Source organism: Exiguobacterium sp. s191 (genome assembly GCF_018618955.1).
GTDB classification, from domain to species: Bacteria; Bacillota; Bacilli; order Exiguobacteriales; family Exiguobacteriaceae; genus Exiguobacterium_A; species Exiguobacterium_A abrahamii.
On the sequence record NZ_JACSNC010000001.1, the window covers coordinates 1,307,991 to 1,365,661 of the forward strand.

The 57,671-nt window shown below is 49.0% G+C and carries 58 protein-coding genes and 1 riboswitch (2 of these 59 cut by a window edge); of the genes, 6 read left to right on the forward strand and 52 right to left on the reverse strand.

What is annotated here, in order from left to right; translation table 11 throughout:
• The 19 genes from KNQ09_RS07100 to smc form a co-directional block, all read right to left on the reverse strand.
• Positions 1–839, reverse strand: partial view of a tyrosine recombinase XerC gene (locus tag KNQ09_RS07100; protein WP_023468728.1) — the 5' portion only. 40 nt of this gene lie to the left of the window's left edge; only the first 839 of its 879 coding nucleotides appear in the window; the start codon lies at positions 837–839; its stop codon lies off the left edge, out of view.
• Between the two features lie 172 nt (positions 840–1,011).
• Entirely contained in the window at positions 1,012–2,316 is a 1,305-nt protein-coding gene (gene trmFO, locus KNQ09_RS07105) for an FADH(2)-oxidizing methylenetetrahydrofolate--tRNA-(uracil(54)-C(5))-methyltransferase TrmFO (protein WP_214858024.1), read from the reverse strand.
• A 3-nt stretch (positions 2,317–2,319) separates the two neighbouring features.
• On the reverse strand, positions 2,320–4,416 hold the full coding sequence (topA, locus tag KNQ09_RS07110; RefSeq protein WP_064299647.1) for a type I DNA topoisomerase: 2,097 nt from the start codon (positions 4,414–4,416) through the stop codon (positions 2,320–2,322).
• A 47-nt stretch (positions 4,417–4,463) separates the two neighbouring features.
• Positions 4,464–5,291: a DNA-processing protein DprA gene (gene dprA, locus KNQ09_RS07115; RefSeq protein ID WP_064299646.1), complete on the reverse strand. Its 828-nt coding sequence runs from the start codon at positions 5,289–5,291 to the stop codon at positions 4,464–4,466.
• Between the two features lie 83 nt (positions 5,292–5,374).
• A complete protein-coding gene (gene sucD / locus KNQ09_RS07120) occupies positions 5,375–6,292 on the reverse strand; it encodes a succinate--CoA ligase subunit alpha (protein WP_023468731.1) in 918 nt (305 codons plus the stop codon).
• A 13-nt stretch (positions 6,293–6,305) separates the two neighbouring features.
• On the reverse strand, positions 6,306–7,466 hold the full coding sequence (sucC, locus tag KNQ09_RS07125) for an ADP-forming succinate--CoA ligase subunit beta (RefSeq protein WP_023468732.1): 1,161 nt from the start codon (positions 7,464–7,466) through the stop codon (positions 6,306–6,308).
• Between the two features lie 87 nt (positions 7,467–7,553).
• Positions 7,554–7,814 carry an EscU/YscU/HrcU family type III secretion system export apparatus switch protein gene (locus KNQ09_RS07130; protein WP_214858025.1) on the reverse strand — a complete coding sequence of 87 codons (261 nt, stop codon included), beginning with the start codon at positions 7,812–7,814 and terminating at the stop codon, positions 7,554–7,556.
• Entirely contained in the window at positions 7,811–8,677 is an 867-nt protein-coding gene (locus KNQ09_RS07135) for a flagellar hook-length control protein FliK (protein WP_214858026.1), read from the reverse strand. Before KNQ09_RS07135 ends, KNQ09_RS07130 begins: the two co-directional genes overlap by 4 nt.
• Positions 8,678–8,689: 12 nt before the next feature.
• The gene (locus KNQ09_RS07140) at positions 8,690–9,442 is read right to left on the reverse strand and encodes a ribonuclease HII (protein WP_214858027.1); all 753 of its coding nucleotides are present in this window, start codon (positions 9,440–9,442) and stop codon (positions 8,690–8,692) included.
• 51 nt (positions 9,443–9,493) lie between these two features.
• Positions 9,494–10,357: a ribosome biogenesis GTPase YlqF gene (gene ylqF, locus KNQ09_RS07145; RefSeq protein WP_050677486.1), complete on the reverse strand. Its 864-nt coding sequence runs from the start codon at positions 10,355–10,357 to the stop codon at positions 9,494–9,496.
• 146 nt (positions 10,358–10,503) lie between these two features.
• Positions 10,504–11,043 (reverse strand): signal peptidase I, encoded by a 540-nt coding sequence (gene lepB, locus KNQ09_RS07150; protein WP_050677487.1) that lies wholly within the window; start codon positions 11,041–11,043, stop codon positions 10,504–10,506.
• Positions 11,044–11,147: 104 nt separating this feature from the next.
• A complete protein-coding gene (rplS, locus tag KNQ09_RS07155; protein ID WP_023468738.1) occupies positions 11,148–11,501 on the reverse strand; it encodes a 50S ribosomal protein L19 in 354 nt (117 codons plus the stop codon).
• A gap of 112 nt (positions 11,502–11,613) precedes the next feature.
• On the reverse strand, positions 11,614–12,342 hold the full coding sequence (trmD, locus tag KNQ09_RS07160; RefSeq protein WP_075642542.1) for a tRNA (guanosine(37)-N1)-methyltransferase TrmD: 729 nt from the start codon (positions 12,340–12,342) through the stop codon (positions 11,614–11,616).
• Entirely contained in the window at positions 12,339–12,848 is a 510-nt protein-coding gene (gene rimM / locus KNQ09_RS07165) for a ribosome maturation factor RimM (protein WP_023468740.1), read from the reverse strand. The genes trmD and rimM overlap by 4 nt, the downstream gene beginning before the upstream one ends.
• A 62-nt stretch (positions 12,849–12,910) precedes the next feature.
• Positions 12,911–13,186: a 30S ribosomal protein S16 gene (gene rpsP / locus KNQ09_RS07170; protein ID WP_023468741.1), complete on the reverse strand. Its 276-nt coding sequence runs from the start codon at positions 13,184–13,186 to the stop codon at positions 12,911–12,913.
• Between the two features lie 93 nt (positions 13,187–13,279).
• On the reverse strand, positions 13,280–14,629 hold the full coding sequence (ffh, locus tag KNQ09_RS07175) for a signal recognition particle protein (RefSeq protein WP_023468742.1): 1,350 nt from the start codon (positions 14,627–14,629) through the stop codon (positions 13,280–13,282).
• Positions 14,630–14,641: 12 nt separating this feature from the next.
• Positions 14,642–14,962: a putative DNA-binding protein gene (locus tag KNQ09_RS07180; protein WP_023468743.1), complete on the reverse strand. Its 321-nt coding sequence runs from the start codon at positions 14,960–14,962 to the stop codon at positions 14,642–14,644.
• A 99-nt stretch (positions 14,963–15,061) separates the two neighbouring features.
• Complete coding sequence (ftsY, locus tag KNQ09_RS07185) at positions 15,062–16,066, reverse strand: signal recognition particle-docking protein FtsY (protein WP_023468744.1); 1,005 nt, start codon at positions 16,064–16,066, stop codon at positions 15,062–15,064.
• Entirely contained in the window at positions 16,063–19,626 is a 3,564-nt protein-coding gene (smc, locus tag KNQ09_RS07190) for a chromosome segregation protein SMC (protein WP_214858028.1), read from the reverse strand. The genes ftsY and smc overlap by 4 nt, the downstream gene beginning before the upstream one ends.
• A 126-nt stretch (positions 19,627–19,752) precedes the next feature.
• Here smc and KNQ09_RS07195 point away from each other — a divergent pair, with 126 nt between their 5' ends.
• On the forward strand, positions 19,753–19,953 hold the full coding sequence (locus KNQ09_RS07195) for a DUF1128 family protein (protein ID WP_023468746.1): 201 nt from the start codon (positions 19,753–19,755) through the stop codon (positions 19,951–19,953).
• Positions 19,954–20,023: 70 nt separating this feature from the next.
• Here the strand turns inward: KNQ09_RS07195 and rnc are convergent, their stop codons facing one another.
• The 11 genes from rnc to KNQ09_RS07250 all read right to left on the reverse strand — a co-directional run bounded on the left by rnc (position 20,024) and on the right by KNQ09_RS07250 (position 30,212).
• A complete protein-coding gene (gene rnc / locus KNQ09_RS07200; RefSeq protein ID WP_023468747.1) occupies positions 20,024–20,794 on the reverse strand; it encodes a ribonuclease III in 771 nt (256 codons plus the stop codon).
• A gap of 56 nt (positions 20,795–20,850) precedes the next feature.
• The gene (gene acpP / locus KNQ09_RS07205) at positions 20,851–21,090 is read right to left on the reverse strand and encodes an acyl carrier protein (RefSeq protein ID WP_029342095.1); all 240 of its coding nucleotides are present in this window, start codon (positions 21,088–21,090) and stop codon (positions 20,851–20,853) included.
• Positions 21,091–21,160: 70 nt separating this feature from the next.
• On the reverse strand, positions 21,161–21,892 hold the full coding sequence (gene fabG / locus KNQ09_RS07210) for a 3-oxoacyl-[acyl-carrier-protein] reductase (RefSeq protein ID WP_035396763.1): 732 nt from the start codon (positions 21,890–21,892) through the stop codon (positions 21,161–21,163).
• The gene (gene fabD / locus KNQ09_RS07215; protein ID WP_035396761.1) at positions 21,889–22,809 is read right to left on the reverse strand and encodes an ACP S-malonyltransferase; all 921 of its coding nucleotides are present in this window, start codon (positions 22,807–22,809) and stop codon (positions 21,889–21,891) included. The genes fabG and fabD overlap by 4 nt, the downstream gene beginning before the upstream one ends.
• Positions 22,810–22,825: 16 nt before the next feature.
• A complete protein-coding gene (gene plsX / locus KNQ09_RS07220; RefSeq protein ID WP_050677493.1) occupies positions 22,826–23,821 on the reverse strand; it encodes a phosphate acyltransferase PlsX in 996 nt (331 codons plus the stop codon).
• The gene (gene fapR, locus KNQ09_RS07225; RefSeq protein ID WP_023468752.1) at positions 23,818–24,387 is read right to left on the reverse strand and encodes a transcription factor FapR; all 570 of its coding nucleotides are present in this window, start codon (positions 24,385–24,387) and stop codon (positions 23,818–23,820) included. Before fapR ends, plsX begins: the two co-directional genes overlap by 4 nt.
• Before the next feature lie 85 nt (positions 24,388–24,472).
• The gene (gene recG, locus KNQ09_RS07230) at positions 24,473–26,503 is read right to left on the reverse strand and encodes an ATP-dependent DNA helicase RecG (protein WP_214858029.1); all 2,031 of its coding nucleotides are present in this window, start codon (positions 26,501–26,503) and stop codon (positions 24,473–24,475) included.
• Complete coding sequence (gene sdaAA / locus KNQ09_RS07235; protein WP_023468754.1) at positions 26,487–27,383, reverse strand: L-serine ammonia-lyase, iron-sulfur-dependent, subunit alpha; 897 nt, start codon at positions 27,381–27,383, stop codon at positions 26,487–26,489. The genes recG and sdaAA overlap by 17 nt, the downstream gene beginning before the upstream one ends.
• A gap of 4 nt (positions 27,384–27,387) precedes the next feature.
• Positions 27,388–28,050 (reverse strand): L-serine ammonia-lyase, iron-sulfur-dependent subunit beta, encoded by a 663-nt coding sequence (gene sdaAB, locus KNQ09_RS07240; RefSeq protein ID WP_023468755.1) that lies wholly within the window; start codon positions 28,048–28,050, stop codon positions 27,388–27,390.
• A 100-nt stretch (positions 28,051–28,150) separates the two neighbouring features.
• Positions 28,151–29,824 (reverse strand): DAK2 domain-containing protein, encoded by a 1,674-nt coding sequence (locus tag KNQ09_RS07245; protein WP_369792079.1) that lies wholly within the window; start codon positions 29,822–29,824, stop codon positions 28,151–28,153.
• 25 nt (positions 29,825–29,849) lie between these two features.
• Positions 29,850–30,212, reverse strand: coding sequence for an Asp23/Gls24 family envelope stress response protein (locus KNQ09_RS07250; RefSeq protein WP_023468757.1), 363 nt, complete (start codon positions 30,210–30,212; stop codon positions 29,850–29,852).
• 283 nt (positions 30,213–30,495) lie between these two features.
• Here KNQ09_RS07250 and rpmB point away from each other — a divergent pair, with 283 nt between their 5' ends.
• Together rpmB and KNQ09_RS07260 are read left to right on the forward strand one after the other, a co-directional pair.
• Positions 30,496–30,684, forward strand: coding sequence for a 50S ribosomal protein L28 (gene rpmB, locus KNQ09_RS07255; RefSeq protein ID WP_023468758.1), 189 nt, complete (start codon positions 30,496–30,498; stop codon positions 30,682–30,684).
• Positions 30,685–30,824: 140 nt separating this feature from the next.
• Positions 30,825–32,228 carry an amino acid permease gene (locus KNQ09_RS07260; protein WP_064299638.1) on the forward strand — a complete coding sequence of 468 codons (1,404 nt, stop codon included), beginning with the start codon at positions 30,825–30,827 and terminating at the stop codon, positions 32,226–32,228.
• A 54-nt stretch (positions 32,229–32,282) separates the two neighbouring features.
• On the opposite strand, the gene KNQ09_RS07265 is transcribed toward KNQ09_RS07260, so the two are convergent.
• From KNQ09_RS07265 to gmk, 12 genes are all read right to left on the reverse strand, one after another.
• The gene (locus KNQ09_RS07265; protein ID WP_029342104.1) at positions 32,283–32,885 is read right to left on the reverse strand and encodes a thiamine diphosphokinase; all 603 of its coding nucleotides are present in this window, start codon (positions 32,883–32,885) and stop codon (positions 32,283–32,285) included.
• Between the two features lies 1 nt (position 32,886).
• Positions 32,887–33,447 (reverse strand): energy-coupled thiamine transporter ThiT, encoded by a 561-nt coding sequence (gene thiT / locus KNQ09_RS07270; RefSeq protein WP_023468761.1) that lies wholly within the window; start codon positions 33,445–33,447, stop codon positions 32,887–32,889.
• A gap of 60 nt (positions 33,448–33,507) precedes the next feature.
• A riboswitch (TPP riboswitch) is annotated at positions 33,508–33,617 on the reverse strand.
• Between the two features lie 22 nt (positions 33,618–33,639).
• The gene (gene rpe / locus KNQ09_RS07275; RefSeq protein WP_064299636.1) at positions 33,640–34,296 is read right to left on the reverse strand and encodes a ribulose-phosphate 3-epimerase; all 657 of its coding nucleotides are present in this window, start codon (positions 34,294–34,296) and stop codon (positions 33,640–33,642) included.
• A gap of 2 nt (positions 34,297–34,298) precedes the next feature.
• A complete protein-coding gene (gene rsgA, locus KNQ09_RS07280) occupies positions 34,299–35,204 on the reverse strand; it encodes a ribosome small subunit-dependent GTPase A (RefSeq protein WP_050677499.1) in 906 nt (301 codons plus the stop codon).
• 25 nt (positions 35,205–35,229) lie between these two features.
• Complete coding sequence (gene pknB, locus KNQ09_RS07285; RefSeq protein WP_214858030.1) at positions 35,230–37,164, reverse strand: Stk1 family PASTA domain-containing Ser/Thr kinase; 1,935 nt, start codon at positions 37,162–37,164, stop codon at positions 35,230–35,232.
• A gap of 2 nt (positions 37,165–37,166) precedes the next feature.
• Positions 37,167–37,901 (reverse strand): Stp1/IreP family PP2C-type Ser/Thr phosphatase, encoded by a 735-nt coding sequence (locus tag KNQ09_RS07290; protein WP_214858031.1) that lies wholly within the window; start codon positions 37,899–37,901, stop codon positions 37,167–37,169.
• Between the two features lie 18 nt (positions 37,902–37,919).
• Positions 37,920–39,251 carry a 16S rRNA (cytosine(967)-C(5))-methyltransferase RsmB gene (rsmB, locus tag KNQ09_RS07295; protein WP_214858033.1) on the reverse strand — a complete coding sequence of 444 codons (1,332 nt, stop codon included), beginning with the start codon at positions 39,249–39,251 and terminating at the stop codon, positions 37,920–37,922.
• Complete coding sequence (gene fmt / locus KNQ09_RS07300) at positions 39,248–40,630, reverse strand: methionyl-tRNA formyltransferase (protein ID WP_214858035.1); 1,383 nt, start codon at positions 40,628–40,630, stop codon at positions 39,248–39,250. The genes rsmB and fmt overlap by 4 nt, the downstream gene beginning before the upstream one ends.
• 9 nt (positions 40,631–40,639) lie before the next feature.
• Positions 40,640–42,964 (reverse strand): primosomal protein N', encoded by a 2,325-nt coding sequence (priA, locus tag KNQ09_RS07305; RefSeq protein WP_064299632.1) that lies wholly within the window; start codon positions 42,962–42,964, stop codon positions 40,640–40,642.
• A complete protein-coding gene (coaBC, locus tag KNQ09_RS07310) occupies positions 42,961–44,151 on the reverse strand; it encodes a bifunctional phosphopantothenoylcysteine decarboxylase/phosphopantothenate--cysteine ligase CoaBC (RefSeq protein WP_214858037.1) in 1,191 nt (396 codons plus the stop codon). The genes priA and coaBC overlap by 4 nt, the downstream gene beginning before the upstream one ends.
• Before the next feature lie 56 nt (positions 44,152–44,207).
• Positions 44,208–44,411, reverse strand: a complete 204-nt coding sequence (rpoZ, locus tag KNQ09_RS07315) for a DNA-directed RNA polymerase subunit omega (RefSeq protein WP_023468770.1) — start codon at positions 44,409–44,411, stop codon at positions 44,208–44,210.
• A gap of 1 nt (position 44,412) precedes the next feature.
• Entirely contained in the window at positions 44,413–45,030 is a 618-nt protein-coding gene (gmk, locus tag KNQ09_RS07320) for a guanylate kinase (RefSeq protein ID WP_197484513.1), read from the reverse strand.
• Positions 45,031–45,198: 168 nt separating this feature from the next.
• Here gmk and KNQ09_RS07325 point away from each other — a divergent pair, with 168 nt between their 5' ends.
• Entirely contained in the window at positions 45,199–46,890 is a 1,692-nt protein-coding gene (locus KNQ09_RS07325) for an Rqc2 family fibronectin-binding protein (RefSeq protein ID WP_064299630.1), read from the forward strand.
• A 63-nt stretch (positions 46,891–46,953) separates the two neighbouring features.
• Here KNQ09_RS07325 and KNQ09_RS07330 read toward each other — a convergent pair whose 3' ends face one another.
• The 4 genes from KNQ09_RS07330 to KNQ09_RS07345 form a co-directional block, all read right to left on the reverse strand.
• On the reverse strand, positions 46,954–47,865 hold the full coding sequence (locus KNQ09_RS07330) for an FUSC family protein (RefSeq protein WP_058704466.1): 912 nt from the start codon (positions 47,863–47,865) through the stop codon (positions 46,954–46,956).
• Positions 47,862–48,764 carry a DUF4097 family beta strand repeat-containing protein gene (locus KNQ09_RS07335; RefSeq protein WP_064299629.1) on the reverse strand — a complete coding sequence of 301 codons (903 nt, stop codon included), beginning with the start codon at positions 48,762–48,764 and terminating at the stop codon, positions 47,862–47,864. The genes KNQ09_RS07330 and KNQ09_RS07335 overlap by 4 nt, the downstream gene beginning before the upstream one ends.
• Before the next feature lie 205 nt (positions 48,765–48,969).
• Positions 48,970–49,659: a metal-dependent hydrolase gene (locus KNQ09_RS07340; RefSeq protein ID WP_023468776.1), complete on the reverse strand. Its 690-nt coding sequence runs from the start codon at positions 49,657–49,659 to the stop codon at positions 48,970–48,972.
• Between the two features lie 19 nt (positions 49,660–49,678).
• A complete protein-coding gene (locus tag KNQ09_RS07345; RefSeq protein WP_023468777.1) occupies positions 49,679–49,993 on the reverse strand; it encodes a winged helix-turn-helix transcriptional regulator in 315 nt (104 codons plus the stop codon).
• Positions 49,994–50,097: 104 nt separating this feature from the next.
• Between KNQ09_RS07345 and KNQ09_RS07350 the strand changes: the two genes are divergently transcribed.
• Both KNQ09_RS07350 and KNQ09_RS07355 read left to right on the forward strand, forming a co-directional pair.
• Positions 50,098–50,589, forward strand: a complete 492-nt coding sequence (locus tag KNQ09_RS07350; protein WP_023468778.1) for a lactoylglutathione lyase family protein — start codon at positions 50,098–50,100, stop codon at positions 50,587–50,589.
• A 2-nt stretch (positions 50,590–50,591) separates the two neighbouring features.
• Entirely contained in the window at positions 50,592–51,563 is a 972-nt protein-coding gene (locus tag KNQ09_RS07355) for a zinc-binding dehydrogenase (RefSeq protein ID WP_214858039.1), read from the forward strand.
• 103 nt (positions 51,564–51,666) lie between these two features.
• On the opposite strand, the gene KNQ09_RS07360 is transcribed toward KNQ09_RS07355, so the two are convergent.
• The 6 genes from KNQ09_RS07360 to carB all read right to left on the reverse strand — a co-directional run.
• A complete protein-coding gene (locus tag KNQ09_RS07360) occupies positions 51,667–52,476 on the reverse strand; it encodes a GNAT family N-acetyltransferase (protein ID WP_214858041.1) in 810 nt (269 codons plus the stop codon).
• Positions 52,477–52,556: 80 nt separating this feature from the next.
• Entirely contained in the window at positions 52,557–53,192 is a 636-nt protein-coding gene (pyrE, locus tag KNQ09_RS07365; protein ID WP_214858042.1) for an orotate phosphoribosyltransferase, read from the reverse strand.
• Complete coding sequence (pyrF, locus tag KNQ09_RS07370) at positions 53,186–53,887, reverse strand: orotidine-5'-phosphate decarboxylase (RefSeq protein ID WP_064299625.1); 702 nt, start codon at positions 53,885–53,887, stop codon at positions 53,186–53,188. The genes pyrE and pyrF overlap by 7 nt, the downstream gene beginning before the upstream one ends.
• On the reverse strand, positions 53,862–54,794 hold the full coding sequence (locus tag KNQ09_RS07375) for a dihydroorotate dehydrogenase (protein WP_214858044.1): 933 nt from the start codon (positions 54,792–54,794) through the stop codon (positions 53,862–53,864). Before KNQ09_RS07375 ends, pyrF begins: the two co-directional genes overlap by 26 nt.
• The gene (locus KNQ09_RS07380) at positions 54,791–55,522 is read right to left on the reverse strand and encodes an iron-sulfur cluster-binding protein (RefSeq protein ID WP_214858045.1); all 732 of its coding nucleotides are present in this window, start codon (positions 55,520–55,522) and stop codon (positions 54,791–54,793) included. Before KNQ09_RS07380 ends, KNQ09_RS07375 begins: the two co-directional genes overlap by 4 nt.
• A protein-coding gene (gene carB, locus KNQ09_RS07385) for a carbamoyl-phosphate synthase large subunit (RefSeq protein WP_064299622.1) crosses the window boundary here: on the reverse strand, positions 55,519–57,671 show its 3' portion. 1,057 nt of this gene lie beyond the right edge of the window; the window shows 2,153 of its 3,210 coding nt (coding positions 1,058–3,210); its start codon lies off the right edge, out of view — the gene reads right to left on this strand; it ends in the stop codon at positions 55,519–55,521. Before carB ends, KNQ09_RS07380 begins: the two co-directional genes overlap by 4 nt.

A 57,671-nucleotide genomic window follows, 5' to 3' on the forward strand; every position in this document is an offset into this window, starting at 1 on the left:
CGTTCCGTCGTTACGTGTGTGTACTGACCGGTCGTCGACAGCGATGCGTGTCCAAGTAACTCTTGGACTGCTCGCAAATCGGCGCCTCTTTCCAGTAAATCTGTCGCGAAACTATGACGAAGCGCATGTGGAGTCACATGTTTCCCAACAAGTTGTTCCCCTTTTTTCATGATTTTCCGAATCGCATCCGTCGTCAATCGACGCCCAGAATGAGACAAGAATAACGCTTGCTCATGACCTGCGACTGGATCTCGTGATGGTAAGTACAGTTCTAATGCATCTTTAGCAAAGGTTCCTATTGGTGCGATGCGTTCCTTCCCACCTTTTCCATACACATGGACGTAGGAGTGATCAGTCGCGAGATCACGAAGATCCAGTTGAACGACCTCGCTGACCCGCATACCCGTCGCATATAAAAGTTCTACTAACGCCACATTCCGGTTGCCAAGCGTATCACTCGATCGAAAGGCATCGAGGAAACGTTCATATTCCGTTGGGACGAGGAATGTCGGAAGTCCTTGTTGTCGTTTTGGTGCTTTTAATCCATCGAATGGATTAGGCTCATCGGTGTCACGTGTCAAAAAACGACCAAATTGTTTGAGGCAGGAAACTTTTTGTGCAATCGTCGCCCGCGCCAGCTCCTGATCGTAAAGAGCATACAAATAACGCCGTGCACTTGCCAATTCAATCGATCGTAACTGATGATCGCGGCAAAAAGCGGCGTATTGTCGAAGTGTTTGATCATAAGAGCGACCAGTATTCGGAGATAATTGACGTTCAATATGAACATACCGCATGAAATCTTCTAGCAGTCGCTCAAAAGCAGTGTCTATCCCCATGAATGCGCCCCCTTCTGACCATTTCATTCTCGAATCGACCTTAGCATAGCACAGACCAAGTAGTCTGACAATAGACCAAAAACCGAAAAATTAACGAAATTATCGCGCTTTTATGACAAATTAAGAAATGGGGAGAAAGAGCGCTGAATCACGCCTTTCTCCCCATCAAAAATCACATATCCGTGAAATCTTTGATTGCTTCAAGTGCTCGCTCTGCGTAGAGCGCATACTTCTCAGGTTTTTTCATCCGAACCGGATGACCAACGAGTGCTGGTACCAATCCGAAGTTGGCATTCATTGGCTGGAAGTTCTTCCCTTCCGTCGTCGTGATATAGTGCGACATCGCACCCATCATCGTTTCCTGCGGGAACGTAACCGGTTCCGCCTCATTGACGAGACGTGCCGCGTTGATTCCTGCCGTTAAGCCGGACGCTGCTGACTCGACGTACCCTTCGACACCTGTCATTTGACCAGCAAAGAACAAGTCGTCACGTGTACGTGTCTGATACGTTGGCTTTAACAAATTCGGTGAGTTGACGAACGTGTTACGGTGCATGACACCATAACGGACGATTTCTGCATTCTCAAGACCAGGAATCAAGCGAATGATCCGCTTTTGTTCGCCCCATTTCAAATGTGTCTGGAAGCCGACAAGGTTGAACAATGTTCCAGCTGAGTTATCTTGACGCAATTGAACGACAGCATATGGTCGTTTGCCTGTCTTCGGATCTTCAAGTCCGACTGGCTTCATTGGCCCGAACAAGAGTGTTTTCGGTCCGCGAGAAGCGAGAACTTCAAATGGCATACAGCCCTCGAAGTAAATCTCTTTTTCAAATTCCTTCAGTGGAACAACTTCCGCATTGATCAGCTCATCATAAAAGAGCTGGAATTCTTCTTCCGTCATTGGACAATTCAAGTAGGCAGCTTCGCCTTTATCATATCGTGATTTCAGATAAACCTTCTCACGATCGATTGTGTCTCCATCGATAATCGGTGCCGCTGCATCGAAGAAGTATAGATAATCTTCACCTGTGAATTGTTTAAGTGATTCCGATAATGCCGCACTCGTCAACGGACCCGTCGCGACGATCGTCGGACCATCTGGAATCGCTTCGATTTCTTCATGATGGACTGTAACGTTCGGATGGTTTTTCAACGTTTCCGTCACATATCCTGCGAAGTCGTGCCGATCGACAGCAAGTGCTCCACCTGCTGGAACGCTCGCTAAGTCTGCTGCTTTCATGATCAAGGAATCGAGCTGACGCATCTCTTCCTTTAAAACACCGACTGCGTTCGTTAACTGGTTCGCTCGAAGTGAGTTCGAACAGACGAGTTCAGCGAATTGGTCTGTATGGTGCGCGGGTGTCTGCTTGACAGGCCGCATTTCATATAAGTCTACTTGTACGCCGCGTTTTGCAAGTTGCCATGCTGCTTCAGAACCTGCAAGTCCCGCGCCGATTACCGTTACACGTTTCAACGGTCATTCCTCCTCTTGCTCCTGATCGATGCGTGTTTCATGATGTCCACAAGATGTACATTCTACTTTCACACCGTTCTTGATTTTCTTTTGTACCATCATACTGCTACATACCGGACATGGTTCTTCGACCGGTTTATCCCATGAGACGAACTCACATTCCGGATAGTTCGAACAACCGTAGAACAAACGTCCTTTTTTACTACGACGTTCGACGATGTCGCCCGTTCCACATGTCGGACACTTCACACCGATCTCGACTTGGATCGGTTTTGTGTTACGACACTCTGGGAAGTTCGAGCACGCCATGAACTTGCCATAACGTCCCATCTTGATGACCATCGGATGACCACAGACTTCACAATCTTCTCCAGCCGGTTCATCTTTGATTTCAATCTTCTCGATTTCTGCTTCTGCTCGTGTCAGACGCTTTGCAAAGGACTTATAGATTGGATCGACGACTTCCGTCCACTGCATGTCACCTTTTTCGATCGCATCAAGTAAAGCTTCCATGTCTGCCGTGAACTGGACAGTGATGAACTCTTGGAAATAGTCGCTGATCATATCGATGACGAGTTCACCAAGTTCCGTTGGTAAGAATTTCTTCTCTTCAAGCGTCACGTAACCTCGTTTTTGAATCGTATCGAGTGTCGGCGCATACGTCGACGGACGACCGATACCGAGCTCTTCCATCGCCCGGACAAGACGTGCTTCCGTATAACGTGGCGGTGGTTGTGTGAAGTGTTGTTTCGGTTCGATTGCTGATTGTTTTAACTCTTCCCCTTCAGCGAGTGGAGGAAGTAATCCTTCCTTGACGTCTGAAACCGCCTCATCGTCCGTATCTTCGATGTAGACCTTCATGAAGCCCGGGAATTTAACGGTCGATCCGTTCGCACGGAACGTGACGTCGTTCGAGACGAGATCGATTTTGACAGTATCGAGAATCGCTGGCGCCATCTGGCTTGCGACGAACCGTTCCCAAATTAGTTTATATAAGCGGAACTGATCACGCGATAAATACGATTTGACGAGTTGTGGCTCGCGCATCGTCGAAGTCGGACGAACCGCTTCGTGTGCATCTTGTGAGTTCGCTGATTTCTTTTCTTTACGTTTCTCGCTTGCGATGTATTCTTTACCGTACGCCTGTTCAATGAACCCGTGTGCTTCGAGGTTCGCCGAATCTGACGTCCGTGTCGAATCGGTACGCATATACGTGATCAAACCGACTGTACCTTCTTTTCCAATCTCGATTCCTTCGTATAGCTGTTGTGCGATCATCATCGTCTTCTTCGCTCGGAAGTTCAGCTTACGTGCTGCTTCCTGTTGCAGAGAACTGGTCGTAAACGGTAACGCCGGATTCCGTTTCCGCTCTTTTTTCGTGACAGAATCAACTGTGAAGTCTTCCGAGAGTTGATTCAAGATTTGATCGACTTCTTCTTGCGAATGAAGTTCACGCTTCTTGCCATCGACTCCATAGAAGTTCGCTTCGAGCTTTTCACCGTTTGCATCGAGTTCGAGTTTGATCGTCCAGTATTCTTCAGGCATGAACGCGTTGATTTCTTGTTCCCGATCAATGATCATCTTGACGGCAACGGATTGAACGCGTCCCGCAGATAACCCTTTTTTAATCTTCTTCCATAATAACGGACTCATGCTGTAACCAACAAGGCGGTCCAAGATACGACGGGCTTGCTGTGCATCGACAAGATCATAGTTGAGCTTGCGTGGTCGCTTGAACGAATCCTTGATGGCATCTTTCGTGATTTCATTGAAGACGACGCGGCACTCCGTTGATTCATCAACGCCTAATGCTTTAGCTAAATGCCATGCGATCGCTTCCCCTTCACGGTCGGGGTCGGCTGCGAGATAGATTTTTTGTGCTTTTTTCGCAGCTGTCTTGAGTTCTTTTAAGACCGGACCTTTACCACGGATCGTGATATATTTCGGTTCATAGTCATGTTCGACGTCGACTCCCATTTGGCTTTTCGGCAAGTCAATGACGTGCCCCATCGACGCTTTCACGGTATAGTTGGATCCGAGATAACGTTTAATGGTTTTTGCCTTAGCGGGTGACTCGACGATTACTAGATATTTTGCCATTGCAATCGCTCCCTATTAGAGGCGTACTCGTATTTTAATCTCACTTATCATAGTAGTCTCGATTCCCATTTGTCAACGTTCAGCCGAATACTTTTTGAAACTTCTTCCGGATCAAGGAGTGGAATCGCTCCTTCTGCGATCAATTGATTCGTTCCGGAAAAGAACGATTCCGTGGGACAACCCGGCAAACAATAGACATCTTTTCCTTGGTCAAGCGCATGACTGGCAGTATTCATCGTACCGCTTCGTTTCGCCGCTTCGACGATGATCAATGATGAAGACAATCCAGCAATGATTCGATTCCGTTCTAGAAATTGAAATTTTTGAATAGGAGTTCCGGGTGGATATTCGGAGAGAAGAAGACCGTGTGAGAAGATACGTTCAAAAAGAGTAGCATGGGAAGTAGGATATAGGCGATCAAGTCCGCCAGCAAGAACCGCGATCGTTGTCTGCTGATGTTTTAAGGATAGACGATGGACGAGGGCATCAATACCATAGGCACCTCCGGAAACGGTGGCGAGATCTGGATGAAAGAAAGGTTGCAGGAAACGCATGCGGGAAAGGTGTTGCGGTGAGGGGGTTCGACTACCGATGATACTGACGCGTGGAAGTGTTAGGCGGGACGGATCACCGCGGTAAAAGAGGGCATAGACCGGTTGAGGGATCGTCAGTAACACAGTCGGAAACAGTGGATCTCCTTTGACTAGAATCGACTCTTCGATCCAATCAAGCTGTAATGCTTGTTCATACCGTTTTCGAAGACGCGTCGAAACGGGTAATTCATGACTTGGAACGATTCCGAATTGCTCAATCAATCGGACGATCGTGTACGGTACCTGACACATGGCGAAGCGGACATACAGTTCACGTTTCATGAGATCAGCGCTCCTTATTTAAGCTTCTTATTTATATAGAAGAAAGCCGTCCTGATTTGATCAGGACAGCTTCTTTTTTTGATTTATTTGACTGTGCTGTTCGTCACGCACTCGTCATAGATCCCTGCTTCTTTGATGACACGGATTAACGTCTCACCAATGACAGCTGGTGTTTCTGCCACTTCGATTCCGTTTGCACGGAGTGTCTTGATTTTTTCAGCAGCTGTTCCTTTACCGCCAGAGATGATCGCACCTGCGTGACCCATCCGTTTGCCGGCAGGAGCTGTTTGACCACCAATGAAACCAATGACCGGTTTCGTCATGTTTGCTTTGACCCACTCAGCCGCTTCTTCTTCAGCTGTTCCACCGATTTCCCCTAACATGATAACGGCTTTTGTTTCTGGATCTTCATTGAATGCTTTGAGCGTATCGATGAAGTCCGTTCCATTGACCGGGTCGCCCCCGATACCAACAGCTGTCGATTGACCGATGCCAGCCGTCGTTAATTGATGGACAGCTTCATACGTCAAAGTCCCAGAACGTGAGACGATACCGACATGACCTGGTGTATGGATGTATCCTGGCATGATACCAAGTTTCGCGACACCTGGAGTGATGACGCCCGGGCAGTTCGGTCCGATGAGACGAACTGGTTTGCCTTCAAGGTAACGTTTTACTTTGACCATATCAAGAACTGGAATACCTTCCGTGATACAGATGATCAACGCGATGTTCGCATCTGCTGCTTCCATGATTGCATCCGCTGCGAATGCTGGTGGTACGTAGATGATCGATGCGTTCGCACCCGTTTTTTCGACCGCTTGTGCGACCGTATCAAAGACAGGAACACCACCGAGTACTTCCGTACCGCCTTTTCCTGGTGTGACACCGCCTACGAGGTTTGTGCCGTAGTCAATCATCTGTTCACCGTGGAACATCCCTTGGTTACCAGTAATCCCTTGAATAATGACTTTCGTCGATTCGTTCACCCAAATACTCATCTTTAGCTCCCCCTTACTTCACGAGCGCAGCGATTTTTTCTGCGCCGTCTGCCATTGATGTAGCTGCTGTAATCGCTAGACCTGAATCTTTGAGAATTTGTTTCCCTGCATCAACGTTCGTCCCTTCAAGACGAACGACGAGTGGCAATTCGAGACCGACTTCTTTTGTCGCCGCAACGATACCTTCTGCGATGACGTCACATTTCATGATTCCACCGAAGATGTTGACGAAAATCCCTTTGACGTTCTCATCCGATAAGATCAGTTTGAAGGCTTCTGTTACTTTTTCCTTCGTCGCACCACCACCGACATCGAGGAAGTTCGCAGGATCACCACTGAAGTGTTTGATGATATCCATCGTTGCCATGGCAAGACCAGCACCATTGACGAGGCAACCGATGTTTCCATCGAGCGCGATGTAGTTCAAATCACTCTTTGATGCTTCGACTTCGCGTGGATCTTCTTCTGTTTCATCACGTAACGCCACGATGTCCGCATGACGATACAATGCATTTGAGTCGAAGTTCAACTTCGCATCCAGTGCGAGGACTTCGCCATCTTTCGTCGTAACGAGTGGGTTGATTTCTGCGATCGAACAATCCTTGTCGACGAAGAAGTTGTAGAGTTTCGTGACCATACCGACGAACTTGTTGACGAGCTTCACAGGAACACCCATTGCGAACGCAAGTTTACGCGCTTGGAATCCTTGAAGACCAACTGCAGGATCGACGACTTCCTTGATGATTTTTTCTGGTGTCGCTTCCGCCACCTCTTCGATGTCCATACCACCTTCGCTTGATCCCATGATGACGACACGGCCTGTCACACGATCAAGTACGATTCCAAGATAGTATTCTTTGTCAATCGCACACCCTTCTTCGACGAGAAGACGTTGAACGACTTTTCCTTCTGGACCTGTTTGGTGCGTGACGAGCGTTTTGCCGAGTAACTCCGTCGCATATTCCTTCACTTCTTCTTGCGATTTCGCAAGCTTGACGCCACCTGCTTTACCGCGTCCCCCCGCGTGAATTTGAGCTTTGACGACTTTAATCGGGCCTGACAATTGTTCTGATGCATCGACCGCCTCTTCGACGGTGAAGGCTGCGATTCCGTTTGGTACGGGCACACCGTACGAACGAAGTAATTCTTTTGCCTGATACTCATGTACATTCATGAAAAAATCCCCCTTAACCCCTTTAGTTTCGGCTCTTTCATTGTAGTTAAAATTGGAAGCGCTGTCTATCGTTATCGACCGAAAGCTTTATTTTTTCAGAATTTCATCTTGATCGAGACGATATAAAAAGGCGAATAACTCAGCGATGACACCGTATAATTCTTCTGGAATCTGTTCTGATACTTGAACAGCATCTAGTAGCGTCATCAACGTTTCGTCCTGCCGGATCGGAATATCATGTTTTAATGCCTCTTCTAAAATCCGTTCTGCGATGTGTTCCGATCCCTTAGCAACGACCTTTGGGGCATACATCTGTTCTTCGTATGATAGAGCTATTGCTTTTTTCATATATGAAGATCCACCCTTCCGTTGCGCGTCGAGATGTCATGCGATACACGCTCTTTCACCTGTTCGACCCAATCGAATCGTGTCAACGCATAGCCCTGTTCCTCGAGTCGTGCTTGAATCTGAGGCGTATAGGCTTGCATGAACGTATCGACGTGCGCATTTGGATGAAATACAGAAATCGAGACGTTTCGGTCTGCGATCAAGACGTCAACAGCGACCTCACCGAGCGTCGGTAATTGAAGATACAAGACGACGCGAGCATGATTCGGATCAAACTTCCGTTCGAACGGCGCTTCCATCATGAGATCAACATCTTCGAACGGTCCAAACTGGGGTAATTGAAATAAATAAACTCCTTTACCGGCTTCGTTCGTTGCTTGAACGAGTTGTTGTGCTAAAATTTGATCGCTTGTCTTTCGATCAAGCGTTCGACCTGTCTCGTCACCCTTTGCCAATTGAACGAGTTCCGTAAGAGCGTGCTTTAACTGCTTCGCTTCTCCTTCCGTCACTGGTTGACCGATTTGCCTCAGTAGTTCTCGTGTTTCTGCAGTCGGTACAGTCTGACGTTGTAAAAAGGAGTCAAGTAGCTGCGGTAAAGCCGACTTTTGCGGAACCGTCTCGGTCGAGATGATTTTTAAGACCGGTTGCCCCTCTGCTGAAACGACTTGAAAGCGATACATGTTGCCTTCTTTTAGTTCAGCCGTCGTTCCTGCCGTCAAGACGCGTTGACCGACCTGGAGTTCCATCAATCCATCCGGCAACAGCTTCAATACTTTACCGACGATGTTCGCGCCTTCCCGTAACGGTAGGTTTGCATGATCGATGATTTTAAATGGTAGTAAGGCACGATGTTCGATTTGCATGATCGTTTCCTCCTAGAGGCGTTCTTTGACAGGGCGGAATGTTTTCCGGTGAATCGATGTGACGCCCAGTGTATCGAGCGCTTTTAAATGTATCGGTGTTCCATAGCCTGCATGTGTTTCAAATCCGTATCCCGGATATTTGATCGCATATTGTTCCATCATCGCATCTCGTGTCTCTTTCGCAACGACACTTGCAGCAGCAATTGAGACACTCCGTGCATCTCCTTTGATGAGAGACTGTTGTGGTGTATCCCCTTCGAGTGTCATCGCATCAACGAGTAAGGCATCCGGTTGCAATTGACGGACAGCATTTTGCATCGCCTGTTTCGACGCTTGATAGATGTTGATTTCGTCAATTTCAGCCGGTTCGATGATCCCAATCGCAATCTCAGCCACTTCTTGTAGATGCTTGAGTGCCGCTTGCCGCTGTACTTTACTCATCTGTTTCGAATCTGTTAGTCCAGGATGATAGAAACCGTCTGGTAAGATGACCGCTGCTGCGACGACAGGACCAGCTAGTGGACCTCGTCCGACTTCGTCAACTCCTGCAATTCGCACGTACCCTTGCTGACGATACTCGTCTTCAAATGTGAGCCGTTCCTTGAAATCGATGCGTTGCTGCTCTTCGAGCGCGAATCGTCGTTCTGTCTGACGAAACAGTGTATGCACCCCTTTTCGCGCATCTGTCACAAGTTCCTGCTTCAATTGAATAAATTCTTCTAGTGTTGCCTGGTGTAATCGCTGTTTCAATTCTGCTATCTTCATACATCCTGCTCCTTTGAAAAAAACTTGGACATCAAAAGATGTCCAAGTCTGTTATTCATTCGTTTCCCACTCTTCAACCGTTTCAAGCGTCACACGACCGAGCTTTTCCGTCCGTAGCTCATGCAGAAGCATTTCGCTCGTCCGCTCGAAATCGACATACCCACCTGAGACGAATCCACGTTTTTTACCGATTGCTTCGAGTACATCAACCGCCTCTCCGGATACTTCGTCGAGTCGATAACGCTCACGTAACTGCTCCGGATACCGCGTCTTTAGCTCACGAAGAGCAAATAGCGCAATATCGTCGATGTTTAAGATATCATCCTTGATGGCACCGGTAGCGGCTAGACGATAGCCAACGACTTGATCATCGAACTTCGGCCAAAGGATACCTGGTGTATCGAGTAATTCCATCTCACCTGTCTTCATCTTGATCCATTGCTGGCGTTTCGTCACACCCGGACGGTCACCGGTGATTGCGATGTTCCGACCAGCGAGACGATTGATGAGCGTCGATTTCCCAACGTTTGGAATACCGATGATCAAGGCACGGATTGCACTCGGATTCCGACCTTTTTCTCGCATCCGTGCATGCTTTTCTTTCATTAAACGTAACGCACCTTCATGGATTTGATTCAATCCTTTGTTATGCTTCGCGTCAACCGCGACGACATCGACACCATCTGCTCGTAATGCGTTCATCCATTGTTCTGTCAATCGTTTATCCGCCATGTCTGCCTTATTGAGGACGATCAGTCGCGGCTTACCTGCTGTGATCTGCTCGACCATTGGATTACGGCTCGACATCGGAAGACGTGCATCGACGAGTTCGATGACAACATCAATCAACTTTAATTTTTCTGTGACTTCCCGACGTGCTTTGGCCATGTGACCGGGGAACCATTGAATCGTCATATCCTTCACCTCGTTCATATATTCCTGGACTTCTTGCTGATCATACGATACACGAAAAACATCCACTCCCTAGTATACGCAACTTCAGACAAGAAAAGAAGATGAGGTGCTTACTTTTAACGGTAAGCGTCTCATCTTCTTTCGTTTTAATCGACAGATCGCAAGTCATTGAATGGATAGAAAACGAAGTTCGTCGTTCCGACGATTTGATCTTCATCCACGAAACCGATATCACGACTATCTTTTGAATTTTGACGATTATCTCCCATGACGAATACTTTCCCTTTCGGAACGGTCGTTTCTCCCGTTCGCTCTTCAAGCGTGAAGTCTTCCGTCAATGGCACGCCACTCATCTGGGCTTTGTATTCTTTCAAGTACGGTTCGGCGACCTTCTTATCGTTGACATACAATGTATCGTCTTTGTAATACATCGTATCTCCAGGAACAGCGATGACACGTTTGATGTAGTCTCGTGTTTCTGTTGCATGGAAGACGACGATATCGCCTCTTTCTGGTTCATTAAAATAGTATGGGACCTTATTGACGATCATTCGATCCGCATTGTGTAAGGTTGGCATCATCGATTCCCCATCAACGATGACGGGTACGAACAGGAACGTTCGAATGATGAACGCGATGACGAGCGCTACGACGAGCGCCTTTACCCAACTGAATAACTCCTTCACGAATTCCACTCCCTTGATTAACGCAATTTCTTCCTAAGGACTAGTATACGCATAAACTGCAAAAAAAAGAAGCTTGTCCGGAGACAAGCCACTTTTTCACATGATTAACGACGAATTTCTTTAATACGCGCCGCTTTACCACGAAGGTTACGGAGGTAGTAAAGTTTCGCACGACGGACTTTACCGTAGCGAACGACTTCGATTTGTGCAACACGTGGTGAGTGGAGCGGGAAAGCACGCTCAACGCCAACTCCGTAAGAAATTTTACGGACTGTGAATGTTTCACTGATGCCGCCACCGTGACGTTTGATGACTACGCCTTCGAAGAGCTGAATACGCTCACGCGTACCCTCGACGACTTTAACGTGTACACGGACTGTATCCCCAGGACGGAACGCAGGGACGTCTGACTTGATTTGTTCTTGTGTAAGTTCACGGAACAATTGTTGTGTGTTCATGAATGATTTCTCCTTTTTTCACCAATGTTCTTATCTTCATTTGCTTCAAGCATCCGACAGCGGAACATCGTTAATGGGTGGCTTTTGCCACATGTTTTAACTTATCATAGATTCAGTCGTTTGACAATCCTGAAATCGAGTCTAAATAACGCTGGTCTTCTTCCGTTAACGATGCGTCCACGAGAAGATCAGGGCGCCGCTCATATGTCCGCTTCAGCGACTGTTCCCGTCGCCATTTTTCAATCCGGGCATGGTTGCCTGATAACAAGACATCGGGTACTCGGTACCCTTTATATTCTGCTGGACGCGTATAGTGCGGGTATTCAAGAAGTCCCGTCGAGAACGAATCATCTTCGTGACTCGCAGAAGCACCGAGGACGTCCGGTAAGAGGCGTACGACGGCGTCGATCATCGTCATCGCAGCGAGTTCTCCTCCCGTCAAGACGAAGTCTCCGAGCGAAACCTCATCCGTCACCAACTGATCATGGATTCGCTGATCAAATCCCTCATAGTGGCCACATAAGAAGACAAGTTCTTCTTCGTTTGCCCATTCTTCCGCCATTCGTTGCGAAAACCGTTTACCGGTCGGTGTCATGACGATGATTCGTCGTTTTCGTTCCGGCAGACTTGCCATCGCATCGAAGACGGGTTGAGGCGTCAACAGCATGCCTGCTCCTCCGCCATACGGATAATCATCGACCTTACCATGTCGATTCGTTGAAAAGTCTCGAAAATTGATTGTTTCGAGTATGACGTGTTGATCGTCTTGCGCTCGCTTGACGATCGAATGATCAAGCGCTGAAAACATCTCTGGAAACAGCGTCAATACACGGATGTTCATTCCTCGATCAGTCCCGGAAGCGGCGTGATCTGAATGCGTTTCTGTTCGACGTCGACGGAAGCGACGACCTGCTCGATATACGGGATCAGGACATCTTTTTTTCCGTCGCGTTTGATCGTCCAGACGTCATTTGCGCCCGTTTCGAGAATGTCGGATACGACTCCGATTTTCGTCTCACCGTCATAAACCGTACAACCGATGATCTCATGATAGTAAAATTCATGCTCGTCTAAGTCCTGTAAGTCTTCTGCATGGACATAGAGTTTCAATCCTTTGTACTTCTCGACGTCATTGATATGATGCATCCCTTTGAACGTCACCATGATGAATTGTTTATGCTTTCGGTAGCCACTGATCGTTACCGGTGTATACGTGCCTTCAGAGCCGAGAAAGACTTCTTTTCCGACCTTAAAGCGTTCTTCCGGAAAATCCGTGCTTGCGAGTAACTTCAATTCCCCTTTTAGACCGTGCGTGTTGGCGATTTTCGCAATTTCCAACCATTCCATTCGTTTCACTTCCTTTCTTGAATTAAAAAAAGGAGGTAAGCTTTCGCTCACCTCCTAACGTCTTACTTCGCGAGTTTCGCGTTGTGGAATTTCTCCATGATACCAGCTTGTGAGAAGAGGTTACGAACTGTGTCCGAAGGTTTAGCACCTTCAGAGAGCCATTTAAGAGCTAGCTCTTCGTTGATTTTAACTTCTGCTTCTGGTTTAGCAACTGGATTGTAGTATCCGATTTGCTCGATGAAACGACCATCACGTGGTGCACGTGAGTCTGCTACTACCACACGGTAGAAAGGTGATTTTTTTGCGCCCATGCGCTTAAGACGAATTTTAACTGCCATTCGTAAGTCCCTCCAAATAATAAATGATTTTTTCGTTTAGTCAAATTGACAACTTCATTAGTATACAACGTTACAGCAAAAGAGAAAAGACTTTTAAAAGAATGGAAGGCCAAAGCCTTTCTTTTTCCCTTTGCCCATCTGTCCGGAAAATTGTTTCATCATTTTCCGCATATCTTCGAACTGTTTAATGAGGCGGTTGACTTCTTGGATACTGCGTCCGCTACCACGGGCAATCCGCTTCCGACGGCTCGCATTCAAGATTTCAGGTTCAGTCCGCTCTCGTTTCGTCATCGATTGAATGATCGCTTCGACATACACGAGTTGCTTCTCATCGATTTGGGCGTTTTTCAACCCCTTCATCTTCCCTTTACCTGCCCCAGGGATCATTCCCAACAGTTCGTCGAGTGGACCCATCTGTTTCACTTGCTGCAACTGCTCGATGAAATCATCGAATGTAAACGATGCATCGCGCATTTTGCTTTCTAACTCTTTGGCACGCGTAGCGTCCATTTGTGACTCTGCTTTTTCAATCAGTGTCAGCATGTCTCCCATGCCTAGAATCCGTGACGCCATCCGCTCGGGATAGAATGGTTCGATGGCATCGAGCTTCTCTCCAAGACCGACGAACTTAATCGGTGCTCCGGTGACTGCCTTGATGGAGAGTGCTGCACCACCTCGCGTATCTCCGTCGAGCTTCGTCAGAACGACTCCCGTTACGCCAAGCTTCTCATTGAAGCTCTCTGCGACGTTGACGGCATCCTGACCCGTCATCGAATCGACGACAAGGAAGATTTCATGCGGTTTGGCGATCTCCTTGACATCAACGAGTTCCTGCATCAGTTCCTCATCGACGTGTAAGCGACCTGCCGTATCGATCAACACGATATCGTGATGATGCTCTTTTGCATAATCGAGTGCACCGGTAACGATTTCTTGTGGACTAACCTGATCTCCCATCGAGAAGACCGGTAACTCCAATTGTTTTCCGAGTGTCTCTAATTGTTTGATTGCTGCCGGACGATAAATATCCGCCGCAACAAGCAAAGGACTACGATTATGTTTTTTACGTAAATGATTGGCAAGTTTACCCGTTGTCGTTGTTTTACCTGCCCCTTGCAGACCCGTCATCATGATGACGGTCGGAGGACGGTTCGCAAGCGTCAATGGTGACACTTCTGCACCCATCAGATTCGTCAATTCATCGTGGACGATTTTGACGACTTGTTGTCCTGGCGTCAAAGACGTCATGACATCCTGTCCGACGGCGCGTTCCTTTACATCATTTACGAATTGTTTGACGACCTTGAAGTTGACGTCGGCTTCGAGTAGCGCTAAGCGAACTTCGCGCATCATCTCTTTGACGTCTGCTTCAGAAATCTTACCTTTACCTCGCATTTTAGCGAGACTGGCTTGAAGCCGTTCCGATAATCCTTCGAATGCCATTAAGAATGCCTCCTACTCTAATTGCTCCAATGTCTCAATGATCACTAGGGCTTCACCCGGAAGGTCGCATTGCTTCAGCTGATCGAGTAACTGCTTTCGCCGTTCGTGTTTCTTGAACAGCGATAGTCGTTCTTCATACTGCTCGAGCATGGCTTCCGTGCGTTTTATGTTGTCGTAGACTGCTTGTCGGCTGACTTCAAACTCATCGGCGATCTCACCTAAGGAAAAGTCATCTAAGTAATAGAGTGACATGTAATTCCGTTGTTTTGGCGTCAAAAGCTCCTGATAAAAGTCAATCAGATAATTCATCCGGTTCGTTTTATCAAGTGTCATTCGAGCACCTCCGCAATGTTAAGTGAAATTCCTTTACAGATAGTATAGTACAGCCCTCACAGTGTGTTGTCAAGTTTTTTTCTTTACATGAAACGTCGCTTATTCCGCGCTTTCTTCCGTGTCGACGTTTTCTTTTTCTTCAAAGACATCGCCGAACAGTCCATATACGAATTGTTCTGCGTCAAATGGTTGTAAATCATCGATTTTTTCACCGAGACCCACGAACTTCACCGGTAGATTCAGCTCGTTCTTGATCGCAAGAACAATCCCACCTTTTGCTGTGCCGTCAAGTTTCGTTAAAACGATTCCGCTAACGTTCGTCGCTTGTTTGAAGGCTTTTGCTTGCACCATCGCGTTTTGCCCTGTTGTTGCGTCAAGTGCTAGTAACACTTCATGGGGTGCGCCTGGAATCTCACGTTCAATGACGCGTTTGACCTTTTCGAGCTCGTTCATCAAATTGACCTTGTTTTGTAGGCGTCCCGCCGTATCACAAATCAGGACGTCGACCTTACGTGCTTTTGCTGCTTGGACGGCGTCATAAACGACAGCAGCCGGATCGGAGCCTTCGCCTTGGCGGATGACCGGTACACCGGAGCGTTCGCCCCAGACTTGCAGTTGATCGATCGCACCAGCCCGGAACGTATCTCCCGCTGCTAACATGACGCTCTTACCTTCTTGTTTTAATCGGTTCGCAAGTTTCCCGATCGTTGTCGTCTTACCGACCCCGTTGACACCAACAAAGAGAATGACATTCAGCTCATGATCAAGATCAAGTGCCGTCTCTTCCTCTTCGACTAACATGTTCGCGACGACTTCTACAAGGACGTCTCGGACTTGTTTTGGATCCTTGACGTTACGGCGTTTGACTTCTGTCTTTAGTTCCTCGACCAAATCCATCGTCGTCGTCACACCGACGTCGGCTTGGATCAATACTTCTTCTAACTCTTCGAAAAAGTCTTCATCGACTTCACGGAAGCGGTAGACGAGATCATTGACGGCACTCGCTAATCCGTCGCGTGTCTTCGTCAAGCCTTCCGTAAATTTAGTCGTGACTTCTTGTGTCGAAGTCGTCAAGCGGTCTTTCAGTTTTTTAAAGAAACTCATCGTTTAATCTCCTTTGGTTCTTCACTTAATGTACGTCGTGCCTCTTCTAGTTTAACGGATAACACTTCAGATATCCCGTTTTGCTGCATCGTGACGCCGTAAAGGACGTCTGCCGCCTCCATCGTTCCTTTCCGATGGGTGATGATGACGAACTGTGTCTCGCGTGCTAGCTGATGGACGAACTCGCCGAATCGCGCGACGTTCGCTTCGTCAAGCGCCGCCTCGACCTCATCGAGGACACAGAATGGGACAGGACGTGTCTTTAGAATCGCAAATAATAAGGCGATTGCTGTCAAGGCACGCTCTCCACCGGACAAGAGCGATAAATTCTGCAGCTTCTTACCAGGTGGTTTCGCAACTATATCAATTCCACTCGTCAACAAATCACTCGGGTCAACGAGGACTAGATCGGCTTCACCGCCCCCGAATAACTCTCGGAATGTTTCCCGGAAGTGCTCACGGACAGCATCATACGTTTGACGGAACAACCGAATGACTTCTCGATCCATCTCTTCGATGACGCCATAGAGATCCGTTTTAGCAGCGACGAGATCATCCCGTTGCGCAGATAGGAACGTAAACCGTTCATCGACCTCCGCGAATTCCTCAATCGCACCGATGTTGACGATGCCGATTTCTTCGAGTTGGCGTTTGAGCAGATGAATTTCCTCCTTCGCCTCTTCATACGATAGATCAAGTGGTGCAATCAGTTCGAGTAGTAATCCCATCTCTTCCAGCATTTCTTGTCTTGTCTCAAGACGCGTACTCGTTTTCCCTTGCGAAAGTCGTAGTTGCTCGAGTGCCTGTTTCGTCGTTTGTTGATCGTCCTTCGTCTTCGCTTCGCGGATTCGGATCAAGCGCAGGGATTCTGCTTGTACTTGAATCCGTTGCCCGATCGCGACGAGTTCGGTCTCGACCCGTTGTTGTTCCTGTTCCTGTTCGCGCTGTTCCGCGTGCAAGGCATCGATTTTCGCTTCGTCGAATCCTTCAAGGACATGACGCAAGTCACGGCGTTTATGACCACGTTCAAGCTTCGCGTGACTGACCTGTTCCGTCAGGCGTTCGATCTCTTGCGAAAGCTGCGCTTGTTTCATTTGAATCGTCCGCTCTTCGAGAACTGCTTCTGCTTGTTCCTTCTTCAGTTCGTCCATCGTGACGGCACCACGGGCTTGCGCATCCTTAAGACGATCTAAGGCTTGTCTGAGCTCCGTTTGACGCTCCGTCCATTTTGCGATCTCGACTTCCGACGTCTCGATGATCTGACGTGCTTCCTGTTCTTGTTCGAGTACACGTGCCATCTGTCGATCTTCAACCGACAATTCAGACGTCATGACAGCGAGATGACGGTTCGCATCTGCTAACGTATCGCGCGATTGTTCGAGTTGCCCTTGTAATGCTTGAATCGTTTCTGTCCGCGTCCGAGCCGTAGCATCAAGAGTCTGGATCGCCGCTCTCAGATCTTCCAAGCGGCGCATCTGCTCCCGAATGACCGCTTGTCCGCGCGTCAGTCCCTCTTTTAACTCGTCAAGTTCGCGCGATTGACTGAACAGTGGTGTACCTTTTTTCCGACTTCCGCCGGTCATCGTACCGCCGACGTTGACGACATCTCCTTCGAGCGTGACGAGACGATAGCGATGTCCTGTCGAACGGGCGATTTGGTTCGCCTGTTCAAGTGACTCGACGACGAGTGTCGTACCGAGCAAGTTCATCTTTAATTTCGTCAACGTCTCGTCTGTCGTCACGAGATCACTTGCGATCCCGACGAACCCAGACATTCCACCGACTTGTTCTCGTACTGAACGATTGACTTCGCGTGCTTGGAGTGAGGCGAGCGGCATGAACGTCGCTCGACCGGCATTTAACCGCCGAAGCTCCTGGATCAGACGACGTCCTGTCGCATCGGTATCAACGACGATGTTTTGCATTGCCCCACCAAGCGCTGTCTCGATTGCCGCTTCAAACCGCGCCGGAACCGAAATCAACTCCGCGACCGCTCCGTAAATACCTGGGTGCTGATCTCGTTGTTTTAAAATCGTCTTCACGGCACCGAAATAACCGCTATAGTCGGCTTTGACGGATTCAAGGAATTCAATCCGGTCTTCCGTCTTATGCCGACGTCGCTCTAAATCCGCAACGGACTGTTCGACTTGTCGTAACGCATGTTGTTGTTCATTTCGTGCTGCAAGTGCCGTCGTCTCTTCTTCCGTTGCTTGGTCCAACTTCGTCCGGATCGAAGCGACATCCGCCTCTAGTCGAGCGACGTCTTCCTCGAGTTGACGACGCGTCGATTGTTTCGTACCGCTGTCCGCCGTAAATGAACGTTTTTGTTCTTCTGCCTGCATGAGATCTTGCTTCGCCCGATTATAGGCATTATTCGTCGCAGCTAATCGACTCGCCACTTCAAAGGCTTCCGAACGTAATACTTCGGCTTCCTTATCAAAATCACGATCGGTTTGTGTCAGCGCTTGATCGGCTCGTTCCCTTTCAGCCGTGATCCGTTTTGCTTCCTGATCGACTTCTGCTTGGCGTTCCTGTAAAGCGGTCAGTTCGAGTTCCAGTTCCTTGACGCGTTCTTCGACGACGGCAACCTCTTGTTCGAGTCGCTCTTTCGTCTCGGTCCCGTGTTTTTCACGCTCTTTCGCTAGGTTAAGGGCACCTTGGATTTCAACCAGTCGCGTCGAGACATGTCGAAGTTGCTCCTGCAACGCGTTTTCTTGTTGTCGTTCTTCTTCGAGCGTCGATTCTTGATTTTCTCGGGACACGACGGTCTCTTCGTAAGTCGTCTTTTGAGACGCAAGGCGTTCTTCACATTGTGCGATGTCACGCGCTAGTGTTTCGAGCTCCGTCTGATACGTCGTGATTTCATGCGCCAAGATACCACGCTCGAGGACATCATGCCGTTCTCGAGCGACGAGATACTCTTTCGCGAGCGCCGCTTGTTCACGTAACGGCTCGATTCGTCCGCCAAGTTCATATAAAATATCATCGACACGCGATAGATTCGCTTCCGTATCACTTAATTTCCGCTCGGCTTGCTTCTTGCGATGACGATACTTCAAGACGCCTGCTGCTTCCTCGATGACAGCACGGCGTTCTTCCGGTTTACCGGAGATGACTTGTTCAACTCGCCCTTGTCCGATGATTGCAAAAGCATCACGCGACAAGCCTGTGTCCATGAACAGATCAAGGACATCCTTCAGGCGACATGGTTTTTTATTTAAAAAATAATCGCTGTCTCCGTTGCGGCTGACACGCCGCGTGACACTGATTTCCTGATACGGCAACGCAACCGTTCCTGACTCGTTGTCTAAGACGAGCGTCACCTCGGCAAATTGTTTCCGGTGTTCAGACAGACTGCCGGCAAAAATGACGTCTTCCATCTTCGCCCCGCGCAGTGACTTCGCAGATTGTTCTCCGAGCACCCAACGGACAGCGTCCGATATATTTGATTTCCCACTTCCGTTCGGTCCGACGACTGCCGTGACACCCGGAAGGAATTCTAATTCAGTTCGACTGGCAAATGATTTGAAGCCATTGATTTCAATTCGTTTTAAGTACATCTTGATCACCCGTATGTTTAAATTTCTTTTGAATTTCTTTCAGTTTACCATAGCCGAAACGCTAGCAACATGATAGGTTTTAAGGTAGTATCACGCGAAACAAGAAGAAGAGGAGCGAATAACACGATGACGATTGAACAAATGATTGAAGCGATCTTAGATAAATTGAATATCATCAACAAAGGGGTCATTAAAGCAGAACAGTTCGATGGCTCAAAAAATGAGGACTTAAAAGAGATTTATGAGTTCGTCATGATGCGAGACTCGCTATCACTTGCAGAGGTCGACGCGATCGTCGACGAACTGAAATCCCTTAAGACTGTTTAATCGAGTAAGCACCACACGATAAAAGCCGATCATCTCTCGTGCGTTCGAGAGATGGTCGGCCTTTTGTTGCTTAAAACTGTTTTTTTAATTCAAGTAAGGCTTGTTTTGCCGCTTGTTGTTCTGCCTCTTTTTTCGAACGCCCCGTTCCAATCCCTTCGAGCTCATCCGCGACTTGAACACGCGAGATAAATTCCCGACTATGCGCCGGACCGCGTTCCTCGATGATTTCATACTCGATGACACCTAAGCCGACACGTTGAATCGCTTCCTGTAATTGACTCTTGAAATCTGTCTGTTCTTCGAAAAAGCCTGTCGCCACTTTCGGAAAAACCGCTTCGGCGAGGAATCGTTCGGCTGCTTCGATGCCTTGGTCAAGATACAAGGCGCCAATGAAGGATTCGAAGACATCCGCAAGTAAGGCTGGACGATTCCGACCACCGGTCAGTTCTTCCCCCTTACCTAACAGAATCATATCGGAAAACTGATAGTGATTCGCAAATTGGACGAGTGACGGTTCACAGACGATTGCCGCTCGCAATTTCGTTAATTCCCCCTCGGAACGTTCCGGGTAGTGTTCGAATAGATAGCGTGACACCGTCAACTCTAAGACAGCGTCCCCTAAAAATTCTAGGCGTTCGTTATCCCCTTCAGACTCGCGTTGTTCATTGACGAACGAAGAGTGCGTGAAGGCTTGTTTTAATAGCTCGACATTAGAGAACGTGATATTCAGGCGCTCTTGTAACGCTTCGAATTTCTGCTCGATTTGAGCGAGCGTCCGAGCATCCTTGCGTCGTTTTACATAGGGTCCTTTTCGGACACGACGTCCTTTTTGATTCGTCATAGTTCCTCCTAAACAGCTAAAGCCCACCGCAAATTGCGGTGGGTCAGCTTCAATGATCAGACTTGTGTTTCGATGTAGTTGACGACATCGCCGACAGTCTTCAAGTTTTCTGCTTGCTCATCTTCGATCGTGATTTCGAACTTGTCTTCTAAGTCCATGACGAGTTCCATGACTTCGAGAGAGTCAGCACCGAGGTCGTCTTTGAACGATTTATCAAGTGTGATTTCACTTTGTTCTTTTCCTAATTTTTCTGCGATTGCTTCTTGTACGTCTACTAAAATTTGTTCTTTTGTCATTTTAAAATCCCTCCATGAGTTGAGTATATAAGATGATTGCCGATTTGGCAAAGTACTACCGTTAGTTGTGTTACATCGTCATGCCGCCATCGACGGCAAGAGTTTGTCCTGTGATGTATCGCGCTTCATCTGAAGCGATGAAACTGACGAGTGAAGCAATATCGTCGGTTTGACCGAAGCGTTTCAACGGAATTTGCCCGAGTGACAGGTTCCGCTGTTCTTCTGTCAATTCGTCCGTCATGTCCGTTTCGATGAATCCTGGACAGATGGCATTGACTGTGACGCCTTTACTAGCGAGTTCACGTGCGACGGATTTCGTCAGCCCGATCAGACCCGCTTTCGCTGCGACATAGTTCGCTTGCCCTGGATTTCCGGAAATACCGACGACTGATGCGATGTTGATGATACGACCGCTTGTTTTTAACAACGGACGTGTCGCGGCTTGCGTGACGAGAAACGCCCCTTTCAGGTTCGTATCGATGACAGCATCGAAATCCGCTTCCTTCATGCGCATCAGCAAACCATCACGCGTGATGCCGGCATTATTGACGACACAATCCAGTTGACCGAATGTGTCGATCGTCTGTTTGATCATCTGTTTGACAGCATCTGCTTCAGCGACATTCGCTTGAATCGCGAGTGCCTCTCCGCCTGCTTCCTTGATTTCACGGACGACAGCTTCCGCCTTGTCCGTGCTTCCTGCATAGTTGACGACGACACGGAAACCATCTGTTGCCAATCGCTTCGCGATGGCAGCTCCGATGCCGCGTGACGCGCCAGTGACGAGTGCTACTTTACTCAACGAATTCCCTCCGCTTCCAATTGCTCAAGTGTCGTGATGCTGATGATCTTCGCATCTTTTTTGATTCGTTTCACGAGACCGCTCAACGGAGATGATGGACCGAACTCGATGAATGTATCCGCACCTTCTTCGATCAGACGCTCAACGCATGATTCGAATCGAACCGGTGAGTAGAGCTGCTGAACGAGCAAACGAATCAATTCGTCTGGTTGATCGTGGAACGCACTGTCGACGTTCGAGATGAATTTCGTCTTCGCCGCTTCAAACGGTGACGAGACGAGAATGTCTTCGAATCGTGGTGCGAATGGTGTCATGAGTGACGAATGGAACGCACCTGAGACATCAAGCGGTAAGACACGTTTTGCTCCGAGCTCTTTTAACTTCGCTGTAGCGGATTCGACCGCTGCGATTTGTCCGGAGATGACGAATTGCCCAGGACAGTTGTAGTTGGCGATTTGAACGATTTCTCCCGTCGCCGCAATCGATTCGACCGCGTGATGGGCTGCCTCGACATCATTCATGCCGATGACCGCCGCCATCGTTCCACCCGTGACTTGATTCATGAGTTTTCCGCGTTCGCGGACGAGATAGACGGCTTCAGACGGTGTGATGACAGAAGCTGCGACGAGCGCGCTATATTCTCCAACACTGTGTCCGAGTACGAAATCAGGTGTATGTCCTTGTGCTGCGTACTGCTGTGCGAGTAATGCACTGTGTGCGACGATGGCTGGTTGAGCGATATCTGTCGCTTTCAATTCATCCTTCGTCCCTGTCGTCATCAGCGTCGTCAGATCCAGACCAATTCGCGTTCCGAGGTCAGCGAGTGCTTGGCGTGTCTCGTCTTGCGTGATGAGCGTCTGTCCCATTCCAGGGGTTTGTGACCCTTGTCCCGGAAACATCCAAACTGTTTTCCCCATCTCGTCTCACTCCTTCTTAACGTGCTTCTGTTGCCTTCGCTTGAACGATTTTGGCAACGACTTCTTGTTCGACCATCTTCTCAGCTTGAACGAGCGCTCGGCTGAAGGCGTAGGCATTACTTGAACCATGCGCCTTAATGACCGGAGCCGCAATCCCGAATAGTCCGGCACCGCCATATTCTTCATAGGCGAGCAACTGCTTCATTTTTTTCAACTTCGGTTTCAGTACGAGAGCGGCGAGCTTTGATGTCCACGAGCTCATGAATTGTTCCTTCATGACACCCATGATCATACTGGCTGCCCCTTCTGTACTCTTAAGTAACGTATTGCCAGCAAAACCTTCCGTGACGATGACATCGACGTCACCGCTCATCGCTTCTCTCGCCTCGACGTTCCCAACGAAATGAATCGGTGCTGTCTCAAGTAGCGGATACGTTTCCTTCGTCAGTGCATTCCCTTTACCGGCTTCTGATCCGATATTCAGGAGTCCGACTTTGGGACGTGTGATGCCGCGAACTTGTTCTGCGTAGACAGACCCCATGATGGCATAATCGAGCAGATGCTCTGCCTTCGCATCCGGGTTGGCGCCAACATCTAAGATGACGACACCTTTCCCATTACGTGTCGGGAAAGTCGGGGCCAGTGCAGGACGGTCAACTCCTTCGATTCGACCGATGACGAACAATCCGGCAGTCATGAGCGCTCCCGTGTTGCCTGCTGAAATCAAGGCATCTGCCTCTCCTGATTTCACCAGGTTTGCAGCCACAACGAGTGAGCTATCTTTCTTGCGGCGAATCGCACGTACCGGTTCATCTTCTCCGGTGATGACGGATGCCGCGTGGACGATCGTCACGCGCGGATCCTCGATTGTGTATGAGCGTAATTTCAACTCATCTCCGACTAGTCGGATATCGATGTTTTCGTTTGGGCGTTCTGCCAAATAGGCAACGACTCCTTCTACGATGGCACGGGGTGCGTGGTCGCCCCCCATAGCGTCAACTGCTAAAATCATTTCGATTCCTCCTTACTACTTCGATACACCGTGAACTCACCGATGAAGACACATTCTTCACCGACATAACTCTCCACCGTGATGTCAGAACGACCATCTTGACGATGGGAACTGACGAATGCCTTTGCAACGACGCGTTCTCCGACGTGAACGGAGCGTGTGAACTGAACGTTCGCACGTGTCGTCAACGCGAGTTCATCGTCGATGAGCGCAATCGCAAGCGAGTTTGCCTGCGCGAACAAAATATGTCCGCGGGCGATCGCGTTCCGACTAAACGCATGTTCCGGCAAAATCTCAAGGATCGAGATCGCAGATGTATCGAGTTTCAGGTCAATCATATCACCAATGACTTCATTTTCAGTCAACGTACGCACATCATCCAGCCGTTCGGTCGCGACGTGTTTAATTCGCTCCCGTAATTCCGGAATCTTTAATTCCATCCGGTCGAGACGAATCGTCTGGATACTGACACGGAATCGTGTCGCCAGCGCTTCATCCGTGATGAACGGATTTTGCTCGATCGTCTGTAATAATTCTTGTTGTCTCTCTTTTTTAGGTACCCGCATGTATGTTCCTCCCACAAGAAGGATGACCACTATTATTACCTGGTACTAACAGTAGTATATATCCCTTGTTGTTCACTTTCAAGTATTATTCGATTCTTTCTCCTTCAAGTAGCCCTTGTCGTTCGATATAGTCACGCAAGACATCGTATTCCGGCGCTTGCCAAAAGGCGTCCGATCGCAGTAAGCGGACTGCATCTTGTCGCGCAGTTTCCATGACTTGAATATCGAGCGCAGGATCAGTCAAGACGAAGCGCGGTAATCCACTTTGTTCGGTACCGAAGAAATTTCCGGCTCCGCGCAGTTTTAAATCCTTTTCCGCTAGCTTGAAGCCATCGTTCGTCTCCGTCATAGTCTTGATCCGTTCTTTTCCCGTATCGGAAGAGGGATCGGCGATTAGAATACAGTAAGACTGGGCATTGCCTCGACCGACGCGCCCTCTTAATTGGTGTAATTGCGCAAGACCGAAGCGTTCTGCATCATGAATGACGATGATCGACGCGTTCGGAACGTTCACACCGACCTCGACGACCGTCGTTGAAACAAGGATTTGAACAGTATTCTCCTTAAACGCCTGCATGACCTCGTCTTTTTCTGAAGAAGTCAAGCGCCCATGCATCAAACCGACATGATAGGGCTTGAACCGCTCGGTCAATGTCGCATGTAATTCGATCGCATTTTGAACTTCGAGTGATTCGGATTCCTCGATCAATGGCGTGATGACGTAGGCTTGTCGACCTTGCGACAATTCTTTCTCGACGAACCCGAAAACGCGTTCCATCTGTTGCGGTTTCGCCCAGTAGGTCTCGATTTCCTTTCGTCCCGCCGGCATCTCATCGATGATCGAAACATCCATATCTCCAAAGACCGATATCGCAAGCGTACGCGGAATCGGTGTCGCTGTCATATATAATACATCTGCCTGTTCAGCTTTCGCGCGCAACCGCTTCCGTTGTTCGACACCAAAGCGATGTTGTTCATCGGTGATGACGAGGTGTAATGCCTTGAACTGGACGGTGTCTTGAATCAGCGCATGTGTTCCGACCAAGACGTCGATCTCTCCTGTTACAAGAGCTTCGAGCAAGTGTGCACGCGCTTTCCCTTTAACGGAACTCGTCAGTAAACCGACCCGAATCCCAAGTGGTTCAAGCAATGGGGCGAGCGACGCTGCATGCTGTTCCGCTAAAATTTCGGTCGGCACCATCAAGGCGCCTTGTTTTCCGGCACGAACCGTCGCGAACAAGGCGATGGCAGCGATGACGGTCTTCCCGCTTCCGACATCCCCTTGCAACAACCGATTCATTCGTTCGCCGCGACCGATGTCGTCTAGGATCTCTTTTGTCACACGTTGCTGGGCACCTGTCAGCGGAAACGGCAGGCTCTGGATGAAATTGGCAATATCCGTTTCATGAAGGGGAAGAGCAGTCCCTTGACCTTTCCGTCGTCCAAGACGTAACGCCTGTAATTTCAGTTGGAAATAGAGGCACTCCTCGTAGACATAACTGCGACGAGCAGCCGTTAACTCTTGTCGATTCGTTGGGAAATGAAGCGACTTTAACATCGTCATCCGGTCTTGTAACCGGTATGTCTTCCGGATACTATCCGGGATCCGTTCAGCTAATGCCTCAGTCTCCTTGAACGCCAAGTCGACGACGCGTCGGAATGTCTTCATCCGCATGTCACCCCGTAGCGAGTAGACCGGTGTCAATTCGCCTTCGATTGCTCCAAATTGCAATTCCGTCGCAGAGATCGTCATCCGGTGTAAGTCCCACTTGCCACTGACCGTCACTTCTGCCCCAAGTTGCAATTGGTCTTTGTAGAATGCTCGGTTGAACATCGTTACGGTCACACTATACCGTTCTTCAACGAGCAGACGGAACGTTAAACGATTCTTTCCTTTTCCGTAATAGCGCACAAGTGGTTCAGATTGGACTTGACCCGTGAACTTGACTTTATCCTCATGGATTGCTTCCGTTAGACTTCCCGTCACGAAGTCGTCATAACGAAACGGGACGTGCTCGAGCACGTCCGCAACGGTGAGAATATTCATCTCTTCTAGTTTTTTCGCCAAATCCCGTCCGACACCTTTTAATGTCTTGACGTCACGTGATGGATTCATTCGATAACTCTCCGAAGATTTTTGCTTCGAGCCAGCGACCAGTCGGCGTATTCGCGAGTCCACCTTTTGCTGTCTCGCGAAGCGCAGACGGCATCATCTGACCAATCTCATGCATGGCTGAGATGACTTCATCACACGGAATCCGTGACGTGATTCCAGCGAGTGCCATGTCGGCAGCGACAACAGCATTCGCCCCACCCATCGCATTGCGTTTCACGCATGGCACTTCGACGAGTCCTGCAACAGGATCACAGACGAGTCCAAGCATGTTCTTCAGCGCGATCGCAAAAGCATGCGCTGACTGATCCGGTGTTCCGCCCGCCATCTCAACGATGGCAGCTGCTGCCATCGCTGTTGCCGAACCGACTTCTGCTTGACAGCCACCAGCCGCTCCGGAAATCGATGCATTGTTCGCGACGACGAAACCAAACGCACCGGATGTGAACAAGAAGCGTAACATCTGCTCACGCGTTGGGTTTAAGCGATCTTTGACAGCAAATAACGTGCCTGGCACGACGCCGGCACTCCCTGCCGTTGGTGTCGCACAAATTTTTCCCATCGCAGCATTGACTTCATTCGTTCCGATTGCCTTACTAACGGCGTCCAATAATAAATCACCGGATAATCCTTTACCTGAAGCACGGTACCGTTGAAGCAAGACAGCATCCCCACCGGTCAGTCCTGTCACCGACTGGACACCGTCACCATCAAGTGAACGAGCGACTGCTTCTTCCATCACTTGCAGGTTTCGTTCCATCATCGCATAGACTTCATCTCGCTCTAAATGACGAACCGTCATCTCTTGCTCGATCATGACTTCCGAAATCGGAATATTTCGTTCCGTCGCGATGGCGACGAGTTCTTTTACGGATTTAAACATGTCTTCACTCTCCCATCATGACGGCACGCTCGACTTGAGGTAACCGATCGATTTCTTCCAACACTTCTGCCGTTATCCGGTCATCAATCTCAATTGCCATAAGTGCTTGTTTTCCTTTTTCATGCCGTGACACTTCCATATGCCCGATATTGATTTCGTAATCAGCCAAAATGCTCGTCACGGCTGCGATCGCACCAAAACGGTCATGGTGTAAGACGACGAGTGCCGGTCCCCCACCGGACAAACGAAGCGGTACACCATTTAATTCCGTGATTTCAATCGTTCCCCCACCAATTGAAATACCAACCAATTCAAACTCTTCTACTCCATTCGTCAAATGGACACGAGCCGTATTCGGATGATCCGTCAACGCCTCACTCGTCTCAAAATGAATCTCAATCCCTTTCGACTTCGCGATATCGATCGATTGTGGAATCCGGTCGTCAAACGTATCGTATCCGAGAACACCGCCGATGATGGCGACATCCGTTCCATGTCCACGATACGTATCCGCGAATGAACCGTAAAACGTGATGTGGATGACAGTAGGCGTTTCCCCGAATAATTTACCCGCCATCAATCCAATCCGTGCAGCTCCTGCTGTATGCGAGCTCGATGGACCAACCATGACTGGTCCGATGATGTCAAAGACGCTACGATATTTCATTTCTTTTCCCCTCTCTATGAAACAAACGAAATCCCACCTCTATTATCGCAGATGGTGGGATTCGTGAAAAGGCTAGTCGCCCTTTTTCAGTATGATGGTTTTATTCGACGCTTAAAATGTACGAATAAAGTGGTTGTTTGCCGTCGTGGACTTCCACCTCAGCATCCGGATTGACCGATTCGATGTACGCGACGAGGTCGTCGACTTCTTCTGTTGAGACGCCTTCACCGTAAAGAACCGTGATGATTTCGTCGTCCTCAGTGACGAGTGTATCGACGAGTTTCTTGACTGCACCAAGACTTGAAGCGTCCGTAGCGACGATTTGTTTTTCAGCAATCGCCATATGGTCGTCCTTCTTGATTTCTACACCATCGATGTTCGTATCACGTACGGCATATGTGACTTGTCCCGACTTAACGGCTGCAATCGCATCTGCCATGTGCGCTTCGTTCTCTTCGACAGTCGCTTCTGGATTATAGACGATTGTTGCTGCTAAACCTTGTGGAACTGTTTTTGATTTCACGACCGTCACACCACAATTCGCAACAGATGCTGCTTGTTCAGCGGCCATGATGATGTTTGAGTTGTTTGGATAGACATAAACGTGTTCAGCGTGTGCATCCTCGATCGCCTTAACGATATCTTCAGTCGACGGGTTCATCGTTTGTCCGCCTTCGATGACGACACTGACACCGAGTGATTTAAAGAGTTCGCTGATTCCTTCACCCATTGCGACTGTCACGAGGGCTGCTTTCGCTTTTGCCTTCGGTGCAGCGACTGGAGTGACTTGGTTCGCACCTTCTTCTTCAAGGATCGTCGAGTGTTGTTGACGCATGTTTTCAATCTTAACAGCGACGAGTTCACCGAAACGTTGTCCTTTTGTGATGACTTCTCCTGGTGTTTCAACGTGGACGTGAACTTTAAGGAGTTCTTCATCCGCTACGACGAGCAATGAATCACCGAATTCCGCTAATTCGTTACGGAAGTCTTCTTCGCTGAATGGTGCATTCGCAAGCTTGTCATCTTGGAAACGAACCATGATTTCCGTACAGTAACCGTAATGGATTTCTTCTGTCGACATGAAGCTTTGAGCCGTTTTATGATGCTCTGCTTCGACGAGTGCTTCCATGACAGGCGCATGCGGTTTGTCGAGTTCTTTTCCTTCGAGTGTTGCGAGGAATCCTTCATAGATACAGACGAGACCTTGACCACCAGAGTCAACGACGCCGACTTCTTTTAATACCGGAAGAAGTTCTGGTGTACCGTCGAGCGATACTTTCGAAGCTTCGACGAGTTGACGCATCAACTCTAAGAAATCCGTCGTCGTCTCAGATTGTGCGATAGCAGCGACAGCTGTTTCACGGGCAACCGTCAAGATTGTTCCTTCAACCGGTTTCATGACTGCTTTGTATGCTGTATCGACACCTTTTTGTAACGCATCTGCGAATTCCTTCGTATCAATCGTTGTTTTGCCTTCGATTGATTTCGAGAATCCACGGAACAATTGACTTAAGATGACGCCAGAGTTTCCGCGCGCCCCCATCAATAATCCACGTGCGAAGACGTTCGCGACTTCCGATACAGAATCCGAAGTTGATTTACCTGCTTCTTTTGCACCTGAAGTCATCGTCAAATTCATGTTCGTTCCCGTATCACCATCTGGCACAGGGAAGACGTTCAATGAATCGACGAAATCTGCATTTTGATAGAGATTCGCCGCGCCATTTTGAATCATCTTGACTAACTGCGCTCCTGTTAAACGATCTACACTCACTAAAGTTTCCTCCTCTATTCCCGCCTTAGACATTCGTCAAGCGGACTCCTTGGACAAAGATGTTCACAGATGTCACGTCAAGACCTAGTGCCTGACTGAGCGTGTATTTCACGCGACTCTGTACGTTGTTCGCCACCTCTGAGATTTTCGTTCCATAGCTTACGATGATATGCATATCGATATGGACCTGCTCTGAAGCCTGTCGAACGATGACACCGCGTGCAAAGTTCTCACGTTTTAAGAGTTCAGCAAGACCATCCTTGATTTGAGACTGGGATGCCATACCAACGACACCAAAACATTCCATTGCTGCGCCGCCCGCAAGTTGCGCGACGACATCATTATCTACATCAATCTTTCCATAGGTCGTTTTCATCTCGATCGCCACCTGAGTAGCCCCCTTTGAATATTGTATTCTTCTCATAATTCTACTATAAGGACCTACTATTGAAAAGTCGCCGTACTGACTATACAATGAATAAGTGAAAAATAGTAGCGGTCAAATGAACTTTTACCATCATCCTCATCCATTATTTTAAATTTCGAGGTTGTCTGTCAAGTTTTTTTCTTGTCAGCTACTTTTTTTATGTTGCAACCGCCCTGACACCATGCTAAGATAGCAAAGTGTCTATTAGGACGAACGCAAAACAACATAAAAGGAGGCGGAACGCATGGCACGTAAATGCTACGTTACTGGGAAATCGCCAAAGTCGGGTAACAACCGTTCACACGCATTGAACAAAACAAAACGTACTTGGGGAGTCAACGTACAAAAAGTACGTATCCTCGTCGACGGTAAGCCGAAAAAGGTTTGGGTTTCAGCTCGAGCTCTTAAATCAGGTAAAGTCGAACGCGTATAAGGCGCAACCACCGGATGGGAATCTTCCCTTCCGGTTTTTTTATGCCCTCATTTATTTTTCTCATAAACTAATTGTCGCTTTTATTGAGAACGCTTACAATAGGAACGTACTTTATTTTGTCAGAATTGGGGGAAGTCATCATGCAACTCAAACGAGAGATGACGAGTCGACACCTGTTCATGATTTCACTCGGCGGAATCATCGGAACAGGCTTATTTTTAGGGTCAGGATTAACGATTTCACAAGCAGGACCTCTCGGGGCGGTCCTCAGTTACATCGTGGGTGGGACCATCATGTATCTGACGATGTTATGTCTAGGAGAATTAGCGGTCTATCTGCCGGTCTCGGGGTCATTTCAGACCTATACGACCCGATTCATCGGACCAGGGGTCGGCTTTGCCGTCGGTTGGATTTATTGGCTCGGCTGGGCCGTGACGGTGGCACTCGAAATTACAGCTGCCGGCAGTTTGATGGACCGCTGGTTTCCGAACGTACCCGTTGTCGTCTGGTGTACCGTCTTTACGGTCTTGCTGTTCGGTCTGAATGCCGTCTCCGCCAAAGCATTCGGTGAAGCTGAATTCTGGTTCTCGAGTTTGAAGGTCCTCGCGATCCTGTTCTTCATCATTCTAGGTGGCGCTGCTTGGTTCGGCTGGTTACCGATGGAAGCAGATCGTCCGACATCGTTATTTGCGAACTTTACGGCAAGCGGTTGGTTTCCAAACGGGATTCTCGGTGTCTTGACGACGATGATTGCCGTCAACTTCGCCTTCCAAGGAACGGAATTGATCGGTGTTGCGGCTGGGGAGTCCGACACGCCCGAAAAATCGATTCCAAAAGCCATCCGCAATACAGTCTGGCGGACGTTCATCTTCTTCGTCTTATCGATTACGATCGTTGGTGCATTAATTCCTTATGAAACAGCTGGCGGAGTCAGCAGTCCGTTCATCATGGTCTTTGATGCGATCGGTATTCCGTACGCTGCTGATTTGATGAACATCGTCGTCTTGACAGCGTTGTTGTCCGTCGGAAACTCCGGATTATATGCGGCGACTCGGATGTTATGGGCAATGGCGCAAGAAGGGATGATTTCAAAGAAATTATCTTACGTCAATGCACGTGGTGTGCCGATGCGGGCGTTGCTCTTTACGATGATGTTCGCGATGTTATCGCTTCTGACCGCATTTTTCGCAGAAGATACCGTCTTCATTTGGCTCTTGTCCTTAGCCGGACTCGGGGCTCAAGTCGGCTGGATTTCAATCTCTGCTTCGCAGCTTGCATTTCGTCGTCAGTTCGTCCGAAACGGACACGATGTATCCGAACTGAAATTCAAGACACCACTCTATCCGGTGTTACCACTGATTTCGTTGACACTTAACGTCGTCGTCCTCGTCAGTCTTGCGTTTCAAGCGGATCAACGAATCGCACTATACATCGGTGTTCCTTTCTTCCTTGTCATGTGGGGAAGTTATCATCTCTTCGTCAAAGGAAAACATCTATCCGCTCAAAGCGACATCCGTGTCGCCCCTTCTCAACTCGAAGAATAATTTCATCTAAAAAGAGGCCGCGGAGTCATCCACGGCCTCTTTCCTATGATTGTGCTATTCCTTAAGCGTCCGCATCATCAATAGTTCTCCTTGATGGAGCTCTACCTTCGCTTCTGACGCACACCATTCATTACTGACGGTCAAGGAACCTCCGACCGGTACTGGATGTGCATCAAGTGGATATTTGACTCCGGATAAGCTTAAAGTCGATGGTACGAGTGGAATGAACGAAAGATAATGATAGCTCCCTGCTTCGACTGCATACGTTCCCTCAGCCAAGTATCGTACCTCTTCTCGTTTCGTCACGAGTCGTGCCTCTGGGTATCGCTTCAATAGATATACATTTTGGACGGTCATGTCGAGCCGCCCACCTGTCGCCCCGATAATGAAGGTATCCTCAAACTGTTTCTTCTCTGAGACTGTACGAAGTGCCAGTTCGAGATCCGTTTCATCTTTCTCGGCCGGATGAACGATTGCCCCTTCTGGTACATAACCAAGAGAATCAAAATCACCAATCGTCAGGTCGCATGTCAGCCCAAACGATTCAATCGTCTGAACACCACCGTCGACACCGACGATAAAGTCACCTGGCTGACAAAACGTCCGTAAATCCGGCGCTTCTTCTCGCGGACCGGCACAGACGAGAATCGCCCGCATCTCAGACGCCTCGTGCCGAATAACGGAGTAAGCGTGGCGCAGTCGTGAATAAAAGACCCGCAACGACACCACAAAGAACGTAAGACGGTACCATGTATGTCGCGTTATAAATCAATGAATACGGTACGACTGGACCTTCGGCATACTCGGCAAAAAAGACGATTCCACTGATGACATGACATATATAACGGAGTCCTGCGCCTAATAACGTCGCCAGGAGAACGAACGCCATCAAGCTTTTCTTTTGTCCATTGCGCGCGGCTAGTCTGACTTGACGCGCGAACAGACCACTTAATCCGACGACACCATACGCAATCGTATAGTCAAGCATCGGTTGAACGATCGTCAAGACTTGTGGAGCGAACATCAATTGAATCGTACCGACAAGCGCTCCCGTGACGACCCCTCCGACGACACCGTGGCGAAATGCCATGACGAAGATCGGTAACATCGCTAAGCTGATTGAGCCTCCTTGTGGCATTTTGAATGGAATCAGTAAATCAAAGACGACTCCGAGACTGGCGAAGATGGCAATTTCCATCATCATTTGTAACCGTTTCATGCTATTTTCCTCCTTCATTGTACGAGAGGACGCAAAAAGGCAGTACGACGAACGCCGTACTGCCTGCGTGCGCCACATCCCTACGTCCGTTTGAACGGAACAGGTTCGAAGGGTTAAAGTCTAAAAGACTCCTCTCAGCCGCTTTTCAAGCGACACCCCTTGCGGTCATCATATTTCGTTTTCTCGTTCTTATTATACGGCAGCCCCTTGACGAATGCTAGTGATCGCTTCCGCATAATCTGGTGCATTGTAGATTGCTGATCCTGCGACGAGAACGTTCGCACCGTTATCGATGCAAAGCTTTGCCGTTTCCGGATTGACGCCACCGTCAATCTCGATTTCAAATGTCAGACCACGCTCTGCTTTCATTTGCGCAAGTGCTGCGAGTTTCGGCATGACACGCTCGATGAAGGCTTGTCCACCGAAGCCCGGATTGACCGTCATCAATAAAACCATATCGACATCCTCAAGGACGTGTTCAATCGTTGATAATGGCGTATGGGGATTCAAGACGACTCCTGCCTTTGCGCCCGCTGCTTTGATTTGTTGCAAGACACGATGGACATGATTCGTCGCTTCGACGTGGAACGTCACGATGTCCGCCCCTGCTTTGACGAAATCCTCGACGAAACGTTCTGGCTGGTCGATCATCAAATGGACATCGAGAATCATATCCGTCTTTTGACGTAAGCTGCTAAGCACAGGTAATCCAAATGAGATGTTCGGTACGAACTGACCGTCCATGACATCAAAATGGATATAGTCCGCGCCTGCTGCTTCGACTGCTTTAACATCGCGTTCGAGATTCGCAAAATCTGCTGATAAGATAGATGGTGCAATTTTAATCATCTTCAATACCTCCGGGCTCGATTCTTGATTTCGTCTATAAACATACCATAGTTCTCATAACGAGAGGACATGATTTCTTGGGCTTCGACGGCTTCCTTGACGGCACAACCGGGTTCATTCAAATGCAAGCAACCTCGGTATTTGCAATCATCTTGTACAGCCACGAATTCAGGGAAACTCCACCGTACATCCTCGATTTCCATATCATACGGAAAATCGAGGTTCGAGAAACCTGGCGTATCGGCAATCAATCCTTCGGCAAGCGGCATCAATGTGACGTGGCGCGTCGTATGACGTCCTCGTCCGAGTGATTTCGAGATCGCACTTGTTTCTAAATCAAGAGAGGGTTCCAGTGCATTGAGCAATGAACTTTTCCCGACACCGGATTGTCCGGCGAGAACGCTCGTTTTTCCAGCAAGTAACGGACGGACTTGCTCAACACCTGCCAACGTCTCACTTGATGTCTCGATGACCGTATACCCAATCTTCCGGTAAGCGGCAATCGCCTCTCGGACAGCCGGTCCTTTAACATCGTCCAGCAAATCCATCTTCGTCAACAGGATGACGGGTTGAATTTCCTTCGCTTCGATCAAAACGAGAAATCGGTCGAGCAAGTGCGCTGAAAAATCAGGTTCTGCCGCCGAGACGACGAGCAATGCCTGGTCGATATTCGCGACTGGAGGGCGTACTAAAAAGTTGTCCCGCTCCTTCACTTCGAGAATATATCCCGTCTCACTTTCGATATGAAGAACGACCTCGTCTCCGACAACTGGACTGATGCCGCGTTTTCGGAAATTCCCTCTTGCCCGTGAACGGACCTCTCCTTCTGGTGTCATGACATCATAAAAGCCACCCTGCAGGCGTATGATCGTTCCTTCTCGATTCTCTTCGATGCGTTGTTCCGTCATCCTATGCACTCCTTTTTCATCACATTCATTGTGCGTCTTTTGCTTGATTGTACGTGATGGTTTTTGAACGATATACCGTATCGTCTTTATAGATCGTAATTTTTCCTTCTTCTCCCGGATCGATTGTCACCGGCACGTCGAATGTCTCATCTTGATCAATCGATTCCTCGATGACGGTCCGCTTCCCTTTCGCGTCTTCCGTCTCAATCCGGATGACTTGTTTCGGTGGTTCCTCGTCCTCGTTCTCGCTGACCGCATCATAGACGACCTTTTCAGGGAACGTTGCCGTCACCGTTTTTTCTTCCTCACCTTTTGAGATGAACACAGTCACGGAGTCGTTCGGTTCGACTTGTGCTCCTGCTTGCGGGAATTGACGGATGACTTGATCGAGCTTCACGTCACTTGAAAATTCTTGTTCAAACGTGCCGTCGAGACCCATTTCATCGAGATACGCTTTTGCTTCATCACTCGATAAGTTCGTCAAATCTTTCAATTCAAAGGACGAAGTTCCTTCTGAGACAGTGATCGTAATCGTCTGTTCTTTTGCGATCACTTCCGTTCCAGCAGAGATCGATTGTCGGATAACATTACCTCGCGCGATTTCATCCGACTTTTCACGTTCGACTTCGACTTTTGCGAATCCAGCCTCTTTTAATGTGGCGATCGCCTCTTTTTCAGCGTCATCTGTCACATCCGGTACTTCGACCGGAGCACTACCTGTAGAGACGACCAAGTTGACTGTCGAACCCTTCTTGACTTGTGCGTTTTCACGCGGTGTCTGACTGATGACATCGCCTTCCTCGACTGTATCGCTATTTCGTTCTGTCGTCTCAACAACGAATCCAAGTTTCTCAAGCTTCGTTTCCGCTTCGTCTCCATCCGACTTGACGACAGATGGTACGGTGACCGTTGGATCTGGCCACATCGCAAACGTCGTAGCTGCACCACCTAGCAATATGAGCAATAAGAGGACGATCCACCAGCGTTTTTTCTTTTTCTTTTCCGGTGTTTTCGGTTGAACGGTCGTGACAGCGGGTGATTCTGGTTCCGCTTTTGATTCTTCTGGCACTTGTACAGGCGATAAGACCATCGTCTTTTCCATCTCATCCTCTTCTGCACCACGGATGCCTTCACTTGCTCGTTCGTCAGACAACGCCGTCACCATATCTGTCTTAAAGGCTGCGACGGACTGTTGGCGGTCATGCGGTGCTTTTGCGAGCGCCTGCATGATACAGTTCTCAAGCGCTTGTGGCACTTTCGGATTCAAGACGGATGGGCGACGCGGTGTATCTTGCAGATGCTTTAAAGCAATCGCAACCGGTGAATCACCTTCGAACGGGACTTGTCCTGTAACAAGTTCGTATAATACAGCACCAAGCGAATAGATATCCGACTTCTCATCCGCAAATTTACCTTTTGCTTGTTCTGGTGAAAAGTAATGGACGGATCCAAGGACTGACATCGTATGCGTCAGCGTCGCATTCGACATTGCCACAGCGATTCCGAAATCCGTTACTTTGACGGTACCATCTTCTCGAATCAACATGTTTTGCGGTTTGATATCGCGATGGATGATCCGGTGTGCATGGGCGTGATCGATCGCATCACAAATTTGAGCGATGATATCGACGGCCTGCGGCACAGGTAATGCTTGATTTTCACAAAATGTTTTTAATGTCATACCATCGATATACTCCATGACGATGTAATAGATGGCATCTTCTTCGCCTACATCATAGACGGCAACGATGTTTGGATGATTCAAGCTGGTAGCAGCATGCGCTTCACGTTCGAATCGACGAATGAACTGTTCGTCATGCGAAAATTCAGTCCGTAAAATCTTAATGGCAACATGACGCTTTAAAATCTCATCATAGGCTTGATAGACATTCGCCATCCCGCCACTTCCAACTAGCCGTTCTATGCGGTAGCGGTCATTTAATCGATCTCCGTATCGCATATTCAGACCCTCTTTCTTTCTTTGAACCGGATGGCGGCAATCGTAATATTATCCGCGCCTCCTCGAGCATTCGCTTCTTTCACCAATCGTCCAACGATCTCATCAAGCGGCTCATCCTGTAAGATGATCTGTTCGATGACATCATCTGGCACTTCATCGGTCAATCCGTCACTACAGACGAGGACGAGGTCATAGTCTGGAGCATCTCTGACTTGAATGTCGACTTCGACTGTTTCGTTCGAGCCGACCGACCGTGTGATGACATTCTTACGTGGATGATTTTCGACTTCCTCATCCGAAAGTTCCCCCATTTGTCGTAACATGTTGACGTAAGAATGATCATCCGTCAATTGTTTTAACGCCGTACCTTCAAGGGCATAGACCCTACTATCTCCAACATGACCGATGACGAGCAAATCTTCGACCCAGCATACGCAGGCAATGGTCGTTCCGACGATTGCAAGTTGCTCGTCTTTTGAAAACTGAAGAATCCGGGCATTTGCCTCGGCTACACGTTGTTCTATCCATTCAGACAATTCCATCGGACGATTTGGCATGAGTGAAAAGGATGCTTCAAATACCTCGCTAACGATCGCACTTGCGATATCGCCAGCAGCATGACCTCCCATACCGTCCGCAACGACGGCAAGACCACGTTCGGCGTTCCCGACGAGTAATACCGTATCCTCATTTTTAGTCCTGACTTTCCCAGTAGTCGAAAGGTGAGCTAGCTCCATGACAGTCCTCCGTTCGTGTCAATCTTCTCGTTTTTTAAACGCGGCAATATAGAAGCCATCCGTTCCGACTGTCGTCGGTAACAACTTGAGTTCTGCTCGATCCCCGATCAGATGTCGCACGGATTCTGGCATTCGTGCCGCGAAGGATGTGTCAAAATCGAACCCTTGATCGAGAATGAACGCTGTCTGCTCCTCGTTCTCGGTCGGATCAATCGTACAAGTCGAATAGACAAAGGTTCCACCCTTTTTAACGAGTGGTAAGACAGATGTCAGAATATCTCGTTGAATTTTCGGGAGTTGCTCGAGTTGTTCCGGGCGTTTCGTCCATTTGATATCTGGTTTTCTTCGAATGACACCGAGTCCTGAACAAGGTGCGTCGACAAGAATCCGATCAAACGATTCTACTTCAAAGCGGTCTCCTGCTTTACGAGCATCTAACGCTTCTGCTTGAACAGTCGTAAGACCTAATCGTGTCGCTTGCTGTTCAATCAATTTAATCTTATGTGGATGAAGATCAAGTGCCTGTAGTGTTCCCGTCGTCAAACCTTCAGCAATATGCATCGCTTTCCCACCAGGTGCGGCACAGCTGTCAAGTACATGATCAGATGTTTCTGCACCGAGTGCACGGGCGACGAGCATTGAGCTCTCATCCTGCAGAGAAAGATACCCACGGTCAATCAGATCCGTTTTTTGAACGCTTCCTCGTTCGATTTCGAGACCGTCTGGCGCGACCGTAGATGGTTTTGCCGTCACACCTTGATCGAGTAGAAGCTCGATCGCTTCCTCTCGCGTCGTCTTCGTCCGATTGATGCGAACCGTGACCGGTGCAGGTGTGTTATTCAATTGACAGATTTGAAGTGTTTCTTCTGGACCAAACAGTTCAATCCAGCGTTCGACGAGCCACTGCGGGTGACTCGTTTCGATGCTGATTCGTTTTGCAACAGGCTCGATCTCAGCGAAATGAGGCATTCCCGCCCGCAATACATTCCGGAGCACTCCGTTGACGACTTTCGAGACGTGGACTTTTCCACGTTTTTTAGCAATCTCGACAGCTTCATGGATGACGGCATGATCCGGTACACGATCAAGATAAAACAATTGATACACACTCATCCGTAACAACGGACGCATGAACGGATCAAGTTTTTTCTGTTTCGCTAGATATGGCTCCAAAATATAATCCAGTGTCAATTCACGACTGAGCGTCCCGTAGACGAGTTCCGTGAACAAGCCGACATCTGTTGCTGAGATAGCACGCTTTTCAAGCATCTGGTGGACGGTGATTGTCGAGAAGGCACCACCTTGACCAATTTTCATCAGTGTCGTTACTGCTGCGTCACGTACATTCATGCATTCTCACCTACTTGTTGTCCGAGTTCAAGCGATTGACCGATCCCGCGCATGAACGTAGCACCGTCCATCCGTTTTTTTCCGGACGGCTGTAAGTCGATCAGCTTCAACGCTGTCTCCGAACCTGTCGCGATGACGGGACCATCCGCTTCTAAAGCGATGATTTCGCCTGGTCGTCCCGTTCCTTTGACTTTCGTCGCGAAAAAGACTTTCAATCGGTCATCACCAAGCATCGTATACGTACTTGGGAAAGGATTCATTCCTCGGATTTGATCATAGAGTGTCTCACCCGGTAACGTAAAATCAAGTCGTTCCCGCTCGCGTGAGATGTTCGGCGCAAACGTCGCTTCTGCCTCATCTTGCGCTTCCGGTGTCAATTCACCTGCGAACAGACGCGGTAAGGTCTCAAGCAATAGTCGCGCTCCTGCGTCCGCTAACTTTTCAAACATCGTTCCGACTGTATCGGTCTCTTCGATCGGAACAATGATTTTTGACAACATATCACCGGCATCCAGTCGATCGACCATATACATGATCGTCACGCCTGTCTCTTTTTCTCCATCGATGATTGCTTGATGAATCGGTGCACCGCCACGATATTTCGGTAGGAGTGACGCATGGACGTTGATCGCCCCAAAACGTGGTGCTTCTAAAATCGCTGTCGGTACAATCTGACCGTAAGCTGCCGTGATAATGAGATCTGGTTTTAAATCAAGGACGTCCTGATAGTCTTCACGAATCCGTTTCGGTTGCAACACAGGAATATCGTGTTCCATCGCGACGAGTTTCACAGGTGTCGGTTTGACTTCCCGTTTTCGTCCGACCGGCTTATCTGGTTGCGATACGACACCGACGACGTCATACCCAGCATCGATCACTTCACGCAGTGTCCCTGCCGCAAACTCAGGTGTCCCCATGAAAACGACGCGCGGTTTTTCTTGCTCGACGAGTTTATCCGTGAACAGGACACCGTCTAAATGATCCATCTCGTGCTGGATGGCACGTGCAAAAAAGCCGTTTGCCTTGATTTTGACCGTCCGCCCGAGACGATTTTGCGACTTGACGACGATGCGGTCGAACCGTTCGACCGGTCCGAAAATGCCTGGCATGCTGAGGCATCCTTCGTCATCGATTTGTGAACCATCGGCTTCGATGATTTCCGGATTGATCAGCTCGATCGGTCCTGTCTCATCATCCGTATGGACGACAGCTACACGGATCGGTTGATTGATTTGCGGTGCCGCTAAGCCGACACCATCATATTCGTACATCGTATCGAACATCCGGTCGATCATCTTACCGAGTTTTTTATCGAACTTCGTGACAGGTTCACATACCTGTCGTAATACATCATTTGGTACTTCTACTACTTTATACATACAGACACCTCACATGAATACAAATGGATTCAAGTCGATCGCGACTTGTGTTTTTGATTTTTGACGACGGGCTAAGATATCACGGAGATGTGTCCGGACATCTTCCTGCCCTTTATGTTTAATTAAGACCTGTTGTCGGTACATATTCTTCAGTCGAGCAAGTGGCGCATCGAACGGTCCATTGACGACTAAGTCCTCCGATTCGAAAGCCCGCAGCTCGGAAGCAATCTGTTGCGCTTCTGCTTGTGCTTCGAGTGGATGTGTCGCCGAGACCGTGATCAAGCCAAGGAACCAGAATGGAGGGTGTCCCCCGAGTTTGCGCAACTGCATCTCCCGCTTATAGAACGTTTCGTAATCATGCTGTTTCGCCGTCTGAATGACGTAGTGCTCAGGATTATAGGTCTGGATGATCGACTGTCCGGCGAGTTGCCCCCGCCCGGCACGACCCGACACTTGCGTGATCAACTGGAACGTTCGCTCACTTGCCCGAAAATCCGGAATGCCGAGCGTCGCATCAGCAGCGAGCACCCCTACGAGCGTGACATTTGGAAAGTCGAGACCTTTTGCGATCATCTGTGTCCCGAGAAGAATGTTCCCTTCCTTACGCTCGAAGGCATCGAGTAACTTCTCGTGTGCGCCTTTACGAGACGTCGTATCTTGATCCATCCGAATAATCCGTGCTTCCGGAATCAAATGCGCCAACTCTTCCTCGATCTTTTGCGTCCCCGTTCCGAACTGACGAATCTTCGTCGATTCACAGGACGGACAAGTTTTCGGCATCGCCGCCTCGAATCCACAATAGTGGCACTTCAAGCGATCTTCATGTTGATGATACGTTAAATTGACGGCACAATGCGGACATTGAAGCGTCTCCCCGCAATCCCGACATAAGACGAATGTCGTGTACCCACGACGGTTCAAAAGTAATACTGTCTGTTCCCCACGCTCGATTCGTTCTTTGATACCTTCGACGAGCGCGAGGCTGAACGGAGTCCGATTGCCCCGTTCAAGTTCTTTACGCATATCAACGATGTCGACCGGAGGCAGTTCCCCACCGAATCGTTCGCGAAGCGGTAAGTAACGATAGACCCCTTTTTGTGCCCGCGCATACGTCTCAAGTAATGGCGTTGCACTTCCGAGCACGACGGGACAACGATGATAGGCCGCTCGCCATTTTGCAACATCACGCGTATGATAGCGCGGATTCTCTTCTTGTTTATAGGTTGTTTCATGTTCTTCATCGAGAATGATGATTCCGATATTCGTCAGCGGCGCAAACACGGCGGACCGTGCACCGACGACGACATCGACCTCGCCTTGAGCGATTTTGCGCCACTCATCATACTTTTCTCCGAGCGATAGACCGCTATGCAGGACAGCGACCCGTTCTCCGAAACGACGTTTGAACCGTTTGACCATCATCGGTGTCAGACTGATTTCAGGGACGAGCAAGATCGCTTGTCTACCGCGTTCGAGTTGTGCATGAATCGATTCAAGATAGACTTCCGTCTTACCGCTTCCTGTTACGCCATGTAACAAAAACGTTCCGGTCTCAGCTTCAGCCGTAATCGCCGAGACAGCTTCCTGTTGCTTTTCCGTCAAAGAGGACGGCACAAAGATGTCTTGGACGAGATGTTCGTAAGGATTTCGCCGTACATCAATCGTCTCGACTTCAATGATGCTTTTTTTCTCGAGGGCGTTCAACGTCGCGCTCGTTGCGCCCGTCGCCTGCTTGATTTCACTCCAAAGCGCATTCGGAAATTCTTGGATATACGCATACAGTGCCGCTTGTTGACTCGCTTGTTTCGTAAAAGTTGCCTGTTCCTCTAGGAGACGAATCCGTTTATCCGTCTTTGACGTCTTTTTCTCGCGAATGACCGGTTGAAGCGTCACGTCAGCTTGTTTCGCCGCTGTTAAGATGATTTGTTGGACTTCCGTTGGTAATTGACTCATTTTCTTACCATGATATGCCCGAAGTGGGCCCGACTCGACTATGACCAGTTTATCATAACTCACCTTTAAGGCAGCCGGCAGCATCGCAAGCAACGCCGTCGCCTGAAAACACAAGGTCGTTTCTGATAGATAAGCCGACAGCTCGAGTAATTCTTGCGTATAGGTCGGCGTCTCATCTAAGACACGAACAATCGATTTGACGTTCGTCAAATCAGAGGTTGCTTTCGTTCCTACGACGATCCCAAGCAACGCACGTGGACCGAACGGAACCTCTACGCGCATTCCGGGAACAATCAGCTCCTGCCAGAGTTCCGGCACGGCATAATCAAACGGACGATCGACGGTGGCCGCTGCGACATCGACGATGACTTCAGCTATCATGCCAATGCCTCCGCAAATTGGCGCATGAGCAATTTAGCGAGCGTCGATTTCAATTGTTGATCGTATCGCGTGACGGAATCATTCTTCCCAAAAACGACGACCTCATTTTCGTCGCTGACAAATCCGATGTCAGAACGAGAGACATCATTCGCGACAATGAAATCCGCTTTCTTTCGGACGAGTTTCTGTTTCGCGAACGTCTCGACGTCCGTCGTCTCCGCTGCAAATCCAACTAATACCTGATGTTCTTTCTGCTCACCGAGCGTCTTCAGAATATCCGTCGTCTCCTCGAGTTCAATCCGCAATGGTCCGTGAATTTTCTTCTGCTTCTGATCGTACTGGACAGACGGTCGATAGTCAGCTACGGCAGCGGACATGATGACGATGTCTTGCGTCACATAGTCACGTAACATGGCTTCGAGCATCTCTTCTCCCGACTCGACGGCAATCGTTTCGATGCCAGCCGGTAGTCCGATCCGAAGGGGCCCGTGTACGAGCGTGACATCTGCTCCTGCGTCTCTTGCTGCTTCCGCAAGTGCAATGCCTGTCTTTCCTGAAGAGTCATTCGTCAAGTAACGGACCGGATCAATCCGTTCAACGGTCGGACCTGCACTGATCAAGACTTTTCGCCCGGCTAGATACTTATCTTCAAAGAAGGTTGAGAGTGTTGCGACTAAGTCTTCCGGTTCGGGTAAACGACCTTTCCCGACCCAACCACATGCGAGATTTCCGACTCCCGGTGCAATCACCTGGACACCGTCCTGCTTGAGTTGTTCAATATTGCGAACTGTCGCCGGATGTTCGAGCATGTTGACATTCATCGCCGGTGCGACGATGACGGGACACGTTGCTGCAAGGATCGTCGTCGTAATGAAGTCATCTGCGATCCCGTGCGCGAGTTTTGCAATCAAGTTCGCGGTCGCTGGTGCGACGACGATTAAGTCCGCTTCGTCCGCTAAATCGATATGGGCGATTTTTGACGGATCATGCTCGATGAAGACATTGTCATAGACCGCTTTTCGCGTCAGTGCTTCAAACGTCGTCTTACCGACGAATTGTTGCGCATTACGCGTCATCGCGACTTGAACGTGTGCGCCTGCTTGAACGAGTTTGGAAGCGAGTGCTGCTGATTTATAGGAAGCGATTCCACCGCCGACACACAGTAGAATGTTTCGGTTGGTTAACATGTAGGTGTCCTCCTTATTGAAAAAAACAGCCACGATGACAAGTGGCTGCTTCAAAATTAGTCTTGCGGTTGGTTCGTGACGGATACTTCTTCGAAATAAAGCTCTTCTAAAGCTTTCCCGACCGGTTTATGCGATTTTGGGTTCGTGACTCTCACGCGTTTCCCGTCTTGGATTTGACGCGCACGCTTAGCGGCAACTGTAACGATCGTATATTTCGATGGCACTTTCTTTTGAAGCTTATCAACTGATGGATATAACATATCACTTAACCTCCATGGCTTTTTTATATAGGGACGCGACACGTTCCCGACTGCAATGTTCCGCTGTGACGATTGCTTGAATTCGATCACAGGCTTTATGAATTTCGTCGTTCGTCACGACATAGTCATACGCATCCATCATCTCAATCTCTTCTTTAGCGACGAGAAGACGTTGCTTGATGACTTCCTCTGATTCCGTTCCACGCCCTACGAGGCGGTTCCGTAATTCTTGGAGGCTTGGAGGTGCAAGGAATAAGAAGACAGCTTCTGGAAAATGTTCTTTGACCTGCATGGCCCCTTGAACTTCGATTTCGAGAATGACGTCTTTTCCTTCATCTAGGATCTGGTTCACCCATTCGACAGGTGTTCCATAATAATTCCCTACGAATTCAGCATATTCCAAGAGTTGATTGTTCGCAATCATCTCTTCGAATTCTTCACGCGATTTAAAGAAATAGTGAACACCATCTATTTCTCCTTCGCGCGGTTGGCGCGTCGTACAGGATACCGAGTAATGCAGATCATTATCCTGATCTTCGCGCAAAGCACGACAGACCGTTCCCTTTCCGACACCACTTGGACCAGATAATACGAGTAATAAGCCACGCTCTTTGAAAATCACTTCAAAACCCCTCCATCTCACAAACTTCACATTGTTTCATATTAGCAGTAGAGACGGGAAGTTCGCAAGTCATCTTTTTTAGCTCGACTGCTTTATCATACCATAACGATGCCATTTCTGTTACCTTTAGAAAGTGAGAACGAAATCAAGAAAGAAGGTAATCGTATGGCTTTTGACGGATTGATGACGACACGCGTCGTCGAAGAACTCCAACCGCTCGTCGGAGGACGGATCAATAAGGTGTACCAACCGTACACATTGGATTTAGTATTCCAGGTCCGGGCCGAGCGAAAAAACGTATTGTTGCTCGCCTCCGCGAATGCCATGTATGCACGGATGCACATTACGTCGGAAGCGGTCAGCAACCCGAGTGAACCCCCACTCTTCTGTATGATGCTCCGTAAACATGTCGAAGGCGGTTTCATTGAATCAATCGAACAACTCGAACGTGACCGAATCATCGTCTTGCGCGTCCGCTCCCGGAACGAACTCGGTGATGAAGAAGCAAAAAAAATCTATGTCGAGTTGATGGGACGTCACTCGAACATTATTTTGACCGATGGACAAGATAAGATCCTCGATGCGATCAAACACTTGCCACTCAGTCAAAATACATTTCGGACGATCATGCCAGGGATGACATACCAGCTTCCACCGGCACAGGATAAAGTGGATCCGCTTACGGGAGATATCGAAAAGACCCTTCACCGAATCGACTGGAACGCTGGGAAAATCGATCGACAGTTACTTGGTCTCTTCAGTGGTCTATCTCCGCAAATTGCAAAGGAAGTCGTCACACGGGCAGGTCTTGCCAACCGGACGAATCTTGCATCTGCCTTTCAAGATGTCTTGAAGGAACTCGATGGTCCTTATGTCTTACAACGGATGGAAGGTGGTAAGGAACGCTTCGCGCCGGTCCGGCTAACGGAAGGATCCATCATCGACGAGAAGACGTTCGAGACGAGTGGTCAAGTCCTCGACGCCTTCTTCCATCAAAAAGCAAACCGCGATCGCGTTAAACAACAAGCAGCCGATCTCGAACGGTTCATCAAGAGCGAGTACGATAAGAATATCTTAAAGCGCTCAAAACTCGAAAAAGATTTAGAAGCGACGTTACGGATGGATGAGTGGAAACATAAAGGGGAACTGCTGACGACCTATCTTTATCAGCTCGAACGCGGGATGAAGGAAGCGACCGTCGTCGATTACTATGATCCAGATGGTGCTGAAATCACGATCACGCTTGATCCTCGTTTCTCGCCGAATGAGAACGCGCAACGTTATTACAAACGGTATAACAAATTAAAAACCGCCAAAGTCGAAGTCGCGCGTCAGCTCGAGAAGAACCAAGCTGAGATTGCGTACTTCGAAGGCTTACTTGCGCAACTCGATGTCGCATCCCCGGAAGACATCCGGGAAATGCGCGAGGAACTCGTCGAAGAAGGTTATCTGCGCGAACGACAAAAGAAGAAAAAGAAACCGCAGCTCCCACAACTCGAAGCATACCGTTCTTCGACTGGTCTTCCATTCTTCGTCGGAAAGAACAATAAACAAAATGATTACGCGACGTTCAAGTTCGGACGCAGGTCCGATACGTGGTTACACACGAAGGATATCCCGGGATCACACGTCATCATTCAAAGTGATGCACCGGACGAGACGACGTTGAAGGAAGCAGCGATCGTCGCGGCTTATTTCTCGAAAGCACGTGAGTCGAGCCAAGTCCCGGTCGACTTCACGGAACTACGTTATGTCAAAAAACCGAGTGGTGCAAAGCCCGGATTCGTCATCTACACGGATCAAACGACTCTTTACGTCACACCTGATCCAGATGTCGTCCAATCCTTGCGTCAATGACGCTACACAAAAAAGCGCTGTTTTTCCTAAATGTTACTTAGGAGAAACAGCGCTTTTTCATCTTCACTTCATTTTTTCTAACTGTTCCCGGTAATCGAGCAAATGCCCATGAATGATATCCTTCGCCTCGCTTAATTCTTGATCGAATGAGAACATCGCCTGTTTTCGTTCGTGGGAGAAGATGACATCGTAATGATGGCTGAGTAAGAAATCAATTTCCTGACCGAGCGTCTTTTCCTGTTCTTCTGTCATCGGGATATCCCGATGACTGGCAATGCTTTCAAGCAAGACGAGCAACTTGTCTTCAAGATCGACAAGCTCTTTCAGTCGAATGAACGCTTCACTTTGACCGCTCGCCACTAGTGGATATTTTTGATCCTCTTGAAGCATCAACATCATTTCCTCATGTTTGAGGATTTGTTTACGGACGGCAAGCAAGCGTCCATCATCTTGCACAAGACTTCGCCAATCTTCCATCAACTGTTGCGTCGTTTTTTTGACGAGCAAGAGTAAACGATCCTCATAGTGTGGCGGGAAGACGATGTAATTGACGAGGACGGCAGATAACACACCGACGACGGTCAACAACGACCGTGATAAGGCATAGTGGACGTAGTCAGCGGTCGGGCTCTCAAACATCAAGACGATTGCAAAGGCAGCAAACGTCGACATATCCGTTCGTCCAATCATCGAATTGAGAACGAGCGAGACGACGACGGCGAGTCCGATCGTCAGTGGATTGGCGCCAAGCGTCGCAACGATCGCGAGTCCACACATCAGTCCGAGTACCGTTCCGAAAATCCGATTGAAGACGATTTTAAATGAGCGATGAATCGTCGGTTGCATCGCAACGATGGCTGCGACAGCCCCCATTCCTGAATAAATACCGAATACATACCAAGAGATGCTGAGTGCAAGAGCTACCGCGATACCGGTCTTGATCGTTCGAAGTCCAATCCGAAACTTTAATTTCACTCGAGCGTCACCTGCCCGACTTCACTATTGACTGTCACTTCCGGTTTTTCTTGTTTCGACAGTTCATAAATCGTCTCATCCTTATTCTTTTGTTTCGTATATCGGTCAGAGGCTTTAATATCGCCTCCCGTGTCGATCGTAATCGTACCGGCTGATTTATCTGGTTTTAGCTTCGTCGCGCCGTCAATCGTCGTGACATCAAGACTCAATTTCGCCATATAGTCTGCCAACGAGACACTCTCGCCTGTCACCTGCGCATGGACGGCGTCCATTTCCTTGACGGAAATCGCACGTGTTGCATTCAGTGTAATCTCATCACCTTTTACTTTATCGAGACTCATCGCTTCTCCGTCCATCTCGATCGTTTTTGCGTAGATGCCCATTCCTTTCAGTGTACCGGCATCGACATCGACACGGTTCATATAACTTGGTAGTCCCACTTGAATCGTATAGTCTGCTGTTTTTTCGCTCGGACGATTGCCAAGTCGTGACAGCCAACCATCTCGTCCTGTCACCGTCACCGTATTCGTCGATGTACTGATTTTCAGTCGTTTGCCACTCGACGCACTATCGACGAGCTTGATTTGGACGTTTCCATCTGTGCTTCGAACGAATTGTACCGTTGCGTGCGGCGCCTCGATGGCGAGAGATTTATAGCGATTCGTCGTTTTGAATGTTTCGCCTCGTGATAACAATTCCGTTGAGACGAGCAATGTGATCGAATAGATGACGACAAGTCCGAGAATGACACCACCGTATAAATAAAGCGGTCGCTTCACTGGTCCTTTTTCTCCAATCCGGTTCAATCGTGCATCCATCTTTTGTTTTTGTTTATTTTTTAAGCGTGTGAACGACGATTGTTTTCGTTTCCGCACACTCCTACTGTTATGCTCTTCCATGTCAGCCCCTCCATCTCATGTCTACCATTATTCCGAATATCTGAATCGGCTGTCAACAGCCCCCTTCTTATCATAGAAGAAGTTCACCGTTTCGCCATCGGGCGGAAGAAGGAAGCGTCATCGGATGAACCACTGACATTCCAGAAGAATAATCGACAAAAAGGAGAGGAACATTGACGTTTCCTCTCCTTTGCTTAAGAACGGATTATAATTCGAGTGACTCGCCGATCGCGAGTGGATGACCAGTTTGACCTTGCGCTTCAATCTTTTCACAGAATGCGTTCGCATCTTGTTTGATTAAATCAAATGTATCGTAGTGGATTGGTACGACGGCTTTCGCTTGCAACATATCTGCAGCGATCAACGCATCATCCGGACCCATCGTGAAGTTATCACCAATCGGTAAGAAGGCTAAATCGATTTCGTGATGGGCGCCATAAAGGGCCAAATCCCCGAACAGTGCCGTATCACCTGCATGATAGATTTCTTTGCCTTCGATCGTCAGCAGGAATCCAGCCGGCATCCCCATATACGTAATCGTCTGTTTTTCCTCATCGATGATGCTCGACGAGTGGAATGCCTGTGTCATCTTCACTTTACCAAACGGGAATTCAAACTGTCCGCCGAGATTCATCGGATGAACGTTGAGCCCTTTGAAACTCAGATACGTCGCCAGTTCATGAGTAGCAATGATTGTCGCCCCCGTGGCTTTTGCGATACGTTCCGCATCAAGCATATGATCGGCATGGGCATGGGTTAACAAAATAAAATCTGCCTTGACGTCATCTGGATTCGTCGTCGCTTTTTCGTTACCGCTAAAGAATGGATCGATGACGAGATGATGCCCGTTCGTCTCGATTGTTACTGTCGATTGTCCGTGATAAGTCAATTTCATGAGTGTCACTGCCTCTCGTTTAGGATTCGGATAATTGATTCCCTTCCCCCCACGCGCATAAACCTTTCATGGCCGGTTGCAGTGTAAATGCCGCCTCTGTCAATTTGTATTCGACGTGTAAGACGGCTTCATCATACTCAATCCGCTCGATCATTCCGAGTCGTTCAAGTTCTTTTAACTGATCGGTCAAGACTTTCCGAGAAATCCCGGGAATGGCACGTTGTAACTCTAAAAAACGTTTCGGACCGTTCTCTAACGTGCAATATAATTGTGGACGCCATTTTCCGCCGATGATAGCGAGCGCCCGATTGACCGGAAATTGTTCTGTCGACATGTTGTTCTCTCCTCCAGAGTAGTTACTTCAAAGTGCGTACTATGCAATCGAGTGTAGCGTAAGTTAGAGTATGCGTAAATCATTTTGCAAAAGGAGTGTTAAGCATGACGTATCCACGTAATTTTTCACACATCGGTCTTTCCGTGCCGAATCTCGACGAAGCCGTCCGTTTTTATCAAGAGGTGATGGGCTGGTATATCATCATGGAACCATCTGATGTCCTCGAAGATGATTCTGCCATCGGTGTCATGTGTACGGATGTCTTTGGTGCAGGGTGGAACAAGTTCCGGATTGCTCACATGGCGACAGGTGACCGCATCGGAATCGAGTTGTTCGAGTTCCCGAACAATGAACAACCCGAAAACAACTTCGAATTCTGGAAAACGGGCATCTTCCATTATGCGATTCAAGATCCAGACGTCGAAGGACTCGTCGAAAAAATCGTTGCCCATGGTGGCAAACAACGGATGCCAATCCGCGAATACTATCCGGGAGACAAGCCGTATCGAATGGTCTACTGTGAGGATCCATTCGGTAACCTCGTTGAAATCTACTCTCACTCGTATGAACTCACCTATTCGGAAGGAGCGTATTAAACATGAAAGCATGGTTAAATCACTCAGGTACAGCCATTGATCAATGGACATTCGAAGAGGTCGAGACGCCGACGCCAGGAGAAGGTCAAGCCTTGATTCGCGTCAAGACCGTCGCGCTGAATCCCGTCGACTATAAGGCGACCAACAATCCAGCTTGGACGTTTCCGCATATTCCAGGCGTCGATCTAGCTGGTGTCGTCGAACAAATCGGTCCCGGCGCAGAAGTAAAAATCGGCGATCGTGTAGCGATTCATACGAACCTGCAACGCGATGGCGCTTTTGCTGAATATGCACTCGTCGATACACGTGCCCTCGCCCTGATTCCGAAAGACGTCTCATTCGCTGAAGCCGCTGCGATTCTTTGCGCAGGAATGACTGCCTATGAAGCCATCGTTCAGAAGATGAACACGACAGGGAAAGAAACGATCCTTATCCATGCTGGTGCAGGTGGTGTCGGTGGCATCGGCATTCAACTCGCGAAACGCCTGGGTCTTAAGGTCGCGACGACTGCTTCGACGGAAAATCATAAGTGGGTCAAGCGACTCGGCGCCGATCTTGCCATCGACTACAAAAAAGAAAATGTAACGGATGTCATCCGCGATTGGACGAACGGTCGCGGCGCTGACTTGATTTTCAATACGGTCGGTCGAGATGAAGCAACAGCGGATCTCGGACGTCTTGCCTTCTCGGGGCAACTTGCCTTCATCGCCGGTGGTCCCGATCAGTCGGTCGTCAAGCCGTTCACGCTCTCCCCTTCGATTCATGAAGTGGCACTCGCGGCTGCTTATGCCAGCGAAGATGACCGTGCCATCCGAAACCTCGGTCATATGGCAAGCGAGTTATTAAAACTCGTCGCAGCGAAAGAACTCGATCCACTCGTTACAGAAGAGATTCCAGCAGCTGACATCGTCAAAGGATTGCAACGTTTATCTGAACGCCACGTCCGTGGTAAAATCATCGCTACATTCAATTGATTTCTCAGTTTGACATGAAACAGCCGATCGTCCTTAGATAACAGGATGATCGGCTGTTGTTGTGCATATCAATGTCTAGACATCGAAACAAGAAACTCGATACTTACCGGTAGCGGTCTTGTTTCTTGATATGTAAGGATCGTCCGACTAACTCGAAACCGACATGCTGATAGATCTTATTCGCTGTTTGATTCGACCAATCAGTGTAGAGCGTCACGACCGGATAAGACTGTAGTAGATGTTCAGATAGTTTGGCGACAAGATAAGAGGCATACCCATTTCCACGCAGTTCTTTCGGCGTATAGACGTAAGAAATCGTAATCCCCGTTTGCGTCGGACGCGTCGCTGCTGCCATCGCGACAAGCGTATCTCCACGAAACAGTCCGAACAAGCTTCCTTGGTGGATGTGTCGCGTCATCGACTGATGGAGTTGCGTAAGCTGTCGCTCAGAAGGTCGCGTTTCAACTTCATATAAAAATCCGGACGCAAATGCTAAGGCTTGTTGTCTTTCATCGTCCGAAATCGGTCGGAAGACGACATTTTTCGGAACCTGTGGCATCTCGACCTTCGTCAATGCATACATCCCCTGTTCCATATGTACCTCATACATGGAATGTGGGAGTAACAGCGGCGCTAAGATAGCCTGTTCTCCGACGAATCCTGGACTATCCAAAATTCTGGCAAGCTTTCGGATTCCTTCTTGCGAGAACACATCCCCTGCGACGATGGCTTGCTCCGGTATCGTTTGCAATATGACGAGACGATGATCGCCTTCTTGTGCCGTTGCCATCAAGAGCGGTTCATCCCCACGTTCTAATATGCCAAGAATCAACTGATGGGTATCCGGACGTTCAAGCAAAAACGGGAGGACGACCTTTTTGAACTGTTCATAATCACGATAATGCGTCACCATAGTCGACGACCTCCTTTATTTTTCTAGTGTACCAAAACATTCACTAGAAATCGTAGGTCGTCCGACGGAATCTATCGATTTTAGACGTTCGCTGTAAAACGTTCGCTCCAAGCGACTGGATCTTTCGACCAATCCGCCAACTGTTTTTGCTCTTCTATAGTAATATCGCCTTGTTGTTGTGCGGTTTCGAGTAACGCTTCGAACGTCAGTAATGCATCCGCTTCGATCTTTGCGTCGCGGAGATTGTTTGACAAGCGCTCCATCCCGTACGAGAAGATCGCTTGAATGCGAATGACATTTGCTCCCTTCGCTTGCAGAGCTTCCGCCGCTTCGATTGCTGACATCCCCGTCGATAATAAGTCTTCGATGACGACGACACGTTGTCCAGGTTGAATGACACCTTCGATTTGATTCCCTTTACCGTGTTTCTTGTTGCCACTACGTACGTAGACCATCGGTAATCCTAGTCGTTCCGCGACGAATGCTGCGTGTGGAATACCTGCCGTCGCAGTTCCAGCAATCACATCGACTGCAAGTCCCTTCACTTTCTCAGCGAGTGCATCTGCAATCAAGGAACGAACTTCTGGGTACGAGAGCGTCAAACGATTATCACAATAAATCGGTGAACGAAGTCCACTTGCCCATGTGTATGGATCGTTTGGCGATAAGGTGACGGCTTCAATACGGAGTAACGCACTAGCGATTGGATTTACCATGAGAATTGCCCCTTCCATTGTTCAAGTAACATCAGATAGATCTGTTCTGGATGTTCTGCACGCGTAATCGGACGACCGATCACTAAATCCGTCGCTCCATTTTGACGAGCGTCAAGAACGGTCGCGACCCGCTTTTGATCATCCGCTTGACTGTTCGTCGGACGAATGCCGGGTGTGACGAACCGAAAATCTGTCCGACAAGCTGAAACTAGTTCCGGAAGATCGAGTGCTGAACAGACGATACCATCTAGTCCTGCTGCTTCTGCGAGTTGCGCATATTCACGAACGACTGCCGGCATCGCTCCTTCAATCTTTAAATCGCGTAACATCGCTTCATCCGTCGATGTCAACTGAGTCACGCCAATCAGTTGTGTCTCGGCGTTCGTCTCACGCAGTCCTTCTCGCGCCGCGATCATCATCTCTTTTCCACCAGCAACATGGACGTTCGTCAGTTCGACGCCTAATTGTCCGATGATGCGCATCGTCCGGCGTGCCGTTTCTGGAATGTCGTGGACTTTGACATCGAGGAATACCGCGTGTCCACGCTCGACGAGTTTTCGGACGAAAGTTCCGCCTGCTGCATAAAACAATTCCATCCCGATTTTCACGGCAGGTCGTGTCTCTTCGAACCGTTCGAGAAACGAAAAGACTTCTGCTTCGGTCGGAAAATCAAGCGCGATGTAAAGTTGATTCATATGCTTTCCCCCTGATGTCTAAAATATGATCGATGCCAAGTTCGTCCATCCGTTCTGGTAACTGCTGAATCAATTCTTGACAGATGTATGGATTGACGAAGTTTGCGGTACCGACGGCAACAGCCGAAGCCCCGGCGTAAATCATTTCGAGGACGTCATCGACCTCCATCACGCCACCCATACCGATGATCGGGATCGAAACGACTTGCGCGACATCATGAATCATCCGAATCGCGACTGGTTTGATCGACGGACCCGATAATCCACCGATACGGTTCGCAAGGATTGGCTCCCCCGTCCGGACATCGATTCGCATCCCGACGAGTGTATTGATCATCGTCAGACCGTCTGCACCAGCTGCTTCGACGGCACGCGCCATCTCGACGATCGAAGTGACGTTCGGTGATAGTTTGACGTAGACCGGTTTAGTCGAGACCCGTTTCACACGTCGGGTCAACTCAGCGGCAAGCAACGGATCCGTTCCGAATTGAATCCCCCCCGATTTGACGTTCGGACAGGAAATGTTTAATTCCAGTGCATGAATGCCTGGATGCTGACTCATTTTCTCCGCGACGAGCTCATATTCTTCCGGTGTCGAACCTGCGACATTGGCGATGATCGCCGTATCGAACGTCTCGAGGAATGGCAATTTATTCATTAAGATGCCATCGACACCCGGATTTTGGAGACCGATTGCATTCAACATCCCCATCCCACTCTCTGCGACACGTGGCGTCGGGTTTCCGTAGCGTTCTTCACCCGTCGCTGCTTTAATCATGATCGCCCCAAGCTCTGATAAATCATATAACTTCGCATATTCCTCACCGAATCCAAAACATCCGGATGCTGGCATGATCGGATTTTTTAAAGAGAGTCCCGGCAACTCGACACGCAATCGTTCTGTCATAATACGACCTCCTCTGCCCGAAAGACTGGACCATCGGAACATGTCTTAACGTACCCGTCCGTAGGTGTTTTACAGACACAGGCAAAGCATGCTCCGATACCGCACCCCATTCGGTTTTCGATCGACAGATACTTATGTTCGATCGGTTGTTGCTGTAACGTTCGCAACATCGGTTCCGGTCCGCAGGCGAGTAGGACGTCGTAGCTTTCTGGACGTAAGGCTGCCGTGACGAATCCTGCAATACCATGCGTCCCATCGACGGTCGTGACCGTCGTCTTACCGAGTGCTTGAAATTCCGCTTCGTAAAAAACGCTTGTTGCCGTATCGAATCCTAGAATCGCTTCACATGTCACACCCCGGGCGACAAGTTGGCGCATCGTCTCATACAGCGGTGGGACACCGATTCCCCCACCAACGAGGACGACGCGTTGAGTTGGATGGATAGCGGCAATCGGAAACCCGTTTCCAAGCGGTCCGAGGGCATCGATCGTATCATCCGGACGCAAAGAAGCCAGTTCTGCTGTTCCTTGTCCGATTTCTTTAAAGAGAAACGTGATCAGATCATGATCGACCCGGGCAATCGAGATCGGTCGGCGTAAGAGTGGACCGACGCGAAGATGCATGAATCGCCCTGGCGCGATGTCCTGAGGTTGCTCGAGGCGACAGACGAGTTCTGTCGCACCTTGAGCTACCGTTCGTCGAGAGACGACCGTCAAGAGTTGCTTCATTGGATCACCACTTTCTTTTCGTGTGTGAAGGCTTGGATCGCACTGGCTTCAAACGAGCGACTTTCGATGACACGAAGAATTGCTTCCGCCGTATCGAGTGATGTCAGACAGACGACTTGATTCTCGGCTGCTGCCCGACGAATGATGAAGCCATCTTTCGTGACTTGCGAGTCCCGACTCATCGTATTGATGACGTATTCAATCTCCCCTTTTTCAATCACGTCGAGCATCGATTCGGAAGACGAGTCGATTTTGCCGACCGTCTGGACCGGTAATCCTTGCTCCGTCAAGTAGGCTGCCGTTCCTTCCGTTGCAAGTAACGTGAATCCAAGTGAGGCAAAGCGTCGTGCGAGATCCGTCATTTCTGCTTTATCTGGATCTGCGACTGTCAAGAGGACACGACCGTGCTCTGGAATCGCCATCCCTGATGCGAGCAACCCTTTATAGAGCGCTTTTTCGAGCGTCCGGTCCGTTCCAATGACTTCACCGGTTGATTTCATTTCCGGTCCGAGTGTCGGATCAACTTCTTTAAGCTTCGCAAATGAGAAGACTGGTACTTTGACCGAGACGAGTGGTTCTTCCGGTAGAACACCACTTGTTAATCCATATGAAGCAAGTGTCTCACCGAGAATGATGTCCGTTGCGAGACGCGCGACCGGAAGTCCCGTCACTTTCGAGATGAATGGCACCGTCCGGCTGGCACGCGGATTGACTTCAAGAACATAGAGTGCGCCGTCCGCGTAGACGAACTGGATGTTGAGTAAGCCTTTGATGCCGAATGCTTTCGCAATCCGTGTCGTGTAGTCGACGATCCGGTTCTTGATGTCTTGGGAGACACGTTGTGGCGGATAGACACCAATCGAGTCACCCGAGTGAACACCGGCACGTTCGATGTGCTCCATGATGCCTGGAATGACGACATCCGTTCCGTCGCAGATCGCGTCGACCTCGAGTTCGATTCCTGTCAGGTAGCGGTCAACGAGGACCGGTCGTTCCGGTGAGGCGATGACCGCGTGTTTCATGTAATGTTCCAGTTCTTCTTGAGCATAGACGATTTCCATTGCCCGACCGCCGAGGACGTACGATGGACGAACGAGAACCGGGTAACCGAGTGACGCTGCTGCCGTGACCGCTTCTTCGACTGTCACGGCCGTTTTACCTGGTGGCTGTGGAATGTCGAGCGCCGTCAATGCTGCTTCGAACTGTTTCCGGTCCTCAGCCCGGTCGAGATCCTCAAGCGATGTCCCGAGGATTTTTACACCTTCTGCTGCTAATGACTCGGCTAAGTTGATCGCTGTCTGTCCACCGAACTGGACGATGACACCGAGCGGACGTTCATTTCGGATGACTTCCAGTACATCCTCCGTTGTCAGTGGTTCAAAGTAAAGACGATCGGAGATCGAGAAGTCGGTCGACACCGTTTCTGGATTGTTGTTGACGATGATTGCTTCGTAGCCAGCTTGACGAATCGCCTGAATCGAATGGACTGTCGCATAATCGAACTCAACGCCTTGACCAATCCGGATTGGTCCCGATCCTAGGACGAGAATCGAAGAACGGTTCGTCGCGATCGCTTCATTTTCGCGTTCGTATGTCCCGTAGTAGTACGGCGTGTCGGACGCGAACTCTGCCGCACACGTATCGACCATCTTATAGACCGGGTGAATCGCTTGTGCTTCACGAATCCGGCGAATCTCCGTTTCCGTTTGTCCGGTGATCCGGGCGAGCATCGGGTCACTGAATCCATACCGCTTCACATGCAGGAGTAGTTCAGGTGTCAAACCAGCTGCGACCGATTGCTCGAGCTGCCAAATATGGTGCAACTTCTCTAGGAACAGACGATCAATCGCCGTCCAGTCATGAATCTGTTCGACGCTGTAACCGCGGACGAAGCCCGCGTACAAGGCGAAAAGTCGATCGTCGGTCGCTTGGCGAATCGCTTGTTGTAAGGCATCGTCTGCCATTTCGATGAAGCGTGGCATATACAGATCCGCTGTACCGATCTCGAGCGAACGAACGGCTTTTAGTAAGGCCTCTTCCATCGTCCGTCCCATTGCCATGACCTCACCAGTTGCTTTCATCTGTGTGCCGAGTGTCCGGTCTGCCGTTTCGAATTTATCGAACGGCCAGCGCGGAATCTTGGCGACGA

Excerpts from the sequence above, each read along its gene's own strand:
- topA (WP_064299647.1), bottom strand. The coding sequence starts at position 4,416 with ATGGCAAAATATCTAGTAATCGTCGAGTCACCCGCTAAGGCAAAAACC.
- dprA (WP_064299646.1), bottom strand. The coding sequence starts at position 5,291 with ATGAAACGTGAACTGTATGTCCGCTTCGCCATGTGTCAGGTACCGTAC.
- sucD (WP_023468731.1), bottom strand. The coding sequence starts at position 6,292 with ATGAGTATTTGGGTGAACGAATCGACGAAAGTCATTATTCAAGGGATT.
- sucC (WP_023468732.1), bottom strand. The coding sequence starts at position 7,466 with ATGAATGTACATGAGTATCAGGCAAAAGAATTACTTCGTTCGTACGGT.
- KNQ09_RS07130 (WP_214858025.1), bottom strand. The coding sequence starts at position 7,814 with ATGAAAAAAGCAATAGCTCTATCATACGAAGAACAGATGTATGCCCCA.
- KNQ09_RS07135 (WP_214858026.1), bottom strand. The coding sequence starts at position 8,677 with ATGCAAATCGAACATCGTGCCTTACTACCATTTAAAATCATCGATCAT.
- KNQ09_RS07140 (WP_214858027.1), bottom strand. The coding sequence starts at position 9,442 with ATGAAGATAGCAGAATTGAAACAGCGATTACACCAGGCAACACTAGAA.
- ylqF (WP_050677486.1), bottom strand. The coding sequence starts at position 10,357 with ATGACGATTCAATGGTTCCCCGGTCACATGGCCAAAGCACGTCGGGAA.
- rplS (WP_023468738.1), bottom strand. The coding sequence starts at position 11,501 with ATGAACACACAACAATTGTTCCGTGAACTTACACAAGAACAAATCAAG.
- trmD (WP_075642542.1), bottom strand. The coding sequence starts at position 12,342 with ATGAACATCCGTGTATTGACGCTGTTTCCAGAGATGTTTTCAGCGCTT.
- rimM (WP_023468740.1), bottom strand. The coding sequence starts at position 12,848 with ATGGAATGGTTGGAAATTGCGAAAATCGCCAACACGCACGGTCTAAAA.
- rpsP (WP_023468741.1), bottom strand. The coding sequence starts at position 13,186 with ATGGCAGTTAAAATTCGTCTTAAGCGCATGGGCGCAAAAAAATCACCT.
- ffh (WP_023468742.1), bottom strand. The coding sequence starts at position 14,629 with ATGGCATTCGAAGGATTATCGGAACGGCTTCAAGCCAGTCTCGCTAAA.
- KNQ09_RS07180 (WP_023468743.1), bottom strand. The coding sequence starts at position 14,962 with ATGACACTTGATAAAACGAACCGGATGAATTATCTGATTGACTTTTAT.
- ftsY (WP_023468744.1), bottom strand. The coding sequence starts at position 16,066 with ATGAGTTTCTTTAAAAAACTGAAAGACCGCTTGACGACTTCGACACAA.
- smc (WP_214858028.1), bottom strand. The coding sequence starts at position 19,626 with ATGTACTTAAAACGAATTGAAATCAATGGCTTCAAATCATTTGCCAGT.
- KNQ09_RS07195 (WP_023468746.1), top strand. The coding sequence starts at position 19,753 with ATGACGATTGAACAAATGATTGAAGCGATCTTAGATAAATTGAATATC.
- rnc (WP_023468747.1), bottom strand. The coding sequence starts at position 20,794 with ATGACGAATCAAAAAGGACGTCGTGTCCGAAAAGGACCCTATGTAAAA.
- acpP (WP_029342095.1), bottom strand. The coding sequence starts at position 21,090 with ATGACAAAAGAACAAATTTTAGTAGACGTACAAGAAGCAATCGCAGAA.
- fabD (WP_035396761.1), bottom strand. The coding sequence starts at position 22,809 with ATGGGGAAAACAGTTTGGATGTTTCCGGGACAAGGGTCACAAACCCCT.
- plsX (WP_050677493.1), bottom strand. The coding sequence starts at position 23,821 with ATGATTTTAGCAGTTGACGCTATGGGGGGCGACCACGCACCCCGTGCC.
- fapR (WP_023468752.1), bottom strand. The coding sequence starts at position 24,387 with ATGCGGGTACCTAAAAAAGAGAGACAACAAGAATTATTACAGACGATC.
- recG (WP_214858029.1), bottom strand. The coding sequence starts at position 26,503 with ATGAATCCATCACGTGACGTCAAGACATTAAAAGGTGTCGGACGGGAT.
- sdaAA (WP_023468754.1), bottom strand. The coding sequence starts at position 27,383 with ATGTTTAAATCCGTAAAAGAACTCGTCGCCATCGCGACGGAACGAAAT.
- sdaAB (WP_023468755.1), bottom strand. The coding sequence starts at position 28,050 with ATGAAATATCGTAGCGTCTTTGACATCATCGGACCAGTCATGGTTGGT.
- rpmB (WP_023468758.1), top strand. The coding sequence starts at position 30,496 with ATGGCACGTAAATGCTACGTTACTGGGAAATCGCCAAAGTCGGGTAAC.
- KNQ09_RS07260 (WP_064299638.1), top strand. The coding sequence starts at position 30,825 with ATGCAACTCAAACGAGAGATGACGAGTCGACACCTGTTCATGATTTCA.
- KNQ09_RS07265 (WP_029342104.1), bottom strand. The coding sequence starts at position 32,885 with ATGCGGGCGATTCTCGTCTGTGCCGGTCCGCGAGAAGAAGCGCCGGAT.
- thiT (WP_023468761.1), bottom strand. The coding sequence starts at position 33,447 with ATGAAACGGTTACAAATGATGATGGAAATTGCCATCTTCGCCAGTCTC.
- rpe (WP_064299636.1), bottom strand. The coding sequence starts at position 34,296 with ATGATTAAAATTGCACCATCTATCTTATCAGCAGATTTTGCGAATCTC.
- rsgA (WP_050677499.1), bottom strand. The coding sequence starts at position 35,204 with ATGACGGAACAACGCATCGAAGAGAATCGAGAAGGAACGATCATACGC.
- pknB (WP_214858030.1), bottom strand. The coding sequence starts at position 37,164 with ATGCGATACGGAGATCGATTAAATGACCGCTACCGCATAGAACGGCTA.
- KNQ09_RS07290 (WP_214858031.1), bottom strand. The coding sequence starts at position 37,901 with ATGGAGCTAGCTCACCTTTCGACTACTGGGAAAGTCAGGACTAAAAAT.
- rsmB (WP_214858033.1), bottom strand. The coding sequence starts at position 39,251 with ATGAATGTACGTGACGCAGCAGTAACGACACTGATGAAAATTGGTCAA.
- fmt (WP_214858035.1), bottom strand. The coding sequence starts at position 40,630 with ATGTATAAAGTAGTAGAAGTACCAAATGATGTATTACGACAGGTATGT.
- priA (WP_064299632.1), bottom strand. The coding sequence starts at position 42,964 with ATGATAGCTGAAGTCATCGTCGATGTCGCAGCGGCCACCGTCGATCGT.
- coaBC (WP_214858037.1), bottom strand. The coding sequence starts at position 44,151 with ATGTTAACCAACCGAAACATTCTACTGTGTGTCGGCGGTGGAATCGCT.
- rpoZ (WP_023468770.1), bottom strand. The coding sequence starts at position 44,411 with ATGTTATATCCATCAGTTGATAAGCTTCAAAAGAAAGTGCCATCGAAA.
- KNQ09_RS07325 (WP_064299630.1), top strand. The coding sequence starts at position 45,199 with ATGGCTTTTGACGGATTGATGACGACACGCGTCGTCGAAGAACTCCAA.
- KNQ09_RS07335 (WP_064299629.1), bottom strand. The coding sequence starts at position 48,764 with ATGGAAGAGCATAACAGTAGGAGTGTGCGGAAACGAAAACAATCGTCG.
- KNQ09_RS07340 (WP_023468776.1), bottom strand. The coding sequence starts at position 49,659 with ATGAAATTGACTTATCACGGACAATCGACAGTAACAATCGAGACGAAC.
- KNQ09_RS07345 (WP_023468777.1), bottom strand. The coding sequence starts at position 49,993 with ATGTCGACAGAACAATTTCCGGTCAATCGGGCGCTCGCTATCATCGGC.
- KNQ09_RS07350 (WP_023468778.1), top strand. The coding sequence starts at position 50,098 with ATGACGTATCCACGTAATTTTTCACACATCGGTCTTTCCGTGCCGAAT.
- KNQ09_RS07355 (WP_214858039.1), top strand. The coding sequence starts at position 50,592 with ATGAAAGCATGGTTAAATCACTCAGGTACAGCCATTGATCAATGGACA.
- KNQ09_RS07360 (WP_214858041.1), bottom strand. The coding sequence starts at position 52,476 with ATGGTGACGCATTATCGTGATTATGAACAGTTCAAAAAGGTCGTCCTC.
- pyrE (WP_214858042.1), bottom strand. The coding sequence starts at position 53,192 with ATGGTAAATCCAATCGCTAGTGCGTTACTCCGTATTGAAGCCGTCACC.
- pyrF (WP_064299625.1), bottom strand. The coding sequence starts at position 53,887 with ATGAATCAACTTTACATCGCGCTTGATTTTCCGACCGAAGCAGAAGTC.
- KNQ09_RS07375 (WP_214858044.1), bottom strand. The coding sequence starts at position 54,794 with ATGACAGAACGATTGCGTGTCGAGTTGCCGGGACTCTCTTTAAAAAAT.
- KNQ09_RS07380 (WP_214858045.1), bottom strand. The coding sequence starts at position 55,522 with ATGAAGCAACTCTTGACGGTCGTCTCTCGACGAACGGTAGCTCAAGGT.